The sequence below is a fragment of the Streptomyces sp. KR80 genome (genome assembly GCF_052245555.1).
Classification (GTDB): Bacteria; Actinomycetota; Actinomycetes; order Streptomycetales; family Streptomycetaceae; genus Streptomyces.
The window spans coordinates 57,672-113,141 of sequence record NZ_JBQQCD010000020.1 but is presented as its reverse complement, the minus strand read 5'-3'; the positions used below and the strand labels follow the sequence as shown (position 1 = coordinate 113,141).

General features: G+C 71.5%; 43 protein-coding genes and 2 tRNA genes (1 of these 45 cut by a window edge). 25 read left to right on the top strand and 20 right to left on the bottom strand.

Features of this window, described 5'->3' with window-relative positions:
- The 9 genes from ACTWQI_RS24675 to ACTWQI_RS24635 form a co-directional block, all read right to left on the bottom strand.
- A partial coding sequence (locus ACTWQI_RS24675) for a hypothetical protein (RefSeq protein ID WP_443273820.1) occupies positions 1-633 on the bottom strand: 633 nt, incomplete at its 3' end.
- 178 nt (positions 634-811) lie between these two features.
- The gene (locus tag ACTWQI_RS24670) at positions 812-1,330 is read right to left on the bottom strand and encodes a hypothetical protein (protein WP_443273818.1); all 519 of its coding nucleotides are present in this window, start codon (positions 1,328-1,330) and stop codon (positions 812-814) included.
- 81 nt (positions 1,331-1,411) lie between these two features.
- Positions 1,412-2,002, bottom strand: a complete 591-nt coding sequence (gene pth, locus ACTWQI_RS24665; protein WP_443273816.1) for an aminoacyl-tRNA hydrolase — start codon at positions 2,000-2,002, stop codon at positions 1,412-1,414.
- Positions 2,003-2,140: 138 nt separating this feature from the next.
- Positions 2,141-2,740 carry a 50S ribosomal protein L25/general stress protein Ctc gene (locus tag ACTWQI_RS24660; protein WP_443273840.1) on the bottom strand — a complete coding sequence of 200 codons (600 nt, stop codon included), beginning with the start codon at positions 2,738-2,740 and terminating at the stop codon, positions 2,141-2,143.
- A 225-nt stretch (positions 2,741-2,965) separates the two neighbouring features.
- Entirely contained in the window at positions 2,966-3,943 is a 978-nt protein-coding gene (locus ACTWQI_RS24655; RefSeq protein WP_443273814.1) for a ribose-phosphate diphosphokinase, read from the bottom strand.
- 99 nt (positions 3,944-4,042) lie between these two features.
- Entirely contained in the window at positions 4,043-5,503 is a 1,461-nt protein-coding gene (glmU, locus tag ACTWQI_RS24650; protein WP_443273812.1) for a bifunctional UDP-N-acetylglucosamine diphosphorylase/glucosamine-1-phosphate N-acetyltransferase GlmU, read from the bottom strand.
- A 114-nt stretch (positions 5,504-5,617) separates the two neighbouring features.
- Positions 5,618-5,689 (bottom strand) — tRNA-Gln (locus ACTWQI_RS24645).
- Between the two features lie 159 nt (positions 5,690-5,848).
- A complete protein-coding gene (locus ACTWQI_RS24640; protein ID WP_443273810.1) occupies positions 5,849-8,962 on the bottom strand; it encodes an SUKH-4 family immunity protein in 3,114 nt (1,037 codons plus the stop codon).
- Positions 8,963-8,969: 7 nt separating this feature from the next.
- Positions 8,970-9,947 carry an SMI1/KNR4 family protein gene (locus ACTWQI_RS24635; protein ID WP_443273808.1) on the bottom strand — a complete coding sequence of 326 codons (978 nt, stop codon included), beginning with the start codon at positions 9,945-9,947 and terminating at the stop codon, positions 8,970-8,972.
- A gap of 293 nt (positions 9,948-10,240) precedes the next feature.
- On the opposite strand from ACTWQI_RS24635, the gene ACTWQI_RS24630 reads away from it, so the two are divergent.
- Entirely contained in the window at positions 10,241-10,771 is a 531-nt protein-coding gene (locus ACTWQI_RS24630; protein WP_443273806.1) for a YwqJ-related putative deaminase, read from the top strand.
- Position 10,772: 1 nt separating this feature from the next.
- Positions 10,773-11,276, top strand: coding sequence for an SUKH-3 domain-containing protein (locus tag ACTWQI_RS24625; protein ID WP_443273804.1), 504 nt, complete (start codon positions 10,773-10,775; stop codon positions 11,274-11,276).
- Between the two features lie 117 nt (positions 11,277-11,393).
- Here ACTWQI_RS24625 and ACTWQI_RS24620 read toward each other — a convergent pair whose 3' ends face one another.
- Complete coding sequence (locus ACTWQI_RS24620; RefSeq protein WP_443273802.1) at positions 11,394-12,842, bottom strand: sensor histidine kinase; 1,449 nt, start codon at positions 12,840-12,842, stop codon at positions 11,394-11,396.
- 175 nt (positions 12,843-13,017) lie between these two features.
- On the opposite strand from ACTWQI_RS24620, the gene ACTWQI_RS24615 reads away from it, so the two are divergent.
- The gene (locus tag ACTWQI_RS24615) at positions 13,018-14,052 is read left to right on the top strand and encodes a cellulose-binding protein (RefSeq protein ID WP_443273800.1); all 1,035 of its coding nucleotides are present in this window, start codon (positions 13,018-13,020) and stop codon (positions 14,050-14,052) included.
- Between the two features lie 71 nt (positions 14,053-14,123).
- Here ACTWQI_RS24615 and ACTWQI_RS24610 read toward each other — a convergent pair whose 3' ends face one another.
- Positions 14,124-15,701, bottom strand: a complete 1,578-nt coding sequence (locus ACTWQI_RS24610; protein WP_443273798.1) for an MDR family MFS transporter — start codon at positions 15,699-15,701, stop codon at positions 14,124-14,126.
- A 167-nt stretch (positions 15,702-15,868) separates the two neighbouring features.
- Positions 15,869-16,981 carry a CapA family protein gene (locus ACTWQI_RS24605; RefSeq protein WP_443273796.1) on the bottom strand — a complete coding sequence of 371 codons (1,113 nt, stop codon included), beginning with the start codon at positions 16,979-16,981 and terminating at the stop codon, positions 15,869-15,871.
- Between the two features lie 363 nt (positions 16,982-17,344).
- Between ACTWQI_RS24605 and mfd the strand changes: the two genes are divergently transcribed.
- The 5 genes from mfd (at position 17,345) to ACTWQI_RS24580 (ending at position 24,850) form a co-directional block, all read left to right on the top strand.
- Complete coding sequence (mfd, locus tag ACTWQI_RS24600) at positions 17,345-20,917, top strand: transcription-repair coupling factor (protein ID WP_443273794.1); 3,573 nt, start codon at positions 17,345-17,347, stop codon at positions 20,915-20,917.
- 316 nt (positions 20,918-21,233) lie between these two features.
- Entirely contained in the window at positions 21,234-21,878 is a 645-nt protein-coding gene (locus ACTWQI_RS24595) for a SurA N-terminal domain-containing protein (RefSeq protein ID WP_443273792.1), read from the top strand.
- Positions 21,879-21,913: 35 nt separating this feature from the next.
- Positions 21,914-22,939: a nucleoside triphosphate pyrophosphohydrolase gene (locus ACTWQI_RS24590; protein WP_443273790.1), complete on the top strand. Its 1,026-nt coding sequence runs from the start codon at positions 21,914-21,916 to the stop codon at positions 22,937-22,939.
- Between the two features lie 28 nt (positions 22,940-22,967).
- Complete coding sequence (locus ACTWQI_RS24585) at positions 22,968-23,384, top strand: DUF6479 family protein (protein WP_443273788.1); 417 nt, start codon at positions 22,968-22,970, stop codon at positions 23,382-23,384.
- Between the two features lie 719 nt (positions 23,385-24,103).
- Positions 24,104-24,850 (top strand): lysoplasmalogenase, encoded by a 747-nt coding sequence (locus ACTWQI_RS24580; RefSeq protein WP_443273786.1) that lies wholly within the window; start codon positions 24,104-24,106, stop codon positions 24,848-24,850.
- A gap of 148 nt (positions 24,851-24,998) precedes the next feature.
- Here ACTWQI_RS24580 and ACTWQI_RS24575 read toward each other — a convergent pair whose 3' ends face one another.
- Positions 24,999-25,409, bottom strand: coding sequence for an SH3 domain-containing protein (locus ACTWQI_RS24575; protein WP_443273784.1), 411 nt, complete (start codon positions 25,407-25,409; stop codon positions 24,999-25,001).
- A gap of 295 nt (positions 25,410-25,704) precedes the next feature.
- Here ACTWQI_RS24575 and ACTWQI_RS24570 point away from each other — a divergent pair, with 295 nt between their 5' ends.
- The 9 genes from ACTWQI_RS24570 (at position 25,705) to ACTWQI_RS24530 (ending at position 36,404) form a co-directional block, all read left to right on the top strand.
- A complete protein-coding gene (locus tag ACTWQI_RS24570; RefSeq protein ID WP_443273782.1) occupies positions 25,705-27,024 on the top strand; it encodes a cytochrome P450 family protein in 1,320 nt (439 codons plus the stop codon).
- Between the two features lie 185 nt (positions 27,025-27,209).
- Positions 27,210-28,064: a transglycosylase family protein gene (locus ACTWQI_RS24565; protein WP_443273780.1), complete on the top strand. Its 855-nt coding sequence runs from the start codon at positions 27,210-27,212 to the stop codon at positions 28,062-28,064.
- A gap of 434 nt (positions 28,065-28,498) precedes the next feature.
- Positions 28,499-28,780: a hypothetical protein gene (locus ACTWQI_RS24560; protein ID WP_443273778.1), complete on the top strand. Its 282-nt coding sequence runs from the start codon at positions 28,499-28,501 to the stop codon at positions 28,778-28,780.
- A 319-nt stretch (positions 28,781-29,099) separates the two neighbouring features.
- Positions 29,100-30,389: a phosphopyruvate hydratase gene (gene eno / locus ACTWQI_RS24555; protein ID WP_443273838.1), complete on the top strand. Its 1,290-nt coding sequence runs from the start codon at positions 29,100-29,102 to the stop codon at positions 30,387-30,389.
- 272 nt (positions 30,390-30,661) lie between these two features.
- Positions 30,662-31,087, top strand: coding sequence for an FtsB family cell division protein (locus ACTWQI_RS24550; protein WP_443273836.1), 426 nt, complete (start codon positions 30,662-30,664; stop codon positions 31,085-31,087).
- 108 nt (positions 31,088-31,195) lie between these two features.
- Positions 31,196-31,762: a DUF501 domain-containing protein gene (locus ACTWQI_RS24545; protein ID WP_443273777.1), complete on the top strand. Its 567-nt coding sequence runs from the start codon at positions 31,196-31,198 to the stop codon at positions 31,760-31,762.
- Positions 31,759-32,739, top strand: coding sequence for a Ppx/GppA phosphatase family protein (locus tag ACTWQI_RS24540; RefSeq protein ID WP_443273775.1), 981 nt, complete (start codon positions 31,759-31,761; stop codon positions 32,737-32,739). Before ACTWQI_RS24545 ends, ACTWQI_RS24540 begins: the two co-directional genes overlap by 4 nt.
- 373 nt (positions 32,740-33,112) lie before the next feature.
- A complete protein-coding gene (locus tag ACTWQI_RS24535; protein WP_443273774.1) occupies positions 33,113-34,513 on the top strand; it encodes an NAD(P)/FAD-dependent oxidoreductase in 1,401 nt (466 codons plus the stop codon).
- 574 nt (positions 34,514-35,087) lie between these two features.
- Entirely contained in the window at positions 35,088-36,404 is a 1,317-nt protein-coding gene (locus tag ACTWQI_RS24530; protein WP_443273773.1) for a class I SAM-dependent methyltransferase, read from the top strand.
- 134 nt (positions 36,405-36,538) lie between these two features.
- Here ACTWQI_RS24530 and ACTWQI_RS24525 read toward each other — a convergent pair whose 3' ends face one another.
- Both ACTWQI_RS24525 and ACTWQI_RS24520 read right to left on the bottom strand, forming a co-directional pair.
- Complete coding sequence (locus ACTWQI_RS24525; RefSeq protein ID WP_443273771.1) at positions 36,539-39,091, bottom strand: ABC transporter permease; 2,553 nt, start codon at positions 39,089-39,091, stop codon at positions 36,539-36,541.
- 136 nt (positions 39,092-39,227) lie between these two features.
- Positions 39,228-40,064, bottom strand: a complete 837-nt coding sequence (locus ACTWQI_RS24520; RefSeq protein WP_443273769.1) for an ABC transporter ATP-binding protein — start codon at positions 40,062-40,064, stop codon at positions 39,228-39,230.
- Positions 40,065-40,465: 401 nt separating this feature from the next.
- Between ACTWQI_RS24520 and ACTWQI_RS24515 the strand changes: the two genes are divergently transcribed.
- Together ACTWQI_RS24515 and ACTWQI_RS24510 are read left to right on the top strand one after the other, a co-directional pair.
- Positions 40,466-40,548 (top strand) — tRNA-Leu (locus ACTWQI_RS24515).
- 194 nt (positions 40,549-40,742) lie between these two features.
- Positions 40,743-41,594 (top strand): Bax inhibitor-1/YccA family protein, encoded by an 852-nt coding sequence (locus tag ACTWQI_RS24510; protein ID WP_443273767.1) that lies wholly within the window; start codon positions 40,743-40,745, stop codon positions 41,592-41,594.
- A gap of 100 nt (positions 41,595-41,694) precedes the next feature.
- Here ACTWQI_RS24510 and ACTWQI_RS24505 read toward each other — a convergent pair whose 3' ends face one another.
- The gene (locus ACTWQI_RS24505; RefSeq protein ID WP_443273765.1) at positions 41,695-41,925 is read right to left on the bottom strand and encodes a DUF4287 domain-containing protein; all 231 of its coding nucleotides are present in this window, start codon (positions 41,923-41,925) and stop codon (positions 41,695-41,697) included.
- 122 nt (positions 41,926-42,047) lie between these two features.
- Between ACTWQI_RS24505 and ACTWQI_RS24500 the strand changes: the two genes are divergently transcribed.
- Positions 42,048-42,359, top strand: coding sequence for a hypothetical protein (locus ACTWQI_RS24500; RefSeq protein ID WP_443273763.1), 312 nt, complete (start codon positions 42,048-42,050; stop codon positions 42,357-42,359).
- Between the two features lie 112 nt (positions 42,360-42,471).
- Here ACTWQI_RS24500 and ACTWQI_RS24495 read toward each other — a convergent pair whose 3' ends face one another.
- The 3 genes from ACTWQI_RS24495 to ACTWQI_RS24485 all read right to left on the bottom strand — a co-directional run bounded on the left by ACTWQI_RS24495 (position 42,472) and on the right by ACTWQI_RS24485 (position 46,412).
- A complete protein-coding gene (locus tag ACTWQI_RS24495) occupies positions 42,472-43,413 on the bottom strand; it encodes a hypothetical protein (protein ID WP_443273834.1) in 942 nt (313 codons plus the stop codon).
- Between the two features lie 367 nt (positions 43,414-43,780).
- Complete coding sequence (locus ACTWQI_RS24490; RefSeq protein ID WP_443273761.1) at positions 43,781-45,001, bottom strand: acetyl-CoA C-acetyltransferase; 1,221 nt, start codon at positions 44,999-45,001, stop codon at positions 43,781-43,783.
- A 370-nt stretch (positions 45,002-45,371) separates the two neighbouring features.
- On the bottom strand, positions 45,372-46,412 hold the full coding sequence (locus ACTWQI_RS24485) for an SGNH/GDSL hydrolase family protein (RefSeq protein WP_443273759.1): 1,041 nt from the start codon (positions 46,410-46,412) through the stop codon (positions 45,372-45,374).
- 217 nt (positions 46,413-46,629) lie between these two features.
- On the opposite strand from ACTWQI_RS24485, the gene ACTWQI_RS24480 reads away from it, so the two are divergent.
- The 3 genes from ACTWQI_RS24480 to ACTWQI_RS24470 all read left to right on the top strand — a co-directional run bounded on the left by ACTWQI_RS24480 (position 46,630) and on the right by ACTWQI_RS24470 (position 50,972).
- Complete coding sequence (locus tag ACTWQI_RS24480) at positions 46,630-48,015, top strand: cystathionine beta-synthase (RefSeq protein WP_443273757.1); 1,386 nt, start codon at positions 46,630-46,632, stop codon at positions 48,013-48,015.
- A gap of 529 nt (positions 48,016-48,544) precedes the next feature.
- Positions 48,545-49,927 (top strand): acyl-CoA synthetase, encoded by a 1,383-nt coding sequence (locus tag ACTWQI_RS24475; RefSeq protein ID WP_443273832.1) that lies wholly within the window; start codon positions 48,545-48,547, stop codon positions 49,925-49,927.
- 127 nt (positions 49,928-50,054) lie between these two features.
- Positions 50,055-50,972 (top strand): MurR/RpiR family transcriptional regulator, encoded by a 918-nt coding sequence (locus tag ACTWQI_RS24470; protein WP_443273755.1) that lies wholly within the window; start codon positions 50,055-50,057, stop codon positions 50,970-50,972.
- 50 nt (positions 50,973-51,022) lie between these two features.
- Here the strand turns inward: ACTWQI_RS24470 and ACTWQI_RS24465 are convergent, their stop codons facing one another.
- Positions 51,023-52,414, bottom strand: coding sequence for a diaminopimelate decarboxylase (locus tag ACTWQI_RS24465; RefSeq protein ID WP_443273753.1), 1,392 nt, complete (start codon positions 52,412-52,414; stop codon positions 51,023-51,025).
- A 169-nt stretch (positions 52,415-52,583) separates the two neighbouring features.
- Between ACTWQI_RS24465 and hutU the strand changes: the two genes are divergently transcribed.
- Both hutU and ACTWQI_RS24455 read left to right on the top strand, forming a co-directional pair.
- Entirely contained in the window at positions 52,584-54,242 is a 1,659-nt protein-coding gene (gene hutU, locus ACTWQI_RS24460; RefSeq protein ID WP_443273751.1) for a urocanate hydratase, read from the top strand.
- Positions 54,239-55,470, top strand: the 5' portion of a protein-coding gene (locus ACTWQI_RS24455) for an allantoate amidohydrolase (RefSeq protein WP_443273749.1). The gene runs 37 nt beyond the window's last position; 1,232 of the gene's 1,269 nt are visible here — the first part of the coding sequence; its start codon is at positions 54,239-54,241; the stop codon falls past the right edge of the window. Before hutU ends, ACTWQI_RS24455 begins: the two co-directional genes overlap by 4 nt.

Genomic DNA, 55,470 nt, shown 5'->3' with positions numbered 1-55,470 from the left:
CACGAGCACGGCACCGACGACCAGCAGCAGCGCGGCCCCCAGGGAAGCGCCAACCACCGACGCGCCGGTCTCGGCGAGGTCGCCCGCATTGCCGTTCGACGACGGCGCGGGGGCCGGGGTCGCCGATTCGGAATTGGGCTCCGCCGACGGCTCGTCCTTCGGCTTCTCCGACGCCTCGTCGCCGGGCAGCTCCGTGGCCGACGGCTCCACACCCGGCACGTCGTCCTCGCTGTCGCACTCGGTCCAGAAGACCTTGTGCTTCGCCCGGCCGAGCTCGCCGTCGAAGTTCCAGACCAGCTTGTAATGCCCGTCCGGCAGCGTCATGTCCTCGGAACGGCCATGCCCCTCGGCGTCGAGGGTCAGCGTGCCGTTCTCCGCCTCCTCGCCCTTGATACCGGTCGGCGGCATCTCGACGATCTTCCAGGTCACCTCCTGGCCGCCGTCGAAGCCGAACGCGTCGAGGTAGAAGCTGCAGACGTGCGGCTCATTCCGGCGAAGCTCCTCGCCGGTCTCGGCGTCGTGAATCTTCACAGTCCCGTTGTCGCCGGGAGGGGTCGCGTACGCGGCCGGACCGGACAGCAGCGAAATCGCTGCGGCCGCCGTCACCGCACAAGCCGAAAAAAGGGTGCGCATGGGCCACCAATTCCAGGGGAAGTACCAGAGGGTGAGGTGGGGGGGCGGCTCAGCTTGCTGCCGCCGCGCTAAGGCGGTCAAGCGGCATAACGCCCCATCGGTGCGCTTGGGACCCGGACGTCCCATTGGTCACTGATAACAATCCGGCCAAGATGGCGTGTTCGACGCTGTGTGCTCCTCAGAGCGTTGCGAACGACGCGCCGAGCAGGGTCAGGCCCAGCAGGCCCAGCGCCCATGCCGTACGCCGCATCCGCAGGCCGCCCGCGACCACCAGTGCCGACAGCAGCAATGCACCCCCGAACGGCACCCACGCGTACAGCACCCCCGCGTTCCCGGTCCGTACGACCTCGTCCGTGCCCGGCCGTACCGCGACCAGCAGCCGTTCGCCCTTCTTGTGCGTGACCGCCCGGTCGATCGTCACCTTCGCCCGGGGCCTGCCCTCCGGTCCCGCCGGTACGAACGGCCCCGTGCAGGTGTCCTCGCCACACCGGGCGATCGTCACCGTGCCCCGCTCCCGGCCCTTCGCCAGCATCGCGTGCTGCGCGGTGTCCCACGACGTCCACACCCCGGCTACGAGCAGCAACAGCGCCACGGCGGCCATCACGGTGTTCTTGCCGACCAGCAGCAGACCGTAGGCACTCTCACCCGCACGTCGGAAACGGCTGCGCTTTTGGATGCTCGGATCGGAGTTGGCCATGGCCGCGATCCTTGGCCATCCGGAAGCTCTCGGTCAACCTTTGGGCCTGCACCTTGAGCCGGGCTGTCCCGGGGTGTCCCGTTAGGAGTTGTACGTGCCCTGCGCCCGCTCCAGGCCGTCCACGATCAGCGTCTCCACCGCGTCCGCCGCACGGTCCACGAAGTACTCCAGCTCCTTGCGCTCCGCAGCGGAGAAGTCCTTCAGCACGAAGGCGGCCACATCCATCCGGCCCGGAGGCCGGCCGATCCCGAACCGCACCCGGTGATAGTCCGGCCCCAGCGACTTCGTGATCGACTTCAGTCCGTTGTGGCCGTTGTCCCCGCCGCCCTGCTTCAGGCGCAGCGTTCCGTAGTCGATGTCCAGCTCGTCATGGATCGCCACGACCTGCTCCACCGGCACCTTGTAGAAATCCCGCAGCGCCGTCACCGGACCGCCCGACAGGTTCATGTACGACATCGGCTTCGCCACCACCACCCGTCGGCTCGACGGGCCGGGCATGCCCAGCCTGCCCTCCACCACCTGCGCACGGGCCTTGTGTGCCTTGAACCGGCCACCCATCCGCTCCGCGAGCAGATCGGCCACCATGAAACCCACGTTGTGCCGGTGGGCGGCGTACTCCGGACCGGGATTGCCCAGACCCACCACCAGCCACGGGCTGTCCACGTCGCTCATCTGCATGTCTCCTTGACGGCGCGACCGCTGCCCGATGCCCGTAGGCACCGAGCAGCGGTCGCCGGAAGCGGAAGATCCAGAAGACCCAGGGGGCACGACGCCCCCGCGGCCCGGGCGGACCCGAGCCGTCCCGGCGGATCAGGCCTCGGTCGCCTCGGCGGCCTCGGCCTCCTCGGCCTCCTCGGCCACCGGCTCCTCGGCCTGCGCGGCCAGCACCTGCAGCACGACCGCTTCCTCCTCGACAGCCAGCACCGTGCCCGCCGGCAGCGAGATGTCCTTCGCCAGGATCGAGGCACCGGCGTGCAGACCCTCGATGGAGACGGTCACCGCCTCCGGGATGTGGGTGGCCTCGGCCTCGACCGGCAGCGCGTTCAGCACGTGCTCCAGCAGGTTGCCGCCCGGCGCCAGCTCGCCCTCGGTGTGGATCGGCACCTCGACGGTGACCTTCTCGCCGAGCTTCACCAGCAGCAGATCGACGTGCTCGACGAAACCCTTCAGCGGATCACGCTGCACAGCCTTGGGGATGACCAGCTCGTTCCGGCCGTCGATCGACAGACCGATGAGCACGTTCGGGGTCTTCAGCGCGAGAAACAGCTCGTGGCCCGGCAGCGTCACATGCACCGGGTCGGCGCCGTGGCCGTACACCACGGCGGGCACCTTGCTGTCACGGCGGATACGGCGGGCAGCGCCCTTGCCGAACTCCTTGCGGACCTCAGCGGGGATCTTGACCTCGGCCATCATGCACTCCTCGTCGTCGTCGTCAATTCTGGCCGTCACCCGGCCCACGACAGACCTGCTACGAAGAGCGCGTCGATTACGGACCGCCGCACCACACGAGTGCGGCCTCCCTCGCCGAGCAACTCAAAGAGTCTACCCGGCGGGAAGGCCGCCCTTGAAATCGATCACAGCGCCTGCAAGCACGGGTGCCGGCAAGCACCCGTGGTCAGACCCGTACGCCCGGCATCAGGCCTGTTCCTCGAAGAGGCTCGTCACCGAGCCGTCCTCGAACACCTCACGCACCGCACGCGCGATCGTCGGCGCCATCGACAACACCGTGATCTTGTCGAGGTCCACCTCGCCCGGCGTCGGCAGCGTGTTCGTGAAGACGAACTCACTCACCTTCGAGTTCTTCAGCCGGTCCGCAGCAGGACCCGAGAGCACACCGTGCGTAGCCGTCACGATCACGTCCTCCGCGCCATTGGCGAACAGCGCCTCCGCCGCAGCGCAGATCGTGCCACCCGTGTCGATCATGTCGTCGACCAGGACACACACCCGGCCCTTCACATCGCCGACCACCTCGTGCACCGTCACCTGATTCGCGACGTCCTTGTCACGCCGCTTGTGCACAATCGCCAGCGGCGCACCGAGCCGGTCGCACCAGCGGTCCGCCACCCGCACCCGGCCCGCATCCGGCGACACCACCGTCAGCTTCTCGCGGTCCACCTTCGCGCCCACGTAGTCCGCAAGCACCGGCAGCGCGAACAGGTGATCCACCGGACCGTCGAAGAACCCCTGGATCTGGTCGGTGTGCAGATCCACCGTGAGAATCCGGTCCGCACCCGAGCACTTCAGCAGATCCGAGATCAGACGCGCCGAAATCGGCTCCCGGCCCCGGTGCTTCTTGTCCTGACGCGCATACCCGAAGAACGGCAGGATCACCGTGATGCTCCGAGCGGAAGCCCGCTTCAGAGCGTCGACCATGATCAACTGTTCCATGATCCACTTATTGATCGGAGCCGTGTGGCTCTGGATCACGAAGCAGTCCGCGCCACGCGCGGACTCCTGAAAGCGAACGTAGATCTCGCCGTTGGCGAAGTCGAACACCTTGGTCGGGACCAGCCCGACACCCAGCTGCTGCGCAACCTCCTCGGCCAGCTCAGGGTGGGCGCGGCCGGAGAAGAGCATCAACTTCTTCTCGCCGGTCGTCTTGATCCCGGTCACAACACAGTCTCCTTGCCGACTTCCGATGTGCTTGATGTCCTTCGCGTCACGTTCATACGCGCTTTCACGGTACGCCCCGCGCAGTGCAGCCGCGGACGATCACTGACCGCCCTCGGGCTCCTCACGCGTCGCCAGAGCCGCCTGTGCGGCAGCGCTCCCCGGCCGCTTCCGTGCGACCCACCCCTCGATGTTCCGCTGCTGGCCACGCGCGACCGCCAGCGAACCCGGGGGCACATCCTTGGTGATCACCGAACCGGCGGCGGTGTACGCACCGTCCCCGACCGTGACAGGAGCCACAAACATGTTGTCCGCACCGGTCCGACAGTGACTGCCGATCGTCGTGGCGTGCTTCGCCACCCCGTCGTAATTCACGAACACTGTCGCCGCGCCGATGTTCGTGTACTCGCCGATCGTCGCGTCGCCCACATACGACAGATGCGGCACCTTCGTGCCCTCGCCGACATCGGCGTTCTTCATCTCCACAAAAGTCCCGGCCTTCGTCTTCAGGCCGAGCTTCGTCCCCGGCCGCAGATACGCGAACGGGCCCACACTCGACCCTTCGCCGACCTGCGCCCCGTCCGCGACCGTATTGCTCACCCGGGCACCCGCACCGACCGAGGTGTCCTTCAGAGTGCAGTTCGGGCCCACCTCGGCGTTCGTCGCCACATGCGTGGCACCCTGCAGCTGACTGCCCGGGTGCACCACGGTGTCCGGCTCGAACGTCACCGTCACATCCACCCACGTCGTCGCCGGGTCCACGACCGTCACACCGCTCAGCATCGCCTCGTGCAGCAGCCGCTCATTGAGCAGCCGGCGCGCCTCGGCGAGCTGAACCCGATTGTTGATCCCCAGAATCTCCCGGTGATCCCCCGCCACGGCGGCCCCCACGCGGTGGCCCGCCGCACGCAGAATCCCGAGCACATCGGTGAGGTACTCCTCGCCCTGGCTGTTGTCGGTGCGGACCTTGCCGAGCGCATCCGCGAGCAGCCGGCCGTCGAAGGCGAATACCCCGGAGTTGATCTCGGTGATCGCCCGCTGCTCCTCAGTCGCGTCCTTGTGCTCGACGATCGCCGTAACCGCTCCGTCGGCACCCTCGCGCACGATGCGGCCGTAACCGGTGGCGTCCGGGACGACGGCGGTGAGCACGGTGACCGCGTTGCCGTCGGCGGTGTGCGCATCGGTGAGCCGCCGCAGTGTCTCGGCGGTCAGCAGCGGAGTGTCGCCGCAGAGGACGACCACGGTCCCCTCGACCGGCCCCGCCCCCGACGCCGCGAGCTCCTCCAGCGCCATCCGGACCGCGTGCCCCGTCCCGTTCTGCTCGTGCTGCACGGCGGTACGGACGCCGGGATCGATCTCGGCCAGATGCGCGGTGACCTGCTCACGGGCGTGACCGACGACCACGACGAGATGCTCCGGATCGAGCTCGCGAGCGGCGGCCACGACATGGCCGACCAGGGAACGGCCACAGATGGAATGCAGGACCTTGGGGGTCGCCGACTTCATACGGGTGCCCTCACCCGCTGCGAGGACGACGACGGCTGCCGGGCGGTTGGCGCTCACGGGGGTGCCCTTCGGCTTCGGGTGGCGGACACTCGCAGGATACCGGGGCGTTTTTCGCCGGAAACGCATCGGGTCCCGACCTGAAGGTCAGGACCCTGTGATACGAACTTTGAGCTCCGCTGCCAGGACTCGAACCTGGAATGATGGGACCAAAACCCACAGTGTTGCCAATTACACCACAGCGGATAGCTGAACAGGCCGAATTGGACATTCGGCTAGATCGCCGAGTCGGCCCCCACCACTATGCCGTACCGCCGGCATTCGATGCGACGGTATAGGTCTGCGCCTGTCGAGGACTCGAACACCGAGGGAGCAGTGGTCGTTTTCGACGGGGCGGGAGGGGCGTCAGAAGAGGCCGTCCCACATCTGCTCGAGGAGTACTGACCACCAGTTCTCCGGGGAGGAGAGGGCTGCCGGGTCGAGGGCGGCGAGCTGGGCCTGGAAGTCGACCGTCCAGCGGCCGGCCTGCTCCGGGGTCAGGCCGAAGCGGAGCCGCCACATCCTGCCGAGCAGGGACATGCAGCGGACGAACTCCGGCAGTCCGGTGTTGACGAACACCGGCTGGCCCCCCTGTCCCGTGGGGGATCCGGCTTCGACCGGGACGGCCACGATGTTCGCCGTGCCGTACTGCACGCACAGGTGCTTGCCGAAGTCGTTGCCCATGACGAGGTACGAGCTCGCGTCCGATGCGGGCTGGACGCCCCGTTCGGCGGCCAGCTCCGCCAGGGTGGGCACCGGGCGGCCCGGCTGGGCCTGGGCCCAGAAGAACGGGCCCATGTCCAGCGGCAGCCCCGCCCACACGAGGGTTTGGGCGACCGCCTCGGGTACGCCCTGCCGGGAGACCGCGTGCTGGTCGAAGCGGTAGATGCCCTGCGGGCCGAAGGCCTGCAGCAGCTCGTTCGCGATGCCCTCGAGCGGGACGGGCGGCATGGGCTGCACCTGGCTCGGGTGCGGCAGGGGCACGCGGTTCGGCGCCGGGAGGGCTGGGCCGTCTGCGACCTGGTGCAGTTCCCCCTGGTGCTCGACGAGATGCCGTACGCCCTGCTGGCGCGAGGCGTGGTCCTGGCCGTACGCGGCGGTGTGACTCGTGCGCACCTGTGGCCAGGTCTCGCGGATCATCCGGGCGCAGTAGCCGCCGGGCAGCTCGCACGACTCCAGTTCGGTGTGTAGTTCGAGCACCTGTTGGGGCGGTACGCCGAGGGCGCGCAGCTCGTGCAGGATCTGCCACTCGGGGTGCGGGGTCCCGGGCGCGGAGCGGCGGATGATCTGCTGCTCGGAGCCGTCCTGGGCGCGGTAGCGCAGTACGGCCATGTAGCCGGGCCCGACCCTGGGCAGGTCGGCGGGCGGCTGGGGGTTGCCGTACGCGCTGGGCGGCTGTGCGCCGGGCGTCCCCGGGGGCACGCCGGGTCCGCCCGGTGGCACTCCGGGACCGCTGGGCGGCTGGGCGCCGGGTGCCGCGGCCGGCCCTCCTGGCGGGGCGGGTGGACCTGCGGTGGGGCCGCCGGGCCCAGTCGGACCGGGCATGGGTGGACCGGCCGGGCCGCCGGCGAGCATGGTCGCGGCGGCGTGCAGTCCGTCGTGGCCGCCGAGGGGTGCGCCGGGAGGGCCCGCCCGGCCTGGGCTGCCGGGCGGGCCGGGGGGCTGCGGGCCTGATGGTCCATTGGTGCCGGGCGTGGCCGGAGTGCCTGGCCGGCCTGGGGTGCCGGGTGGACCAGGAGGGTGAGGCACGTCGGATCGGCGAGGGCCGGGGGCGCCGGGAGTGCCCGGCTGGCCTGGGGCCCCGGGCGGGCCCGGTGGGATTGGGCCTCCGGTGCCTGGGGTGCCGGGTGGGCCCGGGGGATGGGGTGCACCGGGCGTGGCGGGGCCTTGTGAGGGGTCGGCGAGCATGGTTGCGGCGTAGTGGACTCCACCCGGGCCGCCGGGGGTTCCGGGTGGCTGGGAGCCGGTCGCGCCGGGTTGGCGGCCTGAGGTGTCAGCGCCTCCTGGGACGGAAGTGCCGGGAGTCCCCGGCGAGTTGGGGGCATCGCCCGTGCTGGGCCCACCAGGCACGCCGATGGCGTTCGGCCCGCCGGACCCACCGGGCGCGCCGGTTGCGGACTGGGCGGCAGGGTCGCTCGGGGTCAGGCCTTCCGGTGGGAGGGACGGGACCAACTGGGTTGGGATATAGCCGCCCGCGGGGGTGCCTGGGGCGCCGGGGCCGGGGCCCGGTGGGGAGCCTGCGCCCGGGGTGCCTTGGGCACCCGGCGGGGGGTTGCCCTGTGTGCCGGCGTGCCCGCCAGGGGTGGCGGGAGTGCCCGGGGGAGGCGGGGTGGCCGGTGCACCGGGGGGTGCCGAGCGGCGGGGGGCGCGGCTCGTCGCGGCGTCGGCGATGTCGCCCGCCCTTGCGCCCGGAATGTCGGGTGAGCCGGGCGGGCCCGGGGGCTGCGGCGGAGCGGATGGTCCTGCCTGACCGGGGATGCCCGCGGCAGCCGGACCCGACTGGCCCGGAGCGCCCTGGGAGATGGGTCCTGCTTCGTCCGGCGGGGCTGGAGTAGCGGCCGCTTGAGGGCCGTCGGCGACTGGAGCGACTGCCGTGGGGGGCAGTTGGCTGCCGCCGGACATGAGTTCCGTCTTGGCGTCGGCGTTCACGCCTGGGGGAGGCGGGCTGTTCCCGTCGTCGAGGTCCGCGAGCGGTGGTGCGAAGACCGTTGCGGGGAGGCCGACGGAGCGGTCCTCGCCGTCGCCCTGTGCGTTGGCGTCGACCCACGGTGTGGCCGCGGACGGTGCCCCCGGACCGCCGGTGTTCAGACCGCCGGGGTCGATGCCAGCAGTGCCGGCATCGCCAGTGGCAGCACCGCCGGGGCCGCCCGGCTGTGCGGCGGGGACGCCGCCCTTGGAGGTCGGCTCGTATGCCGCCGGGCGCGCCGGCCCCCCGGCGGGTGCGGCCGGTGCTGCGGGTGCTGTGTCCGCGGGCGGGGCCGCCCAAGGCGTCCCAGCGCTCACCCCGTCCGCCCCTGCGGGCCGGTCCGCCGTCGCAGCGTCGGCCCGGCGGTTCGGGATGCCGATCTGCTCGGCTGCGTCCTGCAGCCACTGCGGCGGTGTCAGCAGGAAGGACGTGGCCTCGAGGTCGATCCGCTGCGGAGACTCGCCGACCGGAGCGGGCGTTCTGCGGTCGACGCCGCCGTACTCCTCCTCGTACCGCCGGATGACCTCGCCCACCGGCAGTCCCGGCCAGAGTGTGGCCTCTCCGCTGTCCCGGGCGATGACCATACGGGCGCGGCTGCCGTCACGGGACGGGTCGTCCGCGGAGCAGTCGGCCGACGTGGGGGTGAGCGCAGCGGTGGCCGGGTCCCGATCCTCGGCCCAGGCCACGAATCCCAGGTCGAACTCCCGGACGTGTACGTCCCGGTGCCGGTCCTCGGGCACGTCGCCGTTGACCCAGTGCTCCGCGCGCTCCTGCGCCTGCGCGAAGGTCACCATCGCGCCCTCACCCCTCCACCGGGACGGCGCGCGCGAAGCCACCGCCCACCATCAGGTTCGCCACGGTCTCCAGCTCCGGCGGGTTGCCCGCCAGCCGCTGCAGGAAGTCGTCGAAGTCGTCGCCGCAGGGCAGCAGCAGCTGATCGACGCGCTGCTGGACTGCCCAGCCGTCGCGGTCCCGGGCGTCGTCGTACGCGCAGAACCACACCGATCCGGTCGCCCGGCCGTTCACCTTCACCGTGAGCACCCCGCCCTGCACGAAGCCGATGCCCAGGTAGTCCTTGGTGACGTGGTCCCGGAGGCATTTGTTGACGTAGACGAGGTCGTTGGCGGCGGCTTCGTCCCGGACGGTCAGGAACGGCTGGTCGATCAGCAGGCCGAGCTCGGCGTCGAGCCCGACGCCCACCGGGGCGCAGCCGCCGGCCACCTTGAGGAAGGAGCGGTACGCGCCGGGCAGCCGGAAACCGAGGTCCTCCTCCACGCCGAGGACTTGCTCCTCGGTGACCGCGACCGACTTGCTGGGCAGCCCGAAGTGCACGGGCTTGGTCTCCTGGAGGGGGCGGGTGCCGCGCTTGTTCTGGTCCACGGCGGCGGTCGCCAGCCCGCCGTGGTGCCGCAGCAGGGCCTTGACCTCGACGGGGATCAGGTGCATGCGGCGGGTGCCGGCGACGTGGTGCCAGGTCCAGCCGTGCGGGGTGGCCACCGATGGCAGGCTGCCCCAGAGCTCGTGGCCCGCGGCGTGCAGTGCGGCGTTCGCGGATACGTAGTCGGTGAGCCGCAGTTCGTCGATGCCGAAGCCTTCCGGGGGGTCGGCGATCTCCGCTGCCGCCCGCGCGTACGGCGAGAAGTCCGGAAAGCCGTCCTGGTCGACCCGTACGCCGTGGGGGTAGCGGGTGGCCCGGACCGGGTCGGGGAAGTGCACGACCTGTCCGGCGTAGGCCGTGTTCGGTGGCGCGGCGGATGGTTCTCGCCGACCAGTCGTCATGGCGTTTGCCCCCCTGGTGCGTCTCGCTCCTGCGGGCACAGCCTATGTGCTGCCACAACAGGGATGTCTCCCCGGTCGGTGTGACCGTACGGGTGGGCGAACGCGCCGTCGGCCAGCTCTTCCCGGCGCGGAGCAGCGTCTTGTGCTGCGCGTCCGCCACGCAGTGCTCGACCGCTATCGCCTCGCCCAGTACAACCCGCGGGACGGGGTGTGCGGCTTCCTCTTCCGCCTGCACATTTGGCAGGCTGGCCACTCGCAACTCGGGGGATTGCACTGGGAGGGACAGCACGACCATGAGCACCACACAGGACGCCGCCACCAGCGAGCCTGCTTCTTCGCCGGGTGATCCCCGGCTCAGCTGGAGCGCCACCGACGACTCGGGCGGGGCGCCCGTGCTCCGTCACCGCAGGGACGGCATCCTTCCCACAGTGGCCGCCGCACTGTCGGTTCGCGGCGAGACGCTCACCGCCACCGCGGCCAAGGGCGACCAGCCGCCCGAGCTCCATCCGCTCGTCCAGGACTTTCTGGACACCCTCACCACGGAGCGCCGGGAGCGGTTCACCGGCCGATGTCCCGAAGCCGTACTGCTGTCGCGTTTCTTGGGCACCGTGGAGGCCGCGCGCAGCAAGCGCGCCTCGCGCAAGCCCCTCACGCACGGGGAGGCGCGCCGTGCCCTGAAGCACGCGAAACTCACCGCGCGCCACATCCGTGAGGACGGCGACCCGGAGCACGGCGCGTATGCCCCGCCCTGTCGTTCGTGCGGCCCGCTTCTCGCGCACTTCGGTGTCCGCCCGGTCGATCCGACGTCGACGGACGGGAGTTGAGATGCGCGCCTTCGAACGGGCCGGGACCACCAGGTTCCCGGTCGCCCTGGATGCTGCGCTGCGCGAAGCGGGCTGGCAGCCCGGTCGCTGGGACATGAGACAGGCGGAGGTCTGGGCCGACACGCTCAGCGCGCATGTCTCGCCGGCCGGTCACCGGCATGCGGTGTTCCCGGCGGCGGTCGAGGCGTGGGCCGAGTTCGGCGGGTTGCGGATCGGAGTGTCCGGCCCCGGGCGCCATATCGCGCCGACGCCGCTGCTGGTCGATCCGCTGCGGGGGCTCCATCTCGCGCGGATCCTCTCGGACTTGGGGCGTGCTCTGGAGTCGGAGCTGTGTCCGCTCGGTGCGGAGACCGGTGGGGCGGGTGCGGTCCTGGCCATCGATGCGGCGGGCCGGGTCTACAGCCTCGATCACACCGGGGACTGGTATCTGGGGGCGGACATCGACGGGGCGCTCGCCACGCTGGTGACGGGGACCCGGCCCGCGCGGTTGAGTGTGAGCGGCTGACCCGGCGTAGGGCTCGCCTGCCGCCGCCCGGCTGTGGGCAGTCGTACGGGCCGGGCTGGGGCACCGTGTGAGGCGCGGGCGGGCTGCGCAGGAGCGGGGTTCAGCGCCCGGCGGAGGTCAGGCCCCGTCCGCACCGCTCGTACGGCGATCGGGCAGCACGGCCGACACCCGGAAGCCACCCGCCTCCGTCGGCCCCGAGACGAAGCCGCCGCCCAGTGCCGTCACCCGCTCGCGCATCCCCACCAGGCCGTTGCCACCGCTCGGCAGCCGGGCGTCGGAGTCCGACTCGGCCGCCGGTCCGTTCTCGACGAGCACCGCGACCTCGTTCTCCCGGCGTGCGAGTCTGACCCGGGCCGCCGCCCCCGCCGCGTGTTTGTGCACATTGGTCAGCGCTTCCTGCACCACGCGGTAAGCGGTCTGCTCCACGGGCGGCGGGTAGGACCGCTCCTCGCCCTCCACGGCGAGCTCGACGCTCATGCCCGCAGCCCGTGACTCCCCGACCAGCGTGGCCAGTTCGCTCAGGCACGGCCCTTCCGGCGCTTCGGCTGCTGCGGCGCGCTCGCGGTCGGCGCCGGGGATCGGAGGCGAGGCAGACGCGGCGTCGGACTCCGCCGTGGCCCGTCCGCCCGCGGTGGCGAATGCGGCGAGGCGGGCCGGGCCGTGCGAGGCGTCCGGCCCGGCCGCTCCGTCCGAAGCGCCGCCCCGCGCGGGGGTGCTGCCGGCGGCGGACCGGCTGTCGTCGGCGCGCAGCACGCCGAGCATCTCGCGCAGCTCGGTGAGCGCCTGGCGGCCCATGTCGCCCACGAGCCCGGCGTTCTTCGCGGCCCGCTCCGGGTCCTTCAACGCCACCGCCTGCAACGCCGCCGCGTGGACCACCATCAGTGACACCCGGTGCGCCACCACGTCGTGCATCTCGCGGGCGATCCGGGTCCGCTCCTCGTTGCGCGCCCATTCGGCCCGCTCCTCGGCCCGGTCGGCGAGCAGGGTGAGCTCCCGCTCCAGCCCGTCCGCGCGCTCCCGCAGACTCTCCACGAGCCGCCGCCGGGCCCCGACGTACAGGCCGAACAGCAGGGAGGGCGCCGTCAGACCGACGGCCATCAGCACCGAGACCAGGATGGTGACCCAGATCGGCGGCGAGTAGCCGTCCCGCCGCATGTCCTGGTGGAAGCGGATGAAGGTGATCAGCAGGGTCCCGGCCATCGACATGCCGGCGAGGACGACCGTGATCCGCCGCGGGACGTCGGACGCGGCGAGCGTGTAGAGCCCGATGATGCCGAGGACGAAGCCCATCTCGGCCGGGGTGATGGCGATCGAGACAAGGACGACCGCGATCGGCCAGCGCCGTCGCAGGCCGAGCGTGGCACCCGCGAAAACGCCCAGCAGTACCCCGGCCGCCGCCGGGATCTCCGCTTCCCGCGCGAACGGCACGCCTTCGAACGCACACTCCAGGGCGGAGACGACGGCCAGCACGACGTCGAGCACCATGCTCCGCCGGCGTCCCCACCACCACGGCCCGGCGGGCGCGTCTCTCGCGCCCGCCTCCACTACTGCCCCCGTTGTGGTCATACCGACCAGCGTAAGGGCGCCCGCCACCGACATTCCGGGTGGTACCAGGCCTCGAAGGACGGCGGGATGGCCGGTGCTGGGGGAGGGCGGACGGAGTGTCGCGTTACGGGGGCTTCTGCCTCATCAAGAAAGATGTGCGCCGAGTGCGTTGCATGCCGGATTAAGGGGCTTAGGGATGGGTGCGTCTGTTTCACGTCATGGCTTCGCCGTCGTGCGGGGCCGAGAGCGCGGGTACCGGCCGGACCAGGTCGACCGCATCATCGAGAGGCTGGCGGCCTCGCGCGACGAGACCTGGGAACGGGCCGCCCGGCTGACCGTCCTGGCCAGAGAGATGGAGGAACGGGCACAGCGGCTGTTGGACCGAGTGGCGGCGATGCCCGCGCAGACGTACGAGGTGCTGGGCCCGCGGGCGTTGGAACTGCTCCGCGTCGCCGAGGCGGAGGCCGCGGCCCTGCGGGACGCAGCGGAGGCGGCCGCGCAGAAGCTCCGGGAGGACGCCGAGGAGGCGGGACGTGCGCGGCAGGACGCGGCGCGGGCGCATGCGGCGGAGGTGCGGGACGCAGCGGAGGCGTGGGCCGGGCAGGCCCGGGCGGAGGCGGAGCAGGTGGCCGACGACGTGCGGGCGGCGGCACGTCAGGACGTGAAGCAGTGGCGGTCCGACTCGATGGCGGCCCTGAGGACGATGCACCGGCGGGCCGACGAGATGCGTGCGGAGCTGGAGAAGGAGCAGGCGCAGCGGGCGGATGCCGTCGAGCGCGAGATCGCGGAGGCGCAGGGGGCGGCGGATGCGCGGATCGACGGTCTGTCAGCGCGGGCTGACGGGGTGCTCGCCGAGGCGCGGCGCAGGCACGCGGAGGCGGAGGAGGCGGCGCGGCGGACGCTGGCGGACGCGGAGGCGCAGGGAGCGGACCTGGTGGCGCGGGCGCGGGCGTGGGCACAGCGGGTGGAGCGGGAGTCGGAGCGGCTGGTGCGGGAGCACGAGGAGCGTTGCGAGGCGCTGCGGCTGGAGATGGCGCAGGTGCGGCAGGGGTTGTCGGCACTGGAGGGCGGCGGCTCGGACGCGGATGCCGCGGGTACGGATGCGTCGGACGGGGACGCCACGGACACGGACGCCCCAGGCACGGCTGCATCGAAAACCGATGCCCCGGACACGGACACAGACACGGATGCGCTGCCGGAGCCGGAGTCGCCACCGGGTGCCGAGGCCTGAGGGCGGTGCCTCGTCCGGACCCGCCCCCGGAGTCGCCGCACGGCGGTCGTAGCGGTCGTAAGGGACCGCCGTCAGTCCCGCTGTGGGGCGGCGGCTGCGTCCGCGTCCGGGATCACCGGGAAGCGGCGCGGGGCCAGCAGCAGGAGGACGACGAAGGCGAGGGCGGCAGCGGCGGCCGCGCCGAGATAGACGTGGTCGACGGCGGTGGCCACCGCCCGCCGCAGATAGTCCGCCGCCCCGCCCGTCAGCGCGCCCGGGTGCTCCAGCGCGTGCGAGACGGAGTCCAGGTCGTCCGGCAGGCCAGGCCGTAGCGCGTCAGGGGCGTCCGCGAGCCGGGCGGCGAGGGTGGCGTTCGCGACGGCCCCGAAGAGGGCCGCGCCGAGACTCTGCCCGACCTGACGGCAGAACAGCACGGACGCCGTGGTGGTGCCGCGCTCCGCCCATGGCACCGTCGACTGCACCCCGACGATCAGCGGCAGCTGGAAGAGTCCCAGCGCCGCCCCGAGAAGAAGCATGATCAGGGCGGGCTGCCACGCTTCGCCGGGGAACGGCAGGAGGGGGAAGGCCAGAAGGATCAGGGCGGCGAGGCCGATGCCGACGAGTGCGCTCTGCCGGAAGCCGATCCGGCGGTAGACGTGGCTGCTCAACGCCGCGGAGATCGGCCAGCTGAGGGTCATCACGGAGAGCACGAACCCGGCCGCGATCGGGCCGAGCCCGAGGACCGACTGCGCGTACGTCGGCAGGAAGACCGTCGGGGCGACCATCAGCAGCCCGAGGGCGCCAAGCGCGAGGTTGACCGCGGCGATGGTGCGACGTTTCCAGACCCAGCCGGGGATGATCGGTTCGGCTGCGCGGCGTTCGATCCGGACGGTTGCCGCCGCGCACACCGCACTGCCGAAGAACAGGCCGAGCGAGGGCGCCGACAGCCAGGGCCAGGCGACGCCGCCCTGGACGAGGGCGGTGAGCAGCAGCCCGCCACAGGCGAAGACGGCCAGGGCCCCGGCCCAGTCGATGCGCGCCGGGCGGGAGGGCCGCCGCAGCGGTTCGTGGAGGTGGCGGGCGATGAGCCACAGTGCGAGCGCCCCCACGGGCAGGTTGACGAGGAAGATCCAGCGCCAGTGCGCGTACGCCGCGAGCAGCCCGCCCACGGCCGGCCCGGCGACGGCGGACAGGGCCCAGACCGCGGAGAGTCTGGACTGGATCTTCGGGCGTTCCTTGAGCGGGTAGAGGTCGGCGGCGATCGTCTGGACCGTGCCCTGGATGGCGCCGCCGCCCAGGCCCTGGACGATGCGGAAGGCGATCAGGGCGGCCATGTCCCAGGCGCCGGCGCAGAGCACTGATCCGACGAGGAACAGGGCGATGCCGCAGATCAGGACCGGCTTGCGGCCGAAGGTGTCGGAGAGCTTGCCGTACACCGGGAGGGTCACGGTCACGGCCAGCAGATAGCCGGAGAAGAGCCAGGAGAAGACGGAGAGCCCGCCGAGGTCGCCGACGATCTGGGGCACCGCGGTCGCCACGACGGTGCTGTCCAGTGCGGCGAGGGCCATGCCGAGCATGAGGGCTGCGACGACCGGGCCGCGGCGGGCGGTGGGCGCCGGGTCCGCCGTGGGTGCGGCGTCCCGGCCGGCGCGCCTCGCGGTGTCGCTCACCGTGCCCTTCCCCTCCTCGATCCGTGTAGTACGCACCCTTCCATGCCGGGGACAGCGTACGGAACCGGGCGTCCGGCCCGTGGAGCGGGACCGGCTCACACCGCGGGAGGTGCCGTCTCACCGTCCTGGCCGCCTGGACGGCGCGGACGCGGCTGAGCCCGGCTTCCTCACGTCCGGCGGAGCGTGAGCGTGCCGTCCGGCTCCAGGGCGATGCGGGCGCCGAAGCCGCGACTGACCCGGTCGAGCGTCGCGCGCAGCCACTCGGCGTCCTTGCTCGAGGCGCGCCGGAGCCGCATCTGCCGGGCCTGCATGGGTGCCATCCAGGCCCGGACCAGCCTGCCGGTGTCCGGTTCCACCGAGACGAAGTAGAGCAGCCGCAGGTCGTCCCGGTACTCCTGGTAGCCGGTGATGCCCTCGTAGTCGTCGATGAAGTCGCCACAGCCGTACAGGACGAGCTTCTCGCGGTACACCTCGATGGGCCGGGGATGGTGCGAGGAGTGGCCGTGCACGACGTCGACGCCACCGTCGATCAGTGCGTGCGCGAAGTGGATCTGGTCCCGGGAGACGGCGTAGCCCCAGTTCGAGCCCCAGTGGATCGACGCGACCGCGACGTCGCCCGGCCGCTTCACCTGCCGAACGCGTTCGACGACCTCGGCCGCGGCGGCGTCCGACACCTCGGGTACGAAGTCGACGCCGGCCCGGTCCTCGGCCGCGGCCCACACGTCCGGGATGCCGCTGGACGCCATCCCGAAGGAGAAGACCAGGACGCGCCGGTCACCGTCGACGGGGACGATCGCGGGTCGCCGCGCCTGGCTGCCGTCCCGTCCCGCCCCCGCCACCCGTACCCCCGCCGAGGCCAGGGCGTCGAGCGTCTCCTCCAGCCCTTGGTGACCGAAGTCGAGCACGTGGTTGTTCGCCAGTGCGCACGCGTCGGGCCGGGCGGGCGTCAGGCAGGCGATGTTGGCCGGACTCATCCGGTAGTGCACGGACTTGCCCCACGCGAATTCGCCGCTTCGCGTGATGCTGGTCTCCAGATTCACCACCCGGGCATCGGGGGCGGCATCGTCGAGCGCCGGCAGGGCGTCCCCCCAGGGCCAGGAGAAGTCGACGGGGCGCGGAATCGGGCCGTTCACCGCCTCCGCCAGCGCGACGTACGCCTCCGCATCGCGGATGTACGGCTCCTGCAGCGTCGGGTCGCCGGGGTGCGGAAGGATCATGTCGACGCCGCGGCCGAGCATGACGTCGCCGCAGAGAAACAAGGTCACCGTCTCGCTGCGCATACTTCCACGCTAAGCGTCGGGAACCGGCTCAGCTGGGGCATCACCTGCGCCTCGTAACGCCGACCGCCGACCGTGCGGGACGGGGTCGTCCCCGCGATCCATGCCGGGGGCGACGAGCCGGGGTGGTCGTACGGGTCGGCATCGCGTACCCGGATTCCGGCAGCGGCTGTCCACGCGTACGTGGGCAGCCGGGCATGCGTCACGCGGGCAGGTGGACAAGCGGGCACGCGGTCGGCGGTCGGGCGGGCACGTTGGGGCGGGGCCGATTGTCCGTGCGGCGACGTACGCTGGACCACCCCGGCCCGTTCGACGTGTCGGGCGATTCGCGTTGTCCGAAGTGATCATCCGGGACGGAAAGCCTTCATGAGCCTGCACGGTCTGCTCGACGTCGTCGTCAACGATCCCGCGCTCGCCGAAGCGATCAAGGCTGCCGCCGACGGTAACCGGCCGCGCCTCGACCTCGTCGGCCCGCCCGCCGCCCGCCCCTTCGCCGTCGCCGCGCTCGCCCGGTCCGCGGGCCGCCCCGTGCTGGCCGTCACCGCCACCGGCCGCGAGGCCGAGGACCTCGCCGCCGCCCTCCGCTCCCTGCTCCCCCCGGACGGTGTCGCGGAGTACCCGTCGTGGGAGACCCTGCCCCACGAGCGGCTCTCCCCCAGGTCCGACACCGTCGGCCGCCGGCTCGCCGTGCTGCGCCGCCTCGCGCACCCCAGTGCCGACGACCCCGCCGCAGGCCCGGTCAGCGTCGTCGTCGCCCCCATCCGCTCGGTGCTGCAGCCCCAGGTGAAGGGGCTCGGCGACCTGGAGCCGGTGTCCTTGAGGACCGGGCGGCAGGCCGATCTGGAAGAGGTGGTCGACCGGCTCGCCGCGGCCGCGTACTCCCGGGTCGAACTCGTCGAGAAGCGTGGTGAATTCGCCGTCCGCGGCGGCATCCTGGACGTCTTCCCGCCGACCGAGGAGCATCCGCTCCGCATCGAGTTCTGGGGCGACGACGTCGAGGAGATCCGCTACTTCAAGGTCGCCGACCAGCGGTCCCTGGAAGTCGCCGAGCACGGCCTGTGGGCGCCGCCCTGTCGCGAGCTGCTGCTGACCGACGACGTACGGCAGCGGGCCGCCGCCCTCGCCGAGCAGCATCCGCAGCTCGGCGAGCTGCTCGGCAAGATCGCCGAGGGAATCGCGGTCGAGGGCATGGAGTCCCTCGCTCCGGTCCTGGTCGACGAGATGGAGCTGCTGCTCGACGTCCTCCCGGCGGGCAGCATGGCGGTGGTCTGCGATCCGGAGCGGGTCCGCACCCGAGCCGCCGATCTCGTCGCGACCAGCCAGGAGTTCCTGCAGGCCTCGTGGGCGGCCGGCGCCGGGGGAGGAGCGGCGCCCATCGACGTGGGCGCCGCGTCCCTGTGGGGCATCGCGGACGTACGGGACCGGGCCCGCGAGCTCGGCATGTCGTGGTGGTCGGTGAGCCCCTTCGCGGCAGCGGCGACATCGGCCGACGCCTCGCCGGAGGAGCTGGGCGAGGACACCCTGCGGCTGGGCATGCAGGCTCCGGAGAGCTACCGCGGCGACACCGCCAGGGCGCTCGCCGACACCAAGGGCTGGATCGCCGACGGCTGGCGGACCGTCTTCGTCACCGAGGGGCACGGTCCCGCCGCCCGTACCGTCGAAGTCCTCGGCGGCGAGGGCATCCCGGCGCGGCTCGCCGCGTCCGACGGACACCGGGGCGACCTGGCCGAGATCTCCCCGTCCATCGTCCATGTGGCCTGCGGCTCCATCGACTACGGCTTCGTCGACCCGGCGCTGGAGATCGCCGTCCTCACCGAGACCGATCTCTCCGGCCAGAAGGCCGCGGGCAAGGACGCGGCCCGGATGCCCGCCCGGCGCCGCAAGACCATCGACCCGCTGACCCTGCAGGCGGGCGACTACATCGTGCACGAGCAGCACGGCGTCGGCCGCTACCTGGAGATGGTGCAGCGCACGGTCCAGGGTGCGACCCGGGAGTACCTGCTCGTGGAGTACGCCCCGGCCAAGCGCGGCCAGCCCGGTGACCGGCTCTACATCCCCACCGACCAGCTGGAGCAGGTCACCAAGTACGTGGGCGGCGAGGCCCCCACGCTGCACCGGCTCGGGGGCGCCGACTGGACCAAGACCAAGCAGCGCGCGAAGAAGGCGGTCAAGGAGATCGCCGCCGATCTGATCAAGCTCTACTCGGCGCGGATGGCCGCTCCCGGCCACGCCTTCGGCCCTGACACCCCGTGGCAGCGGGAGTTGGAGGACGCCTTCCCGTACGTGGAGACGCCCGACCAGCTCACCACGATCGCCGAGGTCAAGGAGGACATGCAGAAGTCCGTCCCGATGGACCGGCTGATCTGCGGCGACGTCGGATACGGCAAGACCGAGATCGCGGTCCGGGCGGCCTTCAAGGCGGTCCAGGACGGCAAGCAGGTCGCCGTGCTCGTCCCGACCACGCTGCTCGTCCAGCAGCACTTCGGCACCTTCTCCGAGCGCTACGGTCAGTTCCCCGTCGTCGTGAAGGCCCTCTCGCGTTTCCAGTCCGACACCGCGGCGGCGGCGGTCGTCGAGGGGCTGCGCGACGGCTCGGTCGACATCGTGATCGGCACGCACCGCCTGTTCTCCGGCCAGACGACGTTCAAGGATCTGGGGCTGGTCATCGTCGACGAGGAGCAGCGCTTCGGCGTCGAGCACAAGGAGCAGCTGAAGAAGCTGCGGGCCGACGTGGACGTGCTCACCATGTCCGCGACGCCGATCCCACGCACCCTCGAAATGGCGGTCACCGGCATCCGCGAGATGTCCACCATCACCACTCCGCCGGAGGAGCGGCACCCGGTGCTGACCTTCGTCGGCCCGTACGAGGAGAAGCAGATCGGCGCGGCCATCCGCCGCGAACTGCTCCGCGAGGGCCAGGTCTTCTACATTCACAACCGGGTCGACTCGATCGACCGGGCAGCCGCCCGGCTGCGCGCGATCGTGCCGGAGGCCCGGATCGCGACCGCTCACGGCCAGATGTCCGAGTCCCTCCTCGAGCAGGTCGTGGTCGACTTCTGGGAGAAGGAGTACGACGTCCTGGTCTCGACGACGATCGTGGAGTCCGGTATCGACATCTCCAACGCCAACACCCTGATCGTCGAGCGCGGCGACAACTTCGGCCTCTCCCAGCTGCACCAGCTGCGCGGCCGGGTGGGCCGGGGCCGCGAGCGCGGGTACGCGTACTTCCTCTACCCGCCGGAGAAGCCGCTCACCGAGACCGCGCACGAGCGGCTGGCCACCATCGCCCAGCACACCGAGATGGGCGCCGGCATGTATGTCGCGATGAAGGACCTGGAGATCCGCGGGGCCGGCAATCTGCTCGGCGGCGAGCAGTCCGGCCACATCGCGGGCGTCGGCTTCGACTTGTACGTACGGATGGTGGGCGAGGCCGTCGCCGACTACCGCGCCTCGCTGGAGGGCGGAGTGCAGGAGGAGCCGCCGCTCGAGGTCAAGATCGAGCTCCCGGTCGACGCGCACGTCCCGCACGACTACGCGCCGGGTGAGCGGCTGCGCCTTCAGGCGTACCGCGCGATCGCCGCCGCGAATTCGGAACAGGACGTCGCGGACGTACGGGAAGAGCTCACCGACCGGTACGGCAAGCTGCCCGAGCCGGTCGAGAACCTGCTCCTGGTCGCGGGCCTGCGCCTGCTGGCGCGCGCCTGCGGAGTCTCGGACATCACCCTCCAGGGCTCCAACGTCCGCTTCTCCCCGGTGGAGTTGCGCGAGTCGCAGGAACTGCGGCTGCGACGGCTCCATCCGCGCGCGATCCTCAAGCCCGCCACCCGCCAGGTCCTGGTCCCGCGGCCGGCCACGGCCCGTATCGGCGGCAAGCCCCTGGTCGGCCGGGAACTGCTGTCCTGGACGGGCGAGTTCCTGACGACGATCCTCGACTCGTGATCACGGTCCGCTTCGCCCGGGTCGCCGTGACGTACGACCTGCCGGCCACGGCCGCGGACCAGCGGATGATGCTCGCCGGTGCGGGGGCTGGAGCACGTGGACGCGGGTGGGCGCCGGCTCCGCTTCCCGCGGCTCGGCCCGCCCGCGCCCGCGCCCCTCGGCCGCGCATCGAAGTGCGGTGCGAATCGTTGCTCGAATCAGTGGCCACCGCCACGCGGACTGCATACGATCGATCATCGCCAGGCCGCCGACCAACCCCGATCCGCAGGGAGGCTTGATGCTGCATCCCCGTGGGGGGCGACCCCCATACGTCCGGATGAGCCGCAGGACCGCGCTCTCCGTATCCGCCGCCGCGCTGCTCGCCGCGTCCCCGCTGCTCACCGCCTGCGGAGACTCGGCGCACCCCGGCGCGGCCGCCGTGCTCGACGGCCACCGGATCACCGTCGGACAGCTCCAGGCGCAGGTGGAGGACGTGCGTACGGCGCAGCGCAACTCCCCGCAGTCAGCACAGCTCATTCAGGACACCGGCCAGCTCAGCCGGGCCACCCTAAACGGCATGATCTTCGACCGGGTGCTCGAGCGCGCCGCCCGGGACGCCGGCGTCGAGGTCACGCCCCGCGAGGTCCAGAAGGCGCAGAGCGTCGCCGAGGCGAGCACGGGTGGCGCCGACCGGCTGCGCGCCCTGTGGCTCCAGCAGTACGGCATCGGGCCCGGCCAGGTGGAGGACACGATCCGCAACCAGGTCGCCATGGACAAGCTGGCGGTGTCCCTGCGCGTGGACCGGAGCAGCCCCCAGGGCCAGGAGAAGATCGTGCGGGCGCTGAGCGAGGCCTCTGCCTCGATGAGCATCGACGTCAACCCCCGCTTCGGCACCTGGGACGACAAGAAGGTGCTGCTCGACAACGTCAAGGAACCCTGGCTGCGCGCCGCCCCCGCGCCTGATCAGCAGGTGCCCAGGTAGCGCAGCGGGCAGCTGCCGCCCGGCGCCCTCCCCTGGTGGGTTACGTTCGACCCGTGAACGCGAGTGACGCCCCCGGCCGCATCGTCCTGCTCACCACCAGCCACCGGGTGGCCCCCGGCGTGCTCTCCTGGCCCGCCTGGCGGGCGCTGCGCGGCGCCGACCGGGTGCTGTGCGCCGACGCGGACCATCCGCAGCTGCCGTATCTGCGCGAGGCGGGCGTCGAGGTCGAGCAGGCCGCGCCGACGGCCCGGGAGCTGGTCGAGTACTGCACCGGCGGCGACCTCGAGGCGGCCGGAGGCGCCGGCGGAGGCCGTACGGTCGTCGTCATCACCTCCGGCGAGGGAGACCGGGAGCTGACCGACGGGCTCGCCCGGCTGGCGGGGTCGGGCCGGACGCGGATGCCCGAGCTGGAGCTGCTGCCCGGCTCGTATGACCTTCCGGGTGCGCGCCTCCTGGACCTGGTCCAGGTCATGGACACGATCCGCACCGAGTGCCCGTGGAGCGGGACCCAGACCCACGAAGGGCTGGCGAAGTACGGGATCGAGGAGGCGTACGAGCTCGTCGAGGCGATCGAGGCGGGGGACCGGGACGAGCTCAGGGAGGAGCTGGGCGACGTTCTGCTCCAAGTCGTCTTCCACGCGCGGATCGCCCAGGAGGACCCGGAGGAGCCGTTCTCCATCGACGATGTGGCGGGCACGATCGTGGAGAAGCTCATCCACCGGCATCCGCACGTCTTCGGCGAGGAGTCCGCCGAGACGTCGGAGGACGTCAAGGCGCACTGGCTGCGGACGAAGGCGGCCGAGAAGCGGCGCGAGTCGGTGACGGACGGCATCCCGCTGGGCCAGCCCGCGCTGGCGCTCGCCGCGAAGCTGGCCTCACGGGTGCGGACGGCGGGGCTGGACGTGCCGCGGCCGGACTCGGCGGCAGGGGGACAGCTGGGCGAGCAGCTGCTCGCCCTGGCCATCCTGGCCGAGCGGCAAGGGACCGACCCGGAGGCGGCGCTGCGGGCGGCGGCACGCGCGTACCGGGATGCCATCCGGTTGGCCGAACGCCCCGACTGAGTGTCCCCGAGCGGGGTACTCGTCGCGCATGCAGCAGCTGATCATGGAATTGGCCGTACGGCGGGACTATCTGGTCGGTCTCGGTCCCCTGGCCGTCGGCATCGTCGTGGTGCTTCTGCTGGCGGGTGGGGTGGTCCTGAGCTGGCGGATCCGCGACAAGGAGCCCGAGCCGCCGCAGGAGCCGCAGCCGCGTGGCGGCGCGTGGGAGACGCACGAGGAGTACGAGGAGGGCAGCGCGCCCGAGGATCACGGTCCTGGCCATCAGGACCTCGCCCGCCCGCGCACGGACGTGGAAGAGCGCCGCAGGCCGCACGATGTCCCGCACAATGGCATCCGGCACATGCCGTACGAGTTCGACAACACCCCCACGGAGTCGGCGGGGGAGTGGGAAGAGAAGGATCGCCGGAAGTGGGACCACGGCGGTAGCGGCCACGGCACGGGCTGACCACGCGCTCCGCGCGCGGCCGTCCGGCCCGCTGGGGGGCCAGCCTTCGTGAGCCGCTGCCCCTTCCCCAGCTACCGCTGGTTGGTACCCCCAGGGAGGGGCCCCACCTTCGGAAGCGGCGCCGGCGAGGCTCCGACTGCGGCCGGAACCGGCCTGCCCGTAGCGGCCGCTGGGGCCCTTCGCGTGCGAAGCCAGTGCTTGTTGCGCAGGCTCGCGCCTCGTCGCACGGGCGAAACGAGCGTGTCGGCACGGCTCGATGCCGCTGCCGGAGCTGCTGCCCTGCCGGGGGGACACTCACCGTGCCCCGTGGTGGAGCCGGTGCCGCCGGGCTGGGGCCGTGCGCTGCGAGGGGGCGCGCCCAGGCGGCGTGCCGAGGAGCCGCCGTACCGTGGGCCGAGCGGCCGCTTCGCCGGCGGCGCGACCGGGCCCCCGTCGCGGAGTGGCCGGCTACGGCGGAGCTGGTGCCGGCAGGCGAGCGGGGGGCGACGCGGATCGCGGACCGGGTCGTCGCGAGGATCGCTTCTCAGGCGACTTGGGAGGCGCTGCGGACGGCGCCGAGCGCCGCCCAAAGGCGAGCCCGAGCATGGCATCCCGCTGCTGGCGGGGTCCCGGGCCGCCACGCGACCGGCCCCCCGTCGCGGAGTGGCCGCCGCGGCGAGCGGAGTGTCACAGATGCGGAGCGTTGACGGCGTATCAGTGGGGTCGGGAGACTGCGGCGCATGGCGATCATCCGGAAACGCGGACAGGGCGTGCTCAAGGCCGTGGCGGCAGCCGGTGCCCGGCTGGGGCGGCCGGACGGGCACGGCCGTGGCGCGCTTGCCGGGTACGGGGCACTGGCCGTGGCCGATCTCATGGCCGTGGCGCGCAGTCCGCGGGGCCCTCGCCGGGCGGCGAAGCCGCTGCTGATGCCGGTACTCGCCGCGCATGTTCTGCGCCGCCGTCCCGACACCTCCGCGCCCGTCCCGAAGCCGTTGGTCGCCGGGCTCGCCTTCGCCGCCGCCGGGGACACCGCCCTGCTCTTCGACGAGCACGAGCCCGCCTTCCTTCTCGGCATGGCGGCCTTTCTGGGCACCCAGGTCAGCTACACCGCCGGTCTGGCCCGGCTCGGTGCCCTCCGCGGCATCGCGCGCAACCCATGGCCCGCCGTCGGCTGCCTCGGAGGCTGGGCCGTGGTCAACGCCCTGCTCGCGCCGACGCTGGACCGGCAACTGCGCCTGCCCGTCGCCGGATACAGCCTCGCGCTGGCGCTGATGGGTGCCACGGCCCTCGGCGTCGGTGGCAAGGTGGCCGCGGGTGCCACGGCCTTCCTCGCCTCGGATCTGTTGATCGGACTCCAGGCGGCGGGCCGGGAGTTGCCTTCCCGGGAGGCGCACGAGGTCCTGATCATGGCGGGATACCTCTTCGCCCAGTACCTCATCACGTCCGGCTGGCTGGAGCATTTCGAGAACGGGCAGTCCGCCGCTTAGGCCACGTAAGGCCACCGCGCCACCAGGGCTGCCAGGCCTTCGCCGAGCCGTCCGCGAGGCTGCCCTTCGTTGCGTCGGCAAGAAACTGTGCCCCCTGTCCGCAGCTGCGGACAGGGGGCACGATGCGGGCCGTCGGGCTCAGTGGAGATCAGCCGACGGGGCCCACGTTCTCCAGGTGATTCGGCTTGTGCGGCTTGCGGCAGAAGGGCGGAATCCCGTCGAGGTTCTTGATGTATCGGGCGGAGGCCCAGGCCCACGAGCCGTCGGCGAGGCGGTACCAGCGCGGGTTGCCGTCGATCACCTGGCTGTTGACCTTGCACTTGATCTTCACGATCGCTCCGTGCTTCAGGACCCGGATGACACGGGCATGGGTGTTGGGGGCGGAGCGGACGTTCAGGCCCTTCTTGGCCAGGACCTTCCCGTGGAAGATCCGCTTCTTGCCGCCACCGGTGGGCTCGGGGTCGTCGGTGGCGATCGCCGGAGCGGCTGCGGTCATGGTGGCGAGGACGCCGGTCGCGGCACAGAAGGCGAACTTGCTGAGCTTCGACTGCAGGTGCATCTGTGTTCCTTCCGGGAAGGGGATCCCAGCGCGGGATATGAGGGGCCGGTGTCGGTCGACGGTGGCAATGGAGGCATCGCCCCGGCGTGGGGCGCCATCCGGGCCTCACCGGCGGCGAGTTGGGCAACCCTGAATGGGACTAACCCACACAAATGACGCTAAGCTGGCAGCAGGGAGTGCGCAACTCGTTACGCTGGGTTATCCCTCCGCTCTGGTGCGACAGCGTGGTGATACAGGTGCGCAGCGGTCCAACCTCCGAACCTGTCCGTCGGGCGCCGCCGGATACGGTCGAGATGTGCACGATTACAGCGCCGAGGTTCCGCAGTCCTCCCCGTCCGTCCAGGCGCCCGAGCTCTTCACATGGGCGTTCGCCGCCGACCCCTACCCCGCGTACGCCTGGCTGCGCGAGCACTCCCCGGTGCACTGGGCCGCACTGCCCAGCGGCGTGAACGCCTGGCTGGTCACCCGGTACGCGGATGCGCGCCAGGCCCTCGCCGACCCCCGGCTGTCGAAGAATCCGGCCCGGCACCGGGAGCGCACGGATGACGAGGAGCGGGCGCGCCGGTCGGCGACGTCGAAGTCCGCCCATGCCAAAGGCAAGGTGGGGATACCCGGCGAGCGCAGTGCCGAGCTCATGACGCATCTGCTGAACATCGACCCGCCGGACCACACCAGGCTGCGCCGCCTGGTCTCGAAGGCCTTCACGCCGCGCCGGGTGGCGGAGTTCGCCCCGCGGGTGCAGGAGTTGGCCGATCGGCTGATCGACTCCTTCGCGAACAGGGGAGAAGCCGACCTCATTCATGAGTACGCCTTCCCTCTGCCGATCTATGCCATCTGCGACATGCTGGGCGTACCGGCCGAGGATCAGGACGACTTCCGCGACTGGGCGGGCATGATGCTGCGCCATGGCGGCGGCCCGCGCGGCGGAGTCGCCCGCTCGGTCAAGAAGATGCGCGGCTATCTCGCCGACCTGAGCCACCGCAAGCGCGCGGACCTGGGCGACGACCTCATCTCCGGGCTGATCCGCGCCGGCGACCACGGCGAGCACCTCACCGAGGGCGAGGCCGCCGCGATGGCTTTCATCCTGCTGTTCGCCGGTTTCGAGACCACGGTCAATCTCATCGGGAACGGGACGTACGCGCTGCTGCGGAACCCGGACCAGCGGGCGCGGCTGCAACAGGCCCTGGACGCCGGGGACACGACGCTGCTCGCGACCGGCGTGGAGGAACTGCTGCGCTACGACGGCCCCGTGGAGCTGGCCACGTGGCGGTTCGCCACCGAGCCCATGACGCTCGGCGGCCGGCGGATCGCCACCGGCGACCCCGTACTCGTCGTGCTCGCCGCGGCCGACCGCGATCCCGAGCGCTTCCGTGACCCCGACACCCTCGACCTCTCCCGGAACGACAACCCGCATCTCGGTTACGGCCACGGAATTCACTACTGCCTGGGCGCACCGCTCGCCCGCCTGGAAGGACAGGCCGCGCTCGGCACGCTGCTGCGCCGCCTGCCGGATATGCGACTTGCGGTGGAACCGGCCGATTTGCGATGGCGGGGCGGGCTCATCATGCGTGGATTGCGCACACTTCCGGTGGAGTTCACCCCGCGCCAGAAGTGACGCACTTTCAACTGTGTGACCTTTGCGTGATCTCCACTACATCGACTTGTGATCACCGTGGGCCGCCGCTACGTTCAACTCCCGTCACACCCCCCGCACGTCGCACGAAAGGCCCCATCATGCGCACCGGGAACGGTCGACACCGACGCCCGCGTCAGGCTCCTGCCATCTTCGTCACGGCAGGGGTGACCGGCTCCGCCATCGCCATGCCGCTGTTCGCGGCGACGGGTGCTCAGGCCGCGGACGAAGGCACGTGGGACCGGGTCGCGCAGTGCGAGAGCGGCGGCATGTGGAGCGCCGACACCGGCAACGGCTTCTACGGCGGGCTGCAGTTCACCCAGCAGACCTGGGAGGACTTCGGTGGCCGGGACTACGCGCCGCGCGCCGACCTCGCCAGCCGTTCGCAGCAGATAGCCGTCGCCGAGAAGGTGCTGGCCGCGCAGGGTCCCATGGCGTGGCCCAGCTGTGCGACGAACGCGGGCCTGCAGGAGGCCGTGGAGGGCGGCACGTCGATCCCTGACCCGACATTGCCGGGGGTTCCGGATGCGTCCGGCTCCCCCCAGAGTGGCGACCTTCCCGACCCGTCGGACCCCACCGGCTCCGCGCCTTCCCCGGGCGCGCCGGCCGAGAGCGGGGCAGGCGCACCTGATGCCGGAGCGGGCGGGTCCGCTCCGAGCACCGAGCCTGAGGGGGCGAACGGAGACGGTTCGCAGGCGGGCTCTCCCGGCGGGTCCACCCAGCCGCCTACGGGCACGGGCAGGCACCGTGGCCAGCCGGCGGAGGAGGGTGCGGGCGCCGACGAGGGCGAGGGGCGCGACGGCGACGATGCCTCCCGTGACGACCGCGCGGACCGTACCGGGCGGCCCGGAGCCGAGCGCTACACCGTACGGCCGGGGGACAGCCTGTCCGCGATCGCCGACGAGCACTCCGTCCCGGGCGGCTGGCCTGCGCTCTACGAGGCCAACCAGGGGGCCATCGGCGCCGATCCGGATCTGATCCTCCCTGGTCAGCGGCTCGATCTGACCGGCTCCCGAGGGTAGTTGCGGCAGGTTTTGCCCGATTCAGGGCGAGTGAGAGATCTATCTCATCCGTCCGGTCGATACGGCCGGGCCATCGCGCGCCTCCGTACCCGTCCCCACCTGCGGCGATCAGAGTGTTGACAGTGCACGGCGAGGGGTCTTGTCGTGGCATGTCCGGCTTTGAGCTGTCGGCGCTTGTGCTTACCGTCGTACCGGCTCGCCACAGCGGGCCCCGCCGACCATCACGCCGCATCCTGCCGGTGGCCGGAGGGACAGTCGACGCGCAAGCGCCGGAGGCAGGAACGGGGGACTCAAGGCAAGCGCCGGACGCGCCTGCCCGGCAGCGAGCGGCTGACGGGCCGGAAGCGAAGTCGGTGCGGTAGCACCGGGCCGGGCAGCCACTGGGCGCCCGAATCCGGCAGTGCACCTCGTAGGCGTCGGTGAGGAGATCTTCCATGCTGTTTTCCGGCACCAAGGGCAGGCACCGCCGCGAGACCAAGACCGCCCGAATCGCCTCCCTCGCCTCTCTCGCCGGTGCCGCCGTGCCGATGATGGGCCCCGGCTCGGCCCAGGCCGCCTCCGACGACACCGCGGAGAACGCCGGCCAGGGCACCGGCACCCTCGTCGAGATCGCCGACGCCGAAGGTGTCGGAAACGACGGGCGGGAGCGCCACGACCGTGCCCAGGACACCCTGGACGAGGCGACGTCCTCGAGCCTGGTCGGCAGCCCCACCTGAGCCGATCTCCGGCGCGCAGGCGGCGGCACGGCAGCCACAGCAGCCCGGGCGGGAGCGTTGGGGCAGCCCAGGCCCGGTCCGGCTCCCTAGGGAGCGGGCGCCCGGGGAGCCCTCGACGCGCCCGCCCGGGCAGGGGGCACTCCCCCAGCTACCGCTGGGGGTACCCCCACCCAGCGTTAGCTGGGGGCCGTTCACCAGGCCTTCGGCGGCTTTTTGTCTCGGCGGGCGGGCGCCGGGGCGGGCCGATGCCCGCGGTCCGGTTAGGCTCATGGCGCAGCGCCACCCCGACACTGCGTTCCAGCGTCATATCCAGAAGGAGATGCTCGTGCCGTCCATCGACGTCGTCGTAGCCCGGGAAATCCTCGACTCGCGAGGCAACCCCACGGTCGAGGTCGAGGTCGGCCTCGACGACGGCAGCACCGGCCGTGCTGCCGTTCCCTCCGGTGCGTCCACCGGTGCGTTCGAGGCCCTCGAGCTCCGCGACGGTGACAAGGGCCGCTACGGCGGCAAGGGGGTGGAGAAGGCCGTACTCGCCGTCATCGAGCAGATCGGCCCGGAGCTCGTCGGTTACGACGCCACCGAGCAGCGGCTGATCGACCAGGCGATGTTCGACCTGGACGCCACCCCGGACAAGTCCTCGCTCGGCGCCAACGCCATCCTCGGCGTCTCGCTCGCCGTGGCGCACGCCGCCTCCGAGGCCTCGGATCTGCCGCTCTTCCGCTACCTGGGCGGCCCCAACGCCCATCTGCTGCCGGTCCCGATGATGAACATCCTGAACGGCGGATCGCACGCCGACTCCAACGTGGACATCCAGGAGTTCATGATCGCGCCGATCGGTGCGGAGTCCTTCTCCGAGGCTCTGCGCTGGGGGGCCGAGGTCTACCACACCCTGAAGTCCGTGCTGAAGGAGCGGGGCCTGTCCACCGGCCTCGGTGACGAGGGCGGCTTCGCCCCGAACCTGGACTCCAACCGCGAGGCCCTCGACCTCATCGTCGAGGCCATCAAGAAGGCCGGTTACCAGCCGGGTCAGGACATCGCGCTCGCGCTCGACGTCGCCGCCACCGAGTTCTACAAGGACGGCGCCTACGAGTTCGAGGGCAAGAGCCGCAGCGCCGCCGAGATGACCGCGTACTACGCCGAGCTGGTCGAGGCCTACCCGCTGGTCTCCATCGAGGACCCGCTGAACGAGGAGGACTGGGACGGCTGGAAGACCATCACCGAGCAGCTCGGCGACAAGGTCCAGCTGGTCGGCGACGACCTCTTCGTCACCAACCCCGAGCGCCTGCAGCGCGGCATCGACGACAACACCGCCAACGCCCTGCTGGTCAAGGTCAACCAGATCGGCTCCCTGACCGAGACCCTCGACGCCGTCGAGCTGGCCCAGCGCAACGGCTTCAAGTGCATGATGTCCCACCGCTCGGGCGAGACCGAGGACGTCACCATCGCCGACCTGGCCGTCGCCACCAACTGCGGCCAGATCAAGACCGGCGCCCCGGCCCGCTCCGAGCGGGTCGCCAAGTACAACCAGCTGCTGCGCATCGAGGAGATCCTCGACGACGCGGCGGTGTACGCGGGGCGCTCCGCGTTCCCCCGGTTCCGCTCCGAGTGAGCACAGCCGCAATGCGGACCCGTCACGGCGGCGAGGGCTGAGCCGGCTCCTCAGCCCGTCGTCCGTACGTCCCCGGCCGCGGTCCCGTACCGTGTCCGGGGACGTATGTGCGCAGAGCAGGCAGAGCAAGGGGAGGCGACGTGGCCGCGCGAGATCGGGACCGGAGCCTCTCCCCCTGGGGTTCCCCATGCCGCAGGCCAGGGGCCTACCGCCGGGGGGACCCCCACGGTGACGGCAGGGGAAGGTTCTCCACCGCGACCCGGCTCAGAGCGCTGGGCGAGCAGGCGGCCGCCCGGGTGTACCGGGCCCAGGCCCGAAGGGTCCCGCGCCGCAGCAGGCTCACCGGCCGCGCCGCGCTGCTCGCGCTCGTCGTCTGCTCGCTCGTCGTCGCCCTCGCCTACCCCATGCGCCAGTGGGTCTCACAACGTTCCCAGATCGCCGAGCAGCAGCGTCAGGCCGAGCAAGCGCGCAGGGCGGTCGAGAAGCTGCGCGACGAAAGGGCCCGCTGGCAGGACCCTGCGTACGTCGAGCGGCAGGCGCGCGAGCATCTGCACTACGTCCGCCCGGGCGAGGTGGCGTACACCGTGGTGGACGGCACCGGCTACGACGACAGCCCCCCGAAGGACGAGGGCGAGGCTGACCGCCCCTGGTACACCGACCTGTGGGAAGGCCTCGACAGCGTCGACGCCCGCACCTGAGCACACCACCCGGGTACGCGACCGGCCGCTCCGCCGTCCGGCGTGACCCGCCCTGTACCGCCGACCACCGTCCGACTCCGAACCGACCGAGAAGAAGCGCTGTCCGGCATGGAAACCCCGCCCCCGCACACCGACCCCACCCCGCCGACGGAGACCGACGTCACCGCCGTCGGCGAGCAGCTCGGCCGCGTGCCGCGCGGCCTGCGCGCCATCGCGCACCGCTGCCCGTGCGGGCTGCCCGACGTCGTGGAGACCGCGCCGCGCCTGGCCGACGGTACGCCGTTCCCGACGCTCTACTACCTGACGTGCCCGCGGGCCGCCTCCGCCATCGGAACCCTGGAGGCCGACGGCGTGATGAAGGAGATGACGGCCCGGCTCCGCGAGAACCCGGAACTGGCCGCCGCGTACCGGGCAGCGCACGAGGACTACATCCGGCGCCGCGACGCGATCGAGGTCCTGGAGGGGTTCCCCAGCGCGGGCGGCATGCCGGACCGGGTGAAGTGCCTGCACGTCCTCGTCGGGCACTCCCTGGCCGCGGGCCCCGGGGTGAACCCGCTGGGCGACGAGGCCATCGCGATGCTCCCGGAGTGGTGGCGCAAGGGGCCCTGCGTGTCGCCGTGCGGCGTGCCGGACGGACCGGGTGGGCCGAACGGACCAGAAGGAGAAGCCCGATGACCCGCGTGGCCGCCGTCGACTGCGGTACGAATTCGATCCGCCTGCTCGTCGCCGATGTCACCCGGCCCGACCGCATGTCCGGCGCTGCGCGAACCGGCGACCTCAAAGAGCTCGATCGGCGGATGACGATCGTCCGGCTCGGCCAGGGCGTCGACCGTACGGGCCGGCTCGCGCCCGAGGCACTGGAGCGGACCTTCGCCGCCTGTCGCGAGTACGCCGAGGTGATCCGCGAACTGGGCGCCCGCACCGTTCGCTTCGTCGCCACCTCCGCCACCCGCGACGCCGAGAACCGCGAGGAGTTCGTCCGCGGCGTGGTCGACATCCTCGGCGTCGAGCCCGAGGTGATCAGCGGTGACCAGGAGGCGGAGTTCTCCTTCGTCGGCGCCACCAGGTCGCTGGCGGGGCGGGACGACATCGACCGGCCCTGTCTCGTCGTCGACATCGGTGGCGGGTCGACGGAGTTCGTGCTCGGCGACGAGCATGTGCGCGCCGCGCGCTCCGTCGACGTCGGCTGTGTGCGCCTGACGGAGCGTCATCTGATCCGGGACGGCCACGTCAGCGACCCCCCGACCCCCGAACAGGTCACCGCCATGAAGGCGGACATCTCCGCCGCCCTGGACCTCGCGGAGGAGACGGTCCCACTGGCCGAAGCGCGGACGCTCGTCGGGCTGGCCGGGTCCGTCACGACCGTCGCCGGCGTCGCACTCGGGCTCTCCGCCTACGACTCCTCCGCCATTCACCATGCGCGCATCTCGCTCGACCAGGTCCGGGAGATCACCGGCTCGCTGCTGACGTCGACTCACGCCGAGCGCGCCGCCATTCCCGTGATGCACCCCGGGCGGGTCGATGTGATCGGCGCGGGAGCCCTCGTGCTGTTGTCGATCATGGAGCGGGCAGGGGCCCGGGACGTGGTCGTCAGCGAGCACGACATCCTCGACGGCATCGCCTACCGAGCGGCAGAGGACACGCGTGCCTGAGCCCGGTCCATCGCACAGGGCCGGGTCCGACGAGTCGGCCGAAGAAACTTCGTGAAATCCTTCACATGAAAAAGTGGGCCATGAGCCGCACCGGAGGCCCGTAAAGCCCGGATAAACGGCCCGTCCGACCGCTCAATCGCAGGGACGGGCCCGTTTCGTGCGTGTTGCCGCTGTGCGTACAGGGCTTGTGGTCCACTCGTATGGACGGCCACAAGTCCAGTTCAGGGCCGTGCTCAACGAGCCGCTCTACACCGTGGTTCCCTCTCCCCGCTATGGCCTCGGTCACGGCGGCGGCGGAGTGTAGCAGAAGGAGCGAGGGTGCTTGTGAAGGGGCTCACGAGCACCCCCCTGGGGGGTGCTGGATACTCGAATCATGAGCACCACGGAGCGTCCCAGGATCCTCGTAGTGGGCGGTGGGTACGTAGGCCTGTACGCGGCGCGCCGCATCCTGAAGCGGATGCGGTACGGCGAGGCGACCGTCACGGTCGTCGATCCGCGCTCGTACATGACGTATCAGCCCTTCCTCCCCGAAGCTGCCGCCGGCAGCATCTCCCCTCGCCACGTCGTTGTCCCCCTGCGGCGCGTGCTCCCCAAGGCGGAGGTCCTCACCGGCCGCGTCTCCACCATCGACCAGGACCGCAAGGTCGCCACGATCGCGCCGCTCGTGGGCGAGTCGTACGAGCTCCCGTTCGACTACCTGGTCGTCGCCCTCGGTGCGGTCTCCCGCACCTTCCCCATACCCGGCCTGGCCGAGCAGGGCATCGGCATGAAGGGCGTCGAGGAGGCCATCGGCCTTCGTAACCACGTCCTGGAGCAGCTGGACAAGGCCGACTCGACGACCGATGAGAACGTCCGCCGCAGGGCCCTGACGTTCGTCTTCGTGGGCGGCGGCTTCGCCGGTGCGGAGACCATCGGCGAGGTCGAGGACATGGCGCGCGACGCCGCGAAGTACTACACGAACGTCAAGCGCCAGGACATGCGCTTCATCCTCGTCGACGTCGCCGACCGGATCCTCCCCGAAGTCGGGCCCGAGCTGGGCAAGTGGGGGGAGGAGCACCTCCGCAAGCGCGGCATCGAGATCTACCTCAACACGGCGATGGACTCCTGCGTCGGCGGTCATGTGGTGCTCGGGAACGGTCTCGAGGTCGACTCCAACACGATCGTGTGGACCGCGGGCGTCAAGCCGAACCCGGCGCTGGCTCAGTTCGGCCTGCCGCTCGGCCCGCGCGGCCACGTGGACGCCACCCCCAGCCTTCAGGTCAAGGGCACGGACTACATCTGGGCCGCGGGCGACAACGCCCAGATCCCGGACCTCGCCGCGGGCGAGGGCAAGTGGTGCCCGCCGAACGCCCAACACGCACTGCGCCAGGCCAAGGTGCTCGGCGACAACGTGATCTCCGCTCTGCGCGGCTTCCCGCAGCAGGACTACAAGCACGCCAACAAGGGCGCGGTCGCCGGTCTCGGCCTCCGCAAGGGCGTCGCGATGATCGTCATCGGGAAGGCGAAGATCAAGCTCAAGGGCCGGCTCGCGTGGTACATGCACCGCACGTACCACGGCCTGGCCGTGCCGACCTGGAACCGCAAGATCCGGGTCTTCGCCGACTGGACGCTGGCGCTGCTGCTCAAGCGCGAGGTCGTCTCGCTCAGTGCGATGCAGAGCCCCCGCGAGGAGTTCTCCGAGGCCGCCCGCCCGGTCGAGGCCCCTGCTGCACAGGGCCAGCCCGGCTTCCCGGCCGACAAGATCGACAGGTCGGAGAAGGCCAAGGCGAGCTGACCTGACGGTCCGCCACGCACAACTGATCCCGAAAGGGCGCCCGCCATCCGTGGTGCGGGCGCCCTTTCGGCGTCTCCGACGCCCACCACCCGGAATTGCCCGGCAGCCGGTTCGTGCCCACGCCTGCCAACCGGTGGCCGCAGTGGCGGGGACCGCCGGGGTCTTGCGCCGTTGCCGTCTGCGGGTCGGTGTGCCCACCCTCCCCCGGGGGCACCTCCCGGGCCGTTAGGCCCAGGGGGACTACCGCTGGGGGTGCCCCCAGCCTGGGGGCACCGCCCAGCGATAGCTGGGGGAGGAACGAATGCCCACACCCGTGGTTGGCGCTGGCGGCGCGGCCCCGACCCACCCATGGCGAGGGCGTACCCACCCGCGGCGGGTCGCTGGCGGCGCGGAGCCGCCTCCCCGGCGAGGGGGGTCTCTTTCGGGCGTTCCGGGGTTTTGGCCGCGTCTCGCTGCGTATGGATATTACGGGTTTTACCCTTCTCTTACCTGACAACTGGACTGCGACGCGAGTTCGTTGGGTTACGTAGGAGGGTCCTCCCATCGAATCCGCCGCCTTTCGGAGGTGTACGAAATGGCCGATGCCGCACGGCGGCTCACCGCTCTTGCCGAGGAACTCCTGGGAGCTCCGCTCCCGGTCCGTATCCGCGCCTGGGACGGCAGCGAGGCCGGCCCTCCCGGCGCCCCCGCCCTCGTCGTGCGCCACCGGCGTGCGCTGCGCCGCCTGCTGTGGCGGCCCGGCGAACTCGGTCTCGTCCGTGGCTGGGTCGCCGGCGATATCGAGGTCGACGGCGACCTCTACGAGGCGCTCGACCGCCTCGCGGGCGTGCTCTGGGAGCGCGCCCCCGGCTCCGCCGACGGCCCGGTGCGCAGTGCCCTCGGCCTGGCTGCCGCCCTCCGCGACCCCGATCTGCGGGCGGCCGTTCGCGAACTCGTCGCCCTCGCCGGGCCCGGCCTCCCACCGCCACCGCCCCGCGAGGAGGTGCGCCGGCGCCGCGGTGTACTCCACAGCCCGCGCCGCGACAAGGCCGCGATCAGTCACCACTACGACGTGGGCAACGACTTCTACGAGGCGGTGCTGGGCCCGTCCGTGGTCTACTCCTGCGCCTACTGGGACGAGGGCGCGACCCTCGAGGAGGCGCAGCGCGCCAAGCTCGACCTGATTTGCCGCAAACTCGCCCTGAAGCCGGAGGACCGGCTGCTGGACGTCGGCTGCGGCTGGGGCTCGATGGTTCTGCACGCCGCGCGCGAGTACGGTGTGCGGGCCGTGGGCGTGACCCTCTCCACCGAACAGGCCGCCTACGCCCGGAAGCGGATCGCCGACGCCGGTCTGACCGACAAGGTCGAGATCCGGGTCCAGGACTACCGCGACATCCCCGACGGCCCGTACGACGCGATCTCCTCGATCGGCATGGCGGAGCACGTCGGCTCCACCCGCTACCGGGAGTACGCCGAGATTCTGCGCACCCTGCTGAAACCGGGCGGCCGACTGCTCAACCACCAGATCGCCCGCCGCCCCCAGCGGGACGAGGAGAACTACCACGTCGACGCGTTCATCGACGCGTATGTCTTCCCGGACGGGGAGCTGTCCCCGGTCGGCAGCACGGTCTCGCTGCTGGAGGAGGCCGGGTTCGAGGTGCGGGACGTGGAGGCGATCCGTGAGCACTACGCGCTGACGCTCCGTCAGTGGGTGGCGAACCTCGAAGCGCACTGGGCCCAGGCCGTCCGCCTTACCTCGCCCGGCCGGGCCCGCGTCTGGAAGCTCTACATGGCGGCGTCCGCGCTTTCCTTCGAGCGCAACCGGATCGGCGTCAACCAGGTGCTGGCCGTCCGCACGCCGGATTCCGGCGCGGCCGGAATGCCTCTCCGCAGCAGGGACTGGCGATCCTGACGCCCGCCGACCGCCTGCCCGCGGCTTCGGTGTGCGGATTTCCCACCCGAATGGGCGGGAAGAGACCGCGCTGAAGCCGCGGGCGGGCCCGGCCTCCGCCAGAAGCCGAGGGCCGGGCCCGGTGCGTAGCCGCGCTACTCCGCCTTGATGGCCTCCAGAGCGTTCAGCCCGGCCGCCCGGCGGGCGGGCCACAGCGCGGCCAGCACCCCGACGACTCCGGCGAGTGCCAGGAAGACCGCGATCCGGTCGTACGGGACCGTCATCGCGTAGGTCGTGACCTGCTCGGATATGGACGCCCCCGCCGCCCAGGCGAGGAAGATCCCGAGACCGATGCCGAGCACCGCGCCGAACAGCGAGATCACGACCGACTCCAGACGGACCATCCGCTTGACCTTGGCTCGGTCGAGGCCGACCGCCCGCAACATGCCGATCTCGTGCTTCCGCTCGAAGACCGACATGGCCAGCGTGTTGACCACCCCGAGCACCGCGATCAGCACGGCCATCGCCAGCAGCCCGTACAGCATGTTCAGCATCAGATTGACGCCCTGGCCGAACTCGTCGCTGATGGCCTGCTTGTCCTGGATCTTGATGGCCGGGTTCCCGCCGAGGGCCTTGACTAGGGTGTCCTCGGCCGCGTCCGAGGCGCCGTCCTTCATCTTCACCAGCACCTCCTGGTCGTTGATCTCGTCGAGGTGCTTGTCGATCACCGACGTGGAGACGAAGACACCGTTCAGCACGTCGTTGGCCTCGTAGATACCGGAGACCGTCAGCGTGTCGGACCTGCCGTCGTCGAACGACGCCCGGAAGGTGTCGCCCGTCTTCAGCCCCTGCCGCTCGGCCGTCTTCGTGTCGATGAGCGCGCCCTTGGCGGCCAGGCCCTGGAACGAGCCGCTCCGGAAGTCCGGGCTGAGCAGCTTGCCGATGGCCTTGGGGTCGACGCCGGAGATGGGTTCGGGGCTGCCGTCGATCTCGCCGAAGCCGAGGCGTCGCGGGCTGCTCGCCTGGACCTCGGGCAGTGCCGCCAGCTTCTTGTGCACATCCGGCGACAGAGGCGCGAAGTTGGCCATGCCGACCGTGTAGTCCGCCTTGAGGGAGTCCACGGTCATCTTGTTGACGGTGTGGTGCATGGAGGTCGCCAGCACCGTCATGGCGGTGATCAGCGTGAGCCCGATCATCAGGGCGGAGGCGGTGGAGGCCGTACGGCGCGGGTTGCGGAGCGCGTTCAGCCGGGCCAGCTTGCCCGCGATGCCGAACCGGCTCAGCAGCGGAGCCGCCGCCGCGATGACCGGGCGGGACAGCAACGGGGTCAGGACGATGACGCCGATGAGCATGACCGCCGCGCCGCCCGCCAGGAGCGTGCCACCGTCCTTGCCCTGGGCGACTCCCAGGAAGAGCAGGGCCGCACCGACGGCGGTGATCAGCGATCCGATGGTGTTGCGCAGGACCAGGCTGCGGGTGGTCGGTGTGGCGTGGACGCTGTTCATCGCCGCGACCGGCGGGATCTTCGCGGCGCGGCGGCCCGGCAGCCAGGCGGCCAGCATGGTGACCACGACACCGACGACCAGCGCGTACCCCCCGGTCGTGGGAGTGATGACGAGGGGGCCGTCGGGCAGCGAGGCACCCGTCGAGTTGAGCAGGGAGCGCAGGCCCACGGCGATGCCGAGCCCCAGGAAGAAGCCGGCCACCGCGGCCACCAGGCCGACCAGGAACGCCTCGATGAGAACGGACCGCGTCACCTGGCGGCGGGAGGCGCCGACCGCGCGCAGCAGCGCGAGCTCCTTGGTGCGCTGGGAGACCAGCATGGTGAAGGTGTTGGCGATGATGAAGACACCGACGAAGAGGGAGATACCCGCGAAGTAGAGCAGTCCCTCGCTCATCGACCTGGTCTGCAAGGCGATGATCTCTTCCTGCTCGGCGGCGAGGACCTTGCCGGTGGTGGCCTCGGTGCCCTTCGGAAGGACCTTCTCGACCTCGGCCTTGAGGGTGGCCTCGGAGGTGCCGGCGTCGGCCTTGACGGTGATCTCGTCGTATTCAGCGGTCTTCGCGAGCACTTTGCGGGCCGTGGCGTTGTCGAACAGTACGAGGCTGCCGCCCGCGGCGACACTGCCGTCGTCGGTGTCGAAGACGCCGGAGATCGTCTGCCGCATCACCGGGCCGTCGGTGGACACTCGAGCGGTGTCGCCGACCCGGTAGCCGGTGCGCTCGGCTGTCCGGCTGTCCACGGCTATCTCGCGGGAGGACGTGGGCGCGCGACCGTCGGTGAAGCGGTAGCGGGCGTCCTTGCCGTCGGGGCCGGGGAAGTGGTTGCCGCCGGTGGTGCCCCAGCCTTGGCCGACGAGTTTGCCGTCCTTGTCGGCGAGGGCGGTGAAGCCGGAGACGACGCCGGTCGCGGACTCGGCGCTGGGCAGCGCCTGAACGGTCTTCAGCAGAGAGTCCGTGAGTTTCGGGTCCTGTTTCGGCTCCTGAGTGGAGCTGTCGCCGGAGGACGGGCCCGAGGAGTCCGTGGGGCGAATGGCGACGGAGACGCCCGCGAAGCTCTTGGCGGACTTGTTCTTGAAGGCGTCGCCGAGGGTGTCGGTGAAGACCAGGGTGCCGGAGACGAAGGCGACGCCGAGCATGACGGCGAGCACGGTCATCAGCAGTCTGGCCTTGTGCGCGAGTACGTTGCGTACGGCAGTTCGGAACATTCTCAATTCCTGAGGAAGATGCCCTGCGGGCCCCGTGTCCGGGCGCGCCGGGGCGCGGGGCGAAGGGTCGGTCGGCTCGAGGGGCGGCTGCCCGCCGCGAGGCGGTCGTCGGTGGGGAAGGCGGCGGAGCCGCGCGTCAGCTGGTGCGGCCCGTGGCGTGGAGACCGGAGGCCTTGGGGCGCGCGGCGCCGGCCGCCGTGGGCCGGCCTCCGGGAAGACTCCGCATACGGTCCAGCACGGCGTCAGCCGAGGGCTCGTACAGCTCGTCAACGATCCGACCGTCGGCCAGGAAGACGACGCGGTCCGCGTACGCCGCGGCGACCGGGTCGTGGGTGACCATGACCACCGTCTGGCCCAGCCCCCGTACGGAGTTCCGGAGGAAGCCCAGGACTTCGGCGCCGGAGCGGGAGTCGAGGTTGCCGGTCGGCTCGTCGGCGAAGATGATCTCCGGCTTGGCGGCCAGCGCTCGGGCGACGGCCACCCGCTGCTGCTGACCGCCGGACAACTCGCTCGGCCGGTGCGTCAGCCGCCCCGCCAGGCCCACGGTCTCCACGACCGTGGTGAGCCACGCCTTGTCGGGCTTACGGCCCGCGATGTCCAACGGGAGGGTGATGTTCTCCAGGGCGCTGAGGGTCGGCAGCAGGTTGAAGGCCTGGAAGACGAAGCCGATTTTGTCGCGGCGCAGCCGGGTCAGTTGCTTGTCCTTCAGAGCCGTCAACTCCGTGTCGCCGATACGCGCGGAGCCGGAGGAGATCGAGTCCAGGCCCGCGACACAGTGCATCAGGGTCGACTTGCCGGAGCCCGAGGGGCCCATGATCGCGGTGAACTCGGCCCGGCGGAACTCGACGGAGACGCCGTCCAGGGCGACCACCTGGGTCTCGCCCTGGCCGTACACCTTCGTCAGGTTGGTGGCGCGGGCGGCCACGCCGGTGGCGTAGGTGGTGGTCGGGACGCCGTAGTGGGTGGTGGTCACGGGTCAGGTCTCCTGTCGGGGCGTCGAGCTGTTGGACGCATCCATCGTCCTGGCCTCGTCGCCCGCGGGAATCCGCCTCAGTTCTGGTTCCTGGGGCAGTCCTGGGAGGTACCGAGCCGACGCCGGGTCCTCCCCGGGGATGACGGCGCCACCCGGCCCACCCCTAGGGCCTGCCCTGAGGCGTGCGGCCATTTTCCGTCAATCCCGTGCCGAATGGGTGACCGAGATTCACCGGCCCGGGCACGTGTCCACCGCAGTCGGAGCACACTGACGCCCCCTCAGGCGGCAATAAAATCAGACAACCTCGGTCTGTTGCTGCGCTGTTCGGGGGACGGGCCCGGATAGGCTCGGCTTGCGCCCTGGGGAGGACCGTGAGCCGTCCGGACGGTCTGGGAACCCCTGCCCGGATGGTGGAATGCAGACACGGTGAGCTTAAACCTCACTGGCCCATAGGGCCGTGCCGGTTCAAGTCCGGCTCCGGGCACCTCTCGTTCCTCGGGGCGCACCCTTCGTACCCGCCTCGTGGCGAGGGGTGCCGGGGCGCTCGGCGTCGGCACTCCTCTCCTCGTCTCCTCGCCTCTTCCTCCTGAAAGATCCTCCTCAGGCACTAGGGTGCTTTCTTTTGCTCACCCCTTACTCTTGTGGCAAGGTCGCGCAGGGCGGCCATGGAGGAGTGAGATGAGGAGCAGCAACCCGGTCTTCTCGCGACGGGGATTCAGCCGCGACAACGGCTTCGCGGGCTTCAACGCGGCGCCGCAGGCCGGGGGCCCCGCCGCAGCCCAGCAGGGTAACCCGTACGCCACCACCGGCAACCCGTACGCCCAACCCACGGACCCGTACGCGCAGGGTGCGCCGCCGTTCGCGCCGCCGCAGGCCGACCGGATGACGATGGACGACGTCGTCATGCGGACGGGCATCACGCTCGGCACCGTCGTCGTCGGTGCGGCGCTCGCATGGATCCTGGAACTCCCGCTGCCGCTCGCCATCGGCGCCGGTCTGGTCGCGATGGTGCTCGGCCTGGTCCAGGCGTTCAAGCGCAAGCCCTCGCCGCCGCTGATCCTGGCGTACGCCGCCTTCGAGGGTCTCTTCCTCGGTGCGCTGAGCGGTTTCATCAACGAGCGGCTCCAGGGCGCCCCGATGCAGGCGGTGCTCGGCACGATGGCGGTCTTCGTCGGTGTGCTGATTGCGTACAAGACCCGGATTATCCGGGTGAATCAGCGTTTCTACCGTTATGTGATGGCAGCGGCCATCGGCTTCGTGCTGCTGACTGCGGTGAACCTGCTGTTCATGGCCTTCGGTGGCGGTGACGGCCTCGGCTTCCGCAGCGGTGGTCTCGGCATCCTCTTCGGTGTCGTCGGCGTCATCCTCGGTGCCTGCTTCCTGGCGCTCGACTTCAAGCAGGTCGAGGACGGCATCGCCTACGGCGCCCCGCGCGATGAGTCCTGGCTGGCGGCCTTCGGCCTCACCATGACGCTGGTGTGGATCTACCTGGAACTGCTGCGCCTGATCTCGATCCTGCGCGGTGACTGAACCGCGGTCGTCCTGAGGACACCGCGAAGGGCCCGGAGGCGCGCCGCCTCCGGGCCCTTCGGCCTTCTCGCTCGCGTGGTGGTGGTGCGCGTTGCCGCCGCTACAGCAACTTGCGTGCGGCCCGCCTCAGATCGTGCTCATGAATGATCGCTTTTGCGTGGCCGTAGGCGAGATTATGAGCGCCGCGCAGCCAGTTGACTTTCTCCTCGAAGCGGAAGAGGGCGGGTCCTTCGTCGACGGTGCGCAGCCACTCGGAGATCTCACGGCCGGTGCACTGAGGGATACGGGAGAGCAGGTTCCGGTGGGTCTCTTCGGAGAAGACTTGGGACATCGGCGCCTCCGGACGCGTGCATAGCCGGTCCACTGTCGTGGTCCAGGATGAGTCCTTCACGCCACGGTGCCTGAGTGTTCGCTTGTTGGCAACAGGCAGGGGGTGACGCATAGGCTCGCGCCGTGCTGGATGTGACGCCTTTGGTGACCGCCGTGGACCACCTCGTCGACCGGCTGCGGGCCGCGCCGCAGAGCAGGCTGCAGCGCGGCGCGGCGGCGGAAGGCTTGGCGCTGGCCCGGGAATTGGCGGCTCGGGCCCAGCGCATCGAGTTCCCGGACCGGGAGCCGAGCCCCATGCCCGACGCGGGCATGTTCGCGGTGGCGGACCAGGTGGCCGTCGCGGGACACGATTTGGCCGAAGCGTTGCGAAACGCCTCCGCGGGTGAACTGGCGGAGGCCGTGACGCTCGTCGAGGAAGCTGCCCGGCGGATGTAGAGCCCCACCGAGAACCGGGCAATTCGTCCACAAACGGGCGGGTGGCACGTTGGTCCGGGCGGTTCGTCCGGCGATGAGGCAGGCCGGGGCGGTCTCCGAGGGGCCAGGGCGGTCAGAGCGAGGCGATGACCCGGTCCGCGAGGACGTAGACGCTCTCCTCGCCGCACGCGAACGTCAGGGCGTACGCGCCGGAGATGCCGGAGCCGCCCAGCAGCACGGGCGCCACACCCGCACGCAGGGCGCCCGCGAGCCGCTCCGCCGTCTCACGGTGCCCGGGCGTCATACACACCGTCGTGCCGTCCACGAAGACGTACACATCGAGCGTGCCGAGTGGCCCGGGGCGCACATCGGCCAGCGGTACGGCGCAGGCCGCCAGCTCCTCGAGCCGGGAGACGGTGCGCTCGTGATCCCCGACGGCAGGCGCGGGGGAGGGCGAGAAGTCGGGGTGCGAGGGGTGGCGGCGGCGGGCGGCCGCCAGCTCGGGCGACTCACCGGCCTCCGCCGCACCCGGGCCGGGCTGACCCAGGTGGCCCTGTCCCTGAACCGGCCCCTGAGTCTGTCCCTGGATCTGTCCCTGGACCGAGGCCTGCTCGTGCGAGTCGATCGCGGCGTCGACGGCCTCGATGCTCTCCATCACCTCGGCGATCTCGGGCATGTCGGCCATATCGGCGAGGTCGGGGCCCACCAGGGGTTCCAGACCGGCGAAGTCCGCCTGGCGCGGCAGGTACAGCGAGGGCTCTTCGCCCAGCCCGGGGAGCCCGCCCGGCGGCGGAAGTACGTCACCGGCGTCGCGGGTCTCCTGAGCCGCCCAGAAGGCACGGGCCTCCGCCAGCTCCCGCTCCCGTTCCTCGGCGAGGGCTTCGGCGACCGCGGCACGTATCTCGGCGGCCGGCGTCGTACGGGGCGCCGGTACGGCTGCGGCTCCGGCCCGGGCCGAGGCGGTGACCTCGGCGCGCAGGGCGGTGAGCTGCTTGCGCAACCCATGAGCAGCGTGCAGGGCGGCTGCGCCCACGGCTGTGGCGGCGACGGCGGCCAGCAGCAGGACGACGGACATGGCGCTCACTGACGTACTCCCGGTGTTCGTGGATCCCCCGAATTCCTACCTCAGGTTGTCCCGGGGCGCTTCTCGTTGTCAGTGCAGAACGTCACGAAAGAGGTTGGCCCTGGGGCTGCGGACTCTCCCCGTACCTTGCTGACCTGGTGAAATGTACCTCCCCCAGGACGTACATCACATCCTGGGGGAGATTCGGTCACGACCGGGTGGCCGACCCGCTGCGGTTCAGCTCAGATCGGATCAGCTCAGCCGCGCTTGTTCGTTGGTCGCGTTCCGCTTCGCTTCCGCTGCGGGCAGGTGCCGCCCTCCCACGCGGCGGAGCCGCAGATCGGCTGGGGTTCGGGCGACCCCTACCCTCCGCTGCAGCTCAGCTCAGCCGCTCCAGCACCATCGCCATGCCCTGGCCGCCGCCGACGCACATGGTCTCCAGTCCGAACTGCTTGTCGTGGAACTGGAGCGAGTTGATCAGCGTGGTGGTGATCCGGGCGCCCGTCATGCCGAAGGGGTGGCCGACGGCGATGGCCCCGCCGTTGACGTTCAGCTTGTCGATGTCGATGCCCAGGTCCCGGTAGGACGGGATGACCTGGGCGGCGAACGCCTCGTTGATCTCGACCAGGTCGATGTCGTCGATGGTCAGCCCGGCACGGGCGAGCGCCTGCTGCGACGCCTCGACCGGCCCGTAGCCCATGATCTCGGGGGAGAGGCCCGAGACGCCGGTGGAGACGATCCGGGCCAGCGGGGTCAGACCCAGCTCGCGCGCCTTGGTGTCCGACATGATGACCAGCGCTGCCGCGCCGTCGTTCAGCGGGCAGCAGTTGGCCGCGGTGACCAGGCCGTCGGGGCGGAAGACCGGCTTGAGGCCCTGGACACCCTCGAGCGTCACGCCGGCGCGCGGGCCGTCGTCCTTCGCCACGACCGTGCCGTCCGGCGTGGTGACCGGGGTGATCTCGCGCTCCCAGAAGCCGTTCTTGATCGCCTCTTCGGCGAGGTTCTGGGACCGGACGCCGAACTCGTCCATCTCCTGGCGGGTGATGCCCTTGGAGCGGGCCAGGTTCTCGGCGGTCTGACCCATCGCGATGTAGGCGTCCGGGACCAGGCCGTCCTCGCGCGGGTCGTGCCAGTCCGCGCCCTCCTGCTCGGCGCGGGCGGCGGTACGGGCCTCCGCGTCGGCGAAGAGCGGGTTGTGGGTGTCGGGCAGGCCGTCGGAGGTGCCCTTGACGCTGCGCGAGACCATCTCGACGCCCGCCGAGATGAAGACGTCGCCCTCGCCCGCCTTGATGGCGTGCAGCGCCATCCGGGACGTCTGGAGGGACGAGGAGCAGTAGCGGGTGATCGTGCAGCCCGGCAGATGGTCCATGCCCATCTGGACGGCGACGATCCGGCCCAGGTTGTGGCCCTGCTCGCCACCGGGGAGGCCGCAGCCGAGCATCAGGTCGTCGATGGCGCGCGGGTCCAGCTCGGGGACCTTGGCGAGCGCGGCCTGAATGATCTCGGCGGTCAGGTCGTCGGGACGGACCTCCTTCAGGGATCCCTTGAATGCCCGTCCGATCGGCGAGCGGGCGGCAGAGACGATCACGGCTTCGGGCATCACGGCTCCATGGGGACGTAAGCAGGTCTGTGGGGGAAGTTACCCGCACGTACCGCTGAGGTCACGGCCCGTGTGCTGTGACGCGGGCCTCTTTTCTAAGCGCACGCTCAGTCCAGTATCGCTCGCCGTCGAATCGCCCGGGCAGGCCCACTTATGGGCTGTGGTTTACGGGGATGTCCGGCTCTGTCGCGGCATGTGGGATTCCTCGATCCGACCGAACATTTTCGGCCAGCACAGGTCTGTTCTGAATGGTCAGCCCGACATACGGTGGGCCGCGAAGACCTCCGGTGCGGTGAAGATGTCCCCCACCTCACCACATCGGAGGTCTTCGCCATGCTGCAGGCCGCCCGGCGTCCCCAAGCGCTCGTGATCAGTACAGCTGGCGGCCCGAGCCGCGGACCGCGTCCGGGGACGGTGCGGCGGTGTCGTTCGTCGGCAGGCGACGGCGGCGGCGGTGCTTGAGGAGAGCCCAGGGGCCGCGCATGCCCACCGGGGCCGCCGTGGCCACCTCCGTACCGCCCTCGGAGGCCGCCTGGGCCGCCGCCTCCGCCACCGGCAGGACGCTCTCGCGCCGCGACGTGTCCGGCTGCTCCGGCTCCGGCCACAGGCCCAGCGCCGCGCACAGTGTCGGCAGGACGGCCATCGCCGCCGTCGCGTAGCCCTCCGCCGACGGGTGGTAGTTGTCGGGGCCGAACAGCTCGCGCGGGTTGGCCTCGAACTCCGGCCCCAGGAGGTCGCCGAGCGAGACCGTACGGCCGCCCTGTTCCACCGCGCCGATGGTCTGTGCCGCCGCCAGCTGCCGGCTCAGTCGCCGGGCGATCCAGCGCAGCGGCTGATAGACCGGCTCGATCGTTCCCAGGTCGGGGCAGGTCCCGACCACCACCTCACAGTTGCGCTGCCGCAGCGTCCGCACCGCGTCCGCCAGCAGCCGCACCGACCGGGTCGGCGGCATCCGATGGGTGACGTCGTTCGCGCCGATCATGATCACACAGACGTCCGGCACCAGGTCGCGGTCCTCGATCAGCAGCGACACCTGCCGCTCCAGGTCGTCGGACTGCGCCCCGGGCAGCGCCACCGTCCGCAGGTCCACGGGCCGCTCGGCGACCGCCGCGAGTCCTGAGGCGAGCAGCGCGCCCGGCGTCTGGCGCGGCCGGTGCACGCCCTGCCCGGCCGCCGTGGAGTCCCCGGCCAGGGCGAGCCGTAGCGGGCGGTGCCCCGAGTGCCGGGCGAACACCGTCCCGTACCGGCCGTCCGCGTTCGGCGGCATGTCCGGCGAGCTGCCCACGGACCGCCGCGCCAACTGCACTTCCGTCAGCAGCAGCCCGACCGCCGCCCCGCCCAGCAATCCGATTCCGCCGCCGCCGTACGCCGCTGCCGCCGCGATCCGCCGTGCCACCCTCGCCCTCGACATGCCTGCCCCGCCTCCTGCCGCGCCCGCCTGGGGCGGACCGTGCGACCGTGTCTTCGTGCTACTGGCTAGTTGCCCCGTGCGGCCCTTCGTGCAACGCCCCCGTCCGTGCCTCGTGCGCGCATCCGTACGGCAGCCGATTGCGGCATAGGCTTGGGCGCACGGGCGCCCGACTTGCGCCGCCTGAACTGCGGAGACCCCGCCTGATCTGGAGAACGTCGTGCAGTATCACGATTCGATGATTGAGCTCGTCGGCAACACCCCGCTGGTGCGGCTCAACCGCGTGACCGAAGGGATCCGGGCGACCGTCCTGGCCAAGGTCGAATACTTCAACCCGGGTGGTTCCGTGAAGGACCGCATCGCCGTGCGGATGATCGAGGCGGCCGAGGAGTCCGGCGCGCTGCAGCCGGGCGGCACCATCGTCGAGCCGACCTCCGGCAACACCGGTGTCGGGCTGGCAATAGTGGCCCAGCAGAAGGGCTACAAGTGCATCTTCGTCTGCCCCGACAAGGTGTCCACGGACAAGATCAACGTCCTGCGGGCCTACGGCGCCGACGTCGTGGTCTGCCCGACCGCCGTCGACCCCGAGCACCCCGACTCGTACTACAACGTCTCGGATCGGCTCGTGCGGGAGACGCCCGGTGCCTGGAAGCCCGACCAGTACAGCAACCTCAACAACCCGCGTTCGCACTACGAGACGACCGGTCCCGAGCTGTGGCGGGAGACCGACGGCCGGATCACCCACTTCGTGGCGGGCATCGGCACCGGTGGCACGATCACCGGTACCGGCCGCTACCTGAAGGAGATCTCGGACGGCCGGGTACGGATCGTGGGCGCCGACCCCGAAGGATCGGTCTACTCGGGCGGCTCGGGTCGGCCGTACCTGATCGAGGGCGTGGGCGAGGACTTCTGGCCGACCGCGTACGACCCGGAGGTGACCGACGAGATTGTCGCGGTCTCCGACAAGGACGCCTTCCAGATGACGCGCCGCCTCGCCAAGGAGGAGGGCCTGCTGGTCGGCGGCTCGTGCGGGATGGCGGTCGTCGCGGCGCTGCACGTCGCGAAGGGGCTCGGGCCGGACGACGTCGTGGTCGTCCTGCTTCCGGACAGCGGCCGCGGCTACCTCAGCAAGATCTTCAACGACGAATGGATGGCCGACTACGGCTTCCTGGAGGAGGGCGAGCCCACCGCGCGCGTCGCGGACGTGCTGGCGTACAAGGAGGGCGCGCTGCCCTCACTCGTCCATATGCACCCGGACGAGACGGTCGGCGAGGCCATCGACGTGCTGCGCGAGTACGGCGTCTCGCAGATGCCGATCGTGAAGCCGGGCGCCGGCCACCCGGACGTCATGGCCGCGGAGGTGATCGGCTCGGTCGTCGAACGCGAGCTGTTGGACGCCCTGTTCACGCAGCGCGCGACGCTCGGCGACCCACTGGAGAAGCATATGAGCCCGTCGCTGCCGCAGGTCGGGTCGGGCGAGCCGGTCGCGGACCTGATGGCGGTCCTGGAGGGCGCGGACGCGGCGATCGTGCTGGTGGAGGGCAAGCCGACGGGCGTGGTGAGCAGGCAGGATCTGCTGGCGTTCCTCGCGAAGGGGGCCAAGTAGGCGACAAGGGTCGGTGCTTCGCGTAAGTGGTACGTATGCGTCACGCGCGCGCAGCACGGGCTTAACACGGGCCCGGCACAGTGGAGTTCGTCGGCGAGGGCACGGCAGCGAGAAGCTGGGAGTCGTGACCGAGCCGGCACCGCAGGACGGCGCCAAGGACCTCCGGAGCGGCTCCCGGACCTCCTGGTCGCCCGGACGTGGCAGACCGGCCCTGACCCGGCCCGCGTCCCCCGCGGGGACCGCCGTCGTCCCGCCCCCGGCTCCGGCCGGGGTGCGGCGGTCCCCGCGCGTACCACCTACCTGCCCATGGCCCGTGACACCGCGTCACGGGCCATGGGTCTGTTCCGGGCCACGGCGGGTTCGGGCCGTGGACCGCCGCGATGCCGACGACCTGCGGCACAGGGGCGCTTGCGGCGCTTGTCGGCGGGGCGGGCTCCCGAAACGATGTGGGGGAGACCCCGCGGTGCCGAAGGGGCCCGACCAGAAGGAGCAGCCCGTGCAGTCGCCCGTCCACCCCGTGCCCGAGGTCCTGCTGCCTGCTCTGACCGCCCCGTACGGCGATGATCGCCCCGACGCGGTCACCGTCTCCGGGCGGTCGTGCTCGCGCCAGGAGCTGGTCGGTGCGGCGGGCGCGGTGGCGTCCCGTGTCGCGGGTGCCGCGGCCGTCGCCGTACGGGCGGACCCCTCGCTGGAGACGGTCGCGGCAGTGGTGGGCGGACTGATGGCCGGAGTGCCCGTGGTGCCGCTGCCGCCGGACTCGGGCCCCGCCGAGCGGGACCACATCCTGCGGGACTCGGGGGCCGAGCTGATGCTCGGCGGCGGTGCGGCGGACGCCGGTGGCGCGGTCGGCATCGAGGCCGTTCCGGTCGACCTGGGGAAGCGGGCGGACTGGGCGAAGGCGGAGCCCGGGCCGGACGCCACGGCACTGATCCTCTACACCTCCGGCACGACCGGTGCGCCCAAGGGCGCGCTGATCCCGCGCGGTGCCGTCGCCGCCGACCTGGACGCCCTCGCGCAGGCCTGGGCGTGGACTCCGGAGGACACCCTCGCTCACGGTCTGCCGCTGTTCCATGTGCACGGGCTGGTGCTGGGCGTGCTCGGTGCCCTGCGGGTGGGGAGCCGACTGGTCCATACGGGCCGGCCGACCCCGGAGGCCTACGCGGCGGTGGGCGGCAGTCTGTACTTCGGCGTGCCCACCGTCTGGTCCCGGGTCGTACGGGACGCGTCCGCCGCCCGGGAGCTGCGCGGCGCCCGCCTGCTGGTCTCGGGAAGCGCGCCGCTGCCCGCACCGGTCTTCCGGGATCTGGAGCAGCGATGCGGTCACCGTCCGGTCGAGCGGTACGGAATGACCGAGACGCTGATCACCGTGTCGGCCCGGGCGGGAGGCGAGCGGCGGCCCGGCTGCGTCGGCACGCCGCTGCCGGGCATCCGTACCCGTATCGCCGCCGAGGAGGACGCCGGGATCGGCGAGCTGCAGCTCACCGGTCCGACGCTGTTCAGCGGCTATCTGGGCCGGCCCGAGGCCACCGCGGCCGCGTTCACGGACGACGGCTGGTTCCGTACCGGCGACATCGCGGCCGTCGACTCCGACGGCACGCACCGCATCGTCGGCCGGGCCTCCACCGACCTGATCAAGTCCGGTGGCTACCGCATCGGCGCGGGTGAGGTCGAGAACGCCCTGCTGGACCACCCGGCGGTCCACGAGGCGGCGGTGATCGGCGCCCCGCACGACGACCTCGGCCAGGAGATCGTGGCGTACGTCGTAGCCGACGGTGTCACCGAGCGCGACCTGATCGGCTTCGTGGCCGGTCATCTGTCGGCCCACAAGCGTCCCCGCCGCGTGATCTTCCTGGACTCCCTCCCGCGCAACGCGATGGGCAAGCCGCAGAAGAAGCTGCTGCCTCCGGCGTGAAGGGAGCGGCCTCGCTTGCCGGTCCTGCATATGGTCATGCAGAGTTCTTGGTGACTGAATAGATGTCGGTGCTTCCCGGCGGCCCGCAGCCCAGTGCTTCCGCGACGACCGACTGGAGGACGAGGACATGAGCGACGCGGACGGCAGCGGACGCCTCGGCGGTGGCGGTGGTGTCAGCGGTGGGAGCGGCGTCAGTGAGGGGAGCGTTGGCGCGTCGAGCGCTTCCGCCCGGCTGCAGAAGCTCTTCGAAGGGCACCGGCTGACGCCGACGCAGCGGCGCATCGCGCACTGCATGGTGCGGCGGCCGGCGGACGCGCCGTTCCTCTCGAGCGTCGAACTGGCTGAGCTGGCCGGGGTGAGCCAGCCCTCGGTCACCCGCTTCGCGGTCGCCCTCGGCTTCGACGGCTACCCGGCGCTCCGCAGACATCTGCGGGAGGTCGCTCCGGCCGAGCGCAGGGACGGCGAGGACTCGCACAACGAGTACCAGCAGGCCGTCCAGACGGAGATCGAGAATCTGCGGCAACTGGCCGATGCCCTTGCCGACCCGGCTCCGGTGGAGCGGGCGGGCAGGCTGCTCGCCGAGTCCCGCCCGCTGCCGGTGCTCGGGCTGCGGGCGGCCTCCGCCCAGGCGCGCGGCTTCGCCTACTTCGCGGCCAAGGTGCATCCGGACGTACGGCTGCTGGACGAGGGTGGCACGATGCTCGCCGACCGGATCGACGCGGCGGGCCGCGCAGGCGCGACCGTGCTCCTCTGCTTCGCGCTGCCGCGCCACCCGCGGGAAGTCGTCGAGGCCCTGGACCACGCCCGCGAGGCGGGGCTGACGGTGGTGACGGTGGCCGACAGCGCTTTCGCGCCGGTCGCCAAACACAGTGACGTGCTGCTGCCGGGGGCCGTCGGCACGGGCCTGGCCTTCGACACCGCGTGCGCACCGATGCTCCTGGGCCGGGTGCTGCTCGAGGCGATGTGCGACGCCCTCCCGGACGCGCAGGCACGCCTGGAGGCCTTCGACGCACAGGCGGCGGCCCGGGGCCTGTTCGTGGAGTGATCGCCGCGGATGTCACGCCCGGGTGACGTCGGTCCGATGGTCGCGGTGACTCATCCGATGAGCGCGTCGCGCTCCGCTCCGCCGCTCTCGGCGACGATCTCGTCCACCGTCTGCAGGCGGCGCACCAGCGCGAAGCGCACGCCCCCGGGCGCCGCCGGGTCGGGCAGGAAGCCGTACACCGCAGGCCGGGGGAGGCTGTTGTACGCGAAGTGGTTGGTGAAGTAGTACGCCCCGGTGTCCAGCAGCGCCGCCAGGTCACCGGCCTCCAGCAAGGGCAACTCCCGGTTCTCGGCGACCAGATCGCCGGCGAAGCAGCAGGGGCCCGCGATGTCCTGGGCCACGGCCGGACCTCTCTTGGGCCGCCCCTCCGCGTCGTACGCCGCCACCCGGATGGGCCAGGCGCCGGGGGTGAACACCGTACGGGTGGCGAGTTGGGCTCCCGCGTGGGTGACCGCGATGGCCCGCCCGCCTGCCGACTTGGCGTACTCCACGCGGGCCAGCACCAGTCCGTTCTTGGCGAGCAGCGACCGGCCGAACTCGGTGACCAGGCCGTACCGGCCGTCGACCAGACCGGGGACCGTGGTGCGGAGCAGGCGAGCGTACGGGCCGAAGGCCGGCGGCTCGTCCGTGGCGAAGCTGACGGGGAGACCGCCGCCGATGTCGAGCGTGTCGATCTGCCGGCGCCCGGCCGCCGCGTTGATCTCCTGCGCGAGCTCGTACGTCTCGCGCACGCCGGCTGCCATCAGCTCCAACGGGAGTCCCTGGGACCCGGTGTGTGCGTGCAGCCGGGTCAGCCAGGGACGGTCCAGGCAGGCGCGCACGATCCACTCGCGCGCCCCTTCGTCGCGCAGGGCGACCCCGAACTTCGACGTCGCGGTCGCCGTGCTGAGCGCATCGATGGCCCCGCCGCCGACCTGGGGATTGACGCGCAGTCCGAGCGGAGCGGGCGCACTCCCCCGCGCGGAGCCCACGAGTTCGTCGAGGCGGGCCAGCTCCTGCGGGTTGTCGGCGTGGACCGCGACGCCGAGGCCGGTGGCCTCCCGCAGCTCGGCCTGGGTCTTGGCCGGTGAGTCGAACACCGTGCGCTCCGCGGGCACGCCGGCTGCGCGGGCCAGCGCCAGCTCCCCGGGGCTCGCGACCTCGCAGCCCAGCCCCTCGGCGGCGAGCAGCCGGAGGACGGGCACGAGCGGGCAGGCCTTCACCGCGAACGCGTGCAGCTGCGGCGTGCCGGGGGCGGTGACCTCCGAGAAGGCGGTGATCAGCGCGGTGGCGTACTGCCGGATGCCGGTCACGTCGAGCAGTCCGACCACGGGTTCCTCGGGCCGGATCAGCCCGTGTACGACGGCGGCCCGCACCGCCTGTCCGCGCCGAGCGGCCGGATCGCTCGCCCAGTCCGGGCGGTCGCGGTCCCGGTGGATCTGGTCCCTGTGCGTCGAGGTCATACCGCCACTCAACCACCCGGAGGGGACCTTGCGGCCGTAACCGCCTCGCTCGGGCGGACGCTTCGCGGGTCGGACCGCGCGGTCGGAGCCCGCGCCCGGTTGACTACGCCTATTCACCGCAGGAAGATGTGAATACATCGATCCAGTCGACGGCAGGAAGGTAGTGCTCATGTCAGGACCGCGACCCGTACGGGCACCGCGTGGCACGGAACTGAGCGCTCAGGGGTGGCAGCAGGAAGCCGCCCTGCGGATGCTGCAGAACAACCTCGATCCGGAGGTCGCCGAGCATCCCGACCAGCTCGTCGTCTACGGCGGCACGGGCAAGGCCGCCCGCGACTGGCGCTCGTTCGACGCGATGGTCCGTACCCTGCGCACGCTGAAGCAGGACGAGACCATGCTGGTCCAGTCCGGCCGTCCGGTCGGCGTGATGCAGACGCACGAGTGGGCGCCTCGCGTGCTGATCGCCAACTCCAACCTCGTCGGCGACTGGGCGAACTGGGAGGAGTTCCGGCGGCTGGAGGCCCTGGGCCTCACCATGTACGGCCAGATGACGGCCGGTTCGTGGATCTACATCGGCACCCAGGGCATCCTGCAGGGCACGTACGAGACCTTCGCCGCAGTCGCCGCCAAGAAGTTCGGCGGCACGCTCGCCGGGACGATCACCCTCACCGCCGGGCTCGGCGGTATGGGCGGCGCCCAGCCGCTCGCGGTCACCATGAACGACGGCGTGGCCCTGTGCATCGACTGCGACCCGCGCGCCATCGAGCGCCGGATCGAACACCGCTACCTGGACGTGAAGGCCGACAGCCTGGAACACGCCCTCTGGCTCGCGGTGGAGGCGCGTGATGCTCGCCGGCCGCTCTCCGTCGGCGTCCTCGGCAACGCCGCCGAGGTGGTCCCGCAGCTGCTCGCGGTGAACGCGCCCATCGACATCGTCACCGACCAGACCAGCGCCCACGACCCGCTCGCCTACCTCCCGATCGGCGTCGACTTCGACGACATGGCCTCCTACGCGGCCGAGAAGCCCGCCGAGTTCACCCAGCGGGCGCGCGCATCCATGGCCAAGCACGTGGAAGCCATGGTGGGCTTCATGGACGCGGGCGCCGAAGTCTTCGACTACGGCAACTCCATCCGCGGCGAAGCGCAACTCGCCGGCTACGAGCGCGCATTCGCCTTTCCCGGCTTCGTGCCCGCCTACATCCGGCCACTGTTCTGTGAGGGCAAGGGCCCCTTCCGCTGGGCGGCACTCTCCGGCGACCCCAAGGACATCGCGGCGACCGACAAGGCGATCCTCGACCTGTTCCCGGAGAACGAGTCCCTCGCCCGCTGGATCAGGATGGCGGAGCAGCGGGTGCACTTCCAGGGGCTGCCCGCCCGTATCTGCTGGCTCGGCTACGGCGAGCGCGACAAGGCGGGGGCCCGCTTCAACGAGATGGTCGCCGACGGCACGCTCCGGGCGCCCCTCGCCATCGGCCGCGACCATCTCGACTGCGGTTCCGTGGCGTCCCCGTACCGCGAGACCGAGGCCATGCTCGACGGCTCGGACGCCATCGCGGACTGGCCGCTGCTCAACGCCATGGTCAACGTCGCCTCCGGCGCGTCATGGGTGTCGATCCACCACGGCGGGGGCGTGGGCATGGGCCGCTCCATCCACGCGGGCCAGGTCACGGTCGCCGACGGCACGAAGCTCGGCGGAGAGAAGATCCGCCGCGTGCTGACGAACGACCCGGGCATGGGCGTCATCCGCCACGTCGACGCGGGCTACGACACCGCTGACGCGGTCGCCCGGGACCGTGGAGTCCGCATCCCCATGCGGGAGGACGCATGAACCCCGGTGTGCCCACCCGTTCCGCCCCAGCAGAACGACTGCCCACACCCCTCTCCTTTCAGGAGATGTGGCGAGACCTGGCGCCCATTGGGCGCAACGCGGCCACAGGCGGCTATCGCCGGTTCGCCTGGACCGGCGCGGACGCCGACTGCCGCGCCTGGTTCCGGACCCAGGCCGAGTCCCGCGGCCTGGCCTACGAGGTGGACCGCAACGGCAACCAGTGGGCCTGGCTCGGCGAGCCCGGAGGCGCCAACGCCGTCGTCACCGGCTCGCACCTCGACTCCGTACCAGAGGGCGGCGCCTTCGACGGTCCGCTCGGCGTCGTCTCCTCCTTCGCCGCGCTCGACGAGCTGCGCGCCCGCGGCGCGCAGCCGACCCGCCCGCTGGCCGTGGTCAACTTCGGCGACGAGGAGGGCGCCCGTTTCGGCCTCGCCTGCGTGGGCTCCCGCCTCACCGCGGGGCAGCTGACCACTGAGCAGGCGCACGCGCTGCGCGACGCCGACGGGGTCACGCTGGCGCAGGCGATGGAGCGGGCCGGGTACGACCCGTCGGGCATCGGCCCCGACCCCGAACGCCTGGCCCGCATCGGGGCGTTCGTGGAACTCCACGTCGAACAGGGCCGGGCGCTCGACAGGATGGGCCACGCGGTGGGCGTCGCCTCCGCGATCTGGCCGCACGGCCGCTGGCGGTTCGACTTCCACGGCGAGGCCAACCACGCCGGGACGACTCGTATCGAGGACCGTCGCGATCCGATGCTCACCTATGCGAGCACCGTGCTCACCGCCCGGGAGAAGGCCCGGCTCGCCGGCGCTCTCGCCACCTTCGGCAAGGTCGGCGTCGAGCCCAACGGCGTGAACGCCGTCGCCTCGCTCGTCCGCGGCTGGCTGGACACCCGGGCCGCCGACGAGGACACCCTCTCGGCCGTCGTGGGCGAGATCGAACGTGCGGCGGCCGCGTACGGGGAGCGCGACGGCGTCGAGGTGCGGGTCACTCGCGAGTCGTTCACTCCAGTGGTCGAGTTCGACCACGGATTGCGCGACAAGCTCGCCGGCCTCCTCGGCACGGAAGATGTCCCTGTTCCCGTTCTCCCCACAGGCGCGGGGCACGACGCCGGTATTCTGTCGGCCGCCGTTCCCACGGCCATGCTATTCGTACGGAACCCCACCGGCGTCTCGCACTCACCCGCCGAGACGGCGGCCGAGGACGACTGCCTCGCCGGGGTCACTGC

Bases quoted from the DNA above. Each gene is read 5' to 3' on its own strand.
- ACTWQI_RS24670 (WP_443273818.1), bottom strand. From the start codon at position 1,330: ATGGCCAACTCCGATCCGAGCATCCAAAAGCGCAGCCGTTTCCGACGT.
- pth (WP_443273816.1), bottom strand. From the start codon at position 2,002: ATGAGCGACGTGGACAGCCCGTGGCTGGTGGTGGGTCTGGGCAATCCC.
- ACTWQI_RS24660 (WP_443273840.1), bottom strand. From the start codon at position 2,740: ATGGCCGAGGTCAAGATCCCCGCTGAGGTCCGCAAGGAGTTCGGCAAG.
- ACTWQI_RS24640 (WP_443273810.1), bottom strand. From the start codon at position 8,962: ATGGTGACCTTCGCGCAGGCGCAGGAGCGCGCGGAGCACTGGGTCAAC.
- ACTWQI_RS24635 (WP_443273808.1), bottom strand. From the start codon at position 9,947: ATGACGACTGGTCGGCGAGAACCATCCGCCGCGCCACCGAACACGGCC.
- ACTWQI_RS24630 (WP_443273806.1), top strand. From the start codon at position 10,241: ATGAGCACCACACAGGACGCCGCCACCAGCGAGCCTGCTTCTTCGCCG.
- ACTWQI_RS24625 (WP_443273804.1), top strand. From the start codon at position 10,773: ATGCGCGCCTTCGAACGGGCCGGGACCACCAGGTTCCCGGTCGCCCTG.
- ACTWQI_RS24620 (WP_443273802.1), bottom strand. From the start codon at position 12,842: ATGACCACAACGGGGGCAGTAGTGGAGGCGGGCGCGAGAGACGCGCCC.
- ACTWQI_RS24615 (WP_443273800.1), top strand. From the start codon at position 13,018: ATGGGTGCGTCTGTTTCACGTCATGGCTTCGCCGTCGTGCGGGGCCGA.
- ACTWQI_RS24605 (WP_443273796.1), bottom strand. From the start codon at position 16,981: ATGCGCAGCGAGACGGTGACCTTGTTTCTCTGCGGCGACGTCATGCTC.
- mfd (WP_443273794.1), top strand. From the start codon at position 17,345: ATGAGCCTGCACGGTCTGCTCGACGTCGTCGTCAACGATCCCGCGCTC.
- ACTWQI_RS24595 (WP_443273792.1), top strand. From the start codon at position 21,234: ATGAGCCGCAGGACCGCGCTCTCCGTATCCGCCGCCGCGCTGCTCGCC.
- ACTWQI_RS24585 (WP_443273788.1), top strand. From the start codon at position 22,968: ATGCAGCAGCTGATCATGGAATTGGCCGTACGGCGGGACTATCTGGTC.
- ACTWQI_RS24580 (WP_443273786.1), top strand. From the start codon at position 24,104: ATGGCGATCATCCGGAAACGCGGACAGGGCGTGCTCAAGGCCGTGGCG.
- ACTWQI_RS24575 (WP_443273784.1), bottom strand. From the start codon at position 25,409: ATGCACCTGCAGTCGAAGCTCAGCAAGTTCGCCTTCTGTGCCGCGACC.
- ACTWQI_RS24560 (WP_443273778.1), top strand. From the start codon at position 28,499: ATGCTGTTTTCCGGCACCAAGGGCAGGCACCGCCGCGAGACCAAGACC.
- eno (WP_443273838.1), top strand. From the start codon at position 29,100: ATGCTCGTGCCGTCCATCGACGTCGTCGTAGCCCGGGAAATCCTCGAC.
- ACTWQI_RS24545 (WP_443273777.1), top strand. From the start codon at position 31,196: ATGGAAACCCCGCCCCCGCACACCGACCCCACCCCGCCGACGGAGACC.
- ACTWQI_RS24540 (WP_443273775.1), top strand. From the start codon at position 31,759: ATGACCCGCGTGGCCGCCGTCGACTGCGGTACGAATTCGATCCGCCTG.
- ACTWQI_RS24535 (WP_443273774.1), top strand. From the start codon at position 33,113: ATGAGCACCACGGAGCGTCCCAGGATCCTCGTAGTGGGCGGTGGGTAC.
- ACTWQI_RS24530 (WP_443273773.1), top strand. From the start codon at position 35,088: ATGGCCGATGCCGCACGGCGGCTCACCGCTCTTGCCGAGGAACTCCTG.
- ACTWQI_RS24525 (WP_443273771.1), bottom strand. From the start codon at position 39,091: ATGTTCCGAACTGCCGTACGCAACGTACTCGCGCACAAGGCCAGACTG.
- ACTWQI_RS24510 (WP_443273767.1), top strand. From the start codon at position 40,743: ATGAGGAGCAGCAACCCGGTCTTCTCGCGACGGGGATTCAGCCGCGAC.
- ACTWQI_RS24505 (WP_443273765.1), bottom strand. From the start codon at position 41,925: ATGTCCCAAGTCTTCTCCGAAGAGACCCACCGGAACCTGCTCTCCCGT.
- ACTWQI_RS24495 (WP_443273834.1), bottom strand. From the start codon at position 43,413: ATGTCCGTCGTCCTGCTGCTGGCCGCCGTCGCCGCCACAGCCGTGGGC.
- ACTWQI_RS24490 (WP_443273761.1), bottom strand. From the start codon at position 45,001: ATGCCCGAAGCCGTGATCGTCTCTGCCGCCCGCTCGCCGATCGGACGG.
- ACTWQI_RS24485 (WP_443273759.1), bottom strand. From the start codon at position 46,412: ATGTCGAGGGCGAGGGTGGCACGGCGGATCGCGGCGGCAGCGGCGTAC.
- ACTWQI_RS24470 (WP_443273755.1), top strand. From the start codon at position 50,055: ATGAGCGACGCGGACGGCAGCGGACGCCTCGGCGGTGGCGGTGGTGTC.
- ACTWQI_RS24465 (WP_443273753.1), bottom strand. From the start codon at position 52,414: ATGACCTCGACGCACAGGGACCAGATCCACCGGGACCGCGACCGCCCG.
- hutU (WP_443273751.1), top strand. From the start codon at position 52,584: ATGTCAGGACCGCGACCCGTACGGGCACCGCGTGGCACGGAACTGAGC.